Source organism: Oerskovia douganii (assembly GCF_015142735.1).
Classification (GTDB): Bacteria; Actinomycetota; Actinomycetes; order Actinomycetales; family Cellulomonadaceae; genus Oerskovia; species Oerskovia douganii.
On sequence record NZ_JACSPN010000008.1, the window covers coordinates 27,488 to 85,158 of the forward strand.

Genomic DNA, 57,671 nt, shown 5'->3' on the forward strand with positions numbered 1-57,671 from the left:
CCCCCCCCCCCCCCCCCCCCCCCCCCCCCCCGCGTCTCGGCCCGGGCTCAGGCCGCCCGCACGATCGTGCGCCCCGCGACCCCCGCGAGCAGCGACCAGATCGCGACCCCGATGAGCAGGTTGACGAGCCCGGACAGGGCCGCCGCGGTGAGGTCCGAGGTCCAGGCGAACGGCAGGGCCGTGATGACGACGATCACGAGCGCCATGATCCAGCCGAAGAACGCGCGAGGCCGCGGTGTCGTGAGGATCAGCACGTGGAGCAGCCCTGCCGCCAGGAGGGCCAGCACCGCGCCGTCGATCGCGAACGCCGCCTGGTGCGAGCCGGTCGCGAAGAGGTCCGGCGGGGGGACGAGCGAGAGCGAGAAGATCCGTTCGAGGATGATGACCGCCACGAGCCCGATCAGCGCGGCGACCAGTGCGGTGGCGGCGGCACCTGCCCAGAAGCGGCCCACCTCGACCGCGAGGCGCGGGTCCGCGGGGTTGACGGGCTCGGGCGGGACGAAGTCCGCGTGCGGGTCGGGTGGGACGACGGGCGGGATGGCCGGCGGCACCGCGGGGTATCCGGGGGTCCCGGGCGGTGGCACGTTGCTGCGGGGCGGGAAGTTCGGGTCGCTCATGATGCGTCTCCTGTCGTTGCAGGCTGCCGTTCCGGGCGCTCACTGGTCGAGGTGCTCAGCCTGTGGACACCGTTCCATCCTGGCAACTCCTGTGGCAGCATGTGTCCTGTGACACACCTCGTCTCCCACCTCATTATCGAGTAGCGCGCCCGGCCACCACACCGGACGCGCAAACCTCCCGCACCCTCGGGGGGTTTTTTTGTTGCCCGACCCCACCCTCGTCGGACAGCGAAGCGCCGGGCACGAGCTTCACGAGAGCGACCGCCCGGCGCGTGGGAACGAGGAATCGCCGGGCGGCACGCGCAAGCGCCTCGCCCGGCCCGCCTAGAGTGGTCCCGCCCAGGCGGCACCGCTGGACCCCGGAACCCCAGAGAGCGGCACGATGACTTCCCAGGTGAACCCCCTTGCTCCTGCCACAGCGAGCGCACCCCCGACGTTCCACGTCTACGACACGACGCTGCGCGACGGCGCGCAGCAGGAGGGCATGAACCTGTCGGTCGCCGACAAGCTCGCGATCGCCCCCCTGCTGGACGAGCTGGGTGTCGGGTTCATCGAGGGCGGCTGGCCCGGGGCCATCCCCAAGGACACCGACTTCTTCTCCCGTGCGGCCAGCGAGCTCACGCTCAAGAACGCGGTGCTGGCCGCGTTCGGCGCGACCCGCAAGGCCGGGGTCCGGGCGGCCGACGACCAGCAGGTCCGTGCCCTCCTGGCATCGCAGGCGCCCGTGATCACGCTCGTCGCCAAGTCCGACATCCGCCACGCCGAGCGGGCCCTGCGGACCACGGGCGCCGAGAACCTCGCCATGATCACCGACACGGTCGCGTTCCTGGTGGCCGAGGGGCGCCGCGTGGTCCTCGACGCCGAGCACTTCTTCGACGGCTACCGGTTCGACCCGGCCTACTCGCGCGCCGCGGTCGAGGCCGCGTTCGCGGCGGGGGCCGAGGTCGTCGCGCTGTGCGACACCAACGGCGGCATGCTGCCGGAGCTGGTGGGTGAGATCGTCACGGAGCTGCGCGACGTCGTCGGGATCCCGGACGGGCTCCACGCCCAGCCCGGGGACCCGCTGCTGGGGATGCACGCGCACAACGACTCGGGCTGCGCGGTCGCCAACTCGCTCGCGGCCGTCGCCGCGGGCGCCGCGCACGTCCAGGGGACCGTCAACGGCTACGGAGAGCGCACCGGGAACGCGGACCTCATCACGGTCGTCGCGAACCTCGAGCTCAAGCAGGGGCGCTCGCTCCTCGTCGACGGCGGCCTGCAGGAGACCACGCGCATCGCGCACGCGATCAGCGAGATCACCAACATCTCCCCGTACGCCCGCCAGCCGTACGTCGGGGCGAGCGCGTTCGCGCACAAGGCCGGGCTGCACGCCTCGGCGATCAAGGTCGACCCGGACCTCTACCAGCACATCGAGCCCACGCTCGTCGGCAACGACATGCGCATGCTCATCTCCGACATGGCGGGGCGCGCCTCGATCGAGCTCAAGGGCCGGGAGATGGGCTTCGACCTGACGGACCAGGGCGACGTGCTCTCGCGCGTGACCAACCGCGTCAAGGACGACGAGGCCCGCGGCTACACGTACGAGGCCGCGGACGCGTCGTTCGATCTGCTCCTGCGCGAGGAGATCGCGGGCGAGCGGCCGCAGTACTTCCGGGTGGAGAGCTGGCGCACGATCGTCGAGCGGGCCGGGGGGCGCGGCACCGAGGCGACCGCGGAGGCCACGGTCAAGCTGCACGCCGGCGGCAAGCGCATCGTCAAGACGGGCGAGGGCAACGGGCCCGTGAACGCGCTCGACCACGCGCTGCGGCTCGCGCTGCGGCGCGTGTACCCGGAGATCGAGGCGTTCGAGCTGATCGACTTCAAGGTCCGCATCCTCGACACCGAGCAGGGCACCGACGCGATCACGCGCGTGCTCATCGAGACGACCGACGGCGCCCGGTCCTGGTCGACGGTGGGCGTGGGGCCGAACCTCATCGAGGCGGCCTGGGAGGCGCTGACGGACTCGGCGATCTACGGCCTGGTCCACGCGGGCGTCTCGGCCCGCTGACGATCCTGGGCGCGGCCCGGGCGGGACGTGCATGTCCCGGCCGGGCCGCCGGGGTTCAGGGTCGCGTCGCGGCCTCGAGCAGCTCGACGACGTGGACGTAGTCCCGCCCCGTCGCCCTGCTCAGTCCCATCTCGCACGTGCGGTTGCTCGACGCGTACGCGTCCGCGGCGCCGTGCTCGAGCGCGTGGGCCGCGACCTCGGCGGCCTCGGCGCGCGTCGCGGCGGCCGTGAGCTCGGGGTGGAGCATCCCGCGGTCGCCCGCGAAGCCGCAGCACCCCGCGTCGAGGGGGAGCACGACGTCGTCGGCCACCGCGCGTGCGACCGCCTCGAGGTCGCCGACGACCCCCAGGTGGATCGACGAGCACGTGGGGTGCAGGACGAGCGAGCCGACCGCGCGCCCCGTGGCTCGTGGATCGCGGCCGGTCGCCTCGAGCACGGGCAGGACGTCGCGCCGCACGAACGTCACGGCGTCCAGGACCCGCAGCCGCTCGAACCGGTCGCGCGCCTCCCCGGTCAGGTGCCCGCCGACCCCCTCGAGGCCGTGCGTGCAGCTCGACGCGTCCGAGACGACGGGCAGGCGGCCGGCGTCGGTCGCGGCCCAGAGCGCGTCGAAGGTCCGCCCGGCCATCGCGGCCGCGCCGTCGGTCAGGCCCTTGGAGACCCAGGGCGTGCCGCAGCACAGGCCCTCGACGCCCGCGGGGATCGCGACCGCGATCCCCGCGCGGTCGCACAGCGCGAGGAACGCCGGACCGACGCCCCCCGGGCTGGGGGAGGAGCCGGCAGGCGAGAAGAGCGAGCCCGTGCAGGACTGGAAGAAGACGACGGATGCCGCTGGGGCGTCGTCGTCCCGGTCGGCGGCCGCGCGGCCACGGGGAGCGGGCGAGACGCGTCGCGGCCCCGGCCCTGGCAGGTCCGCCCCGACGAGCGGCACGACGTCGTCGCCCAGCACCGCGCGCCCGGCCCTGGACGCGGCGGCGACCAGGGGGGTGGGCAGCAGGTCGACCACGCCGAGCGCCCCGCGCAGGCCCGTGACCGCTCCGCCCCAGCGGTCGGCCGCGACGCGCCCGGCGCGCTGGACCACGCCGCCGTGTCGCTGCGCTCGCCGGACCTTCATGACCTTGCCCGTGTCGATCCCGACCGGGCACGCGGTCACGCACAGCGAGTCGACGGCGCACGTGTCGACCGCCGAGTACTCGTAGGCTCGCTCGAGCTCGCGGAGCTCGCCCGGGGCGGCCGTGACCATCTCGCGCAGCAGCGCGATGCGCTGGCGTGGGGTCGTCGTGACCGTCCGCGACGGGCACGCGGGCTCGCAGTACCCGCACTCGACGCAGCGGTCGACGACGGCCGCGAGGTCTCCCGCGGCGGACGTCCCGACGGGCGGCACGAGCTTGAGGTGCTGGAGGTGCGCCTCGTCGTCGTCGCTGAGGAGCACACCGGGGTTGAGGATCCCCTCCGGGTCGCACAGGGCCTTGACCTCGCGCATCACGGCGTACAGGTCGTCGCCGAACTGGCGCCGGACGAAGGGCGCCATGATGCGGCCCGTGCCGTGCTCGGCCTTGAGGGACCCGCCCCGGCCGAGCACCAGCCCCACCATGTCCTCGGTGAAGGCCGCGAAGCGGTCGACCTCGTCGCCCACCGACAGGTGCGGCGTGATCATGAAGTGCAGGTTGCCGTCCTTGGCGTGCCCGAACGTCACGGCGTCGTCGTAGCCGTGCTGCGCGAAGAGCCCGCCCAGGTCGCGGACCGTCGCGGTGAGGTCGGGCACCGGGACGACGAGGTCCTCCAGCAGGGCCGTGCTGCCCGGCGCCCGAGCCCCGGCGACCGCGGTGTACAGGCCCTTGCGCACGCGCCACAGGCGCTCGCGGGCCGCGGGGTCGCGCGTCAGGGCGGCTGGCGTCGCGAGGTCGAGCGAGGCGATGACGCCGCGCGCGGCCTCCTCGAACGGGTCGAGGGCGTCGGCGGTCGTGGCCTGGTACTCGACGAGCAGAGCCGTCTCGGTCGTCGCGGTCGCGAAGGCCCGCATCGACGCGTCGGCGAGCGGGTCCGCGGCCGCGACGCGCAGCGACGCCGCGTCGAGCAGCTCGATCGCGCGGGCCCCCGACCCGGTGAGGGTCGCCAGGGCGTCGGTCGCGCGCTCGAGCGCGTCGAAGACGAGGAGGGTCGTCGAGGCCGCGGGCAGCAGCGGGACGGTCCGGAACGTCACGTCGGCCACGAACGCCAGCGTCCCCTCCGAGCCGACGACCAGGTGCTCGAGGATCTTGACGGGGGACTCGTGGTCCACGAACGCGTTGACGCCGTAGCCCATGGTGTTCTTCATCGAGTACTGGTGCGCGATGGTCGCGCGCATGGACCCGCTCGCGCGCACCCGGTCGCGGAGCGCGGCCAGGCCGCGGTGCAGCGCAGGCTCGAGGGCGCGCAGGCGCTCGTCGGCGTCGGGCGCCCCCGTGTCGAGCACGGAGCCGCTCGGCAGGACCAGCGTCATCGCGTCGACCGTGCGGTACGCGGTGTCGACCGTCCCGCACGCCATGCCCGAGGAGTTGTTCGCGACGACGCCGCCGATCGTGCACGCGATCTCGCTCGCGGGGTCCGGGCCGAGACGCCGCCCGTGGCGCAGGAGCCGCGCGTTGACCGAGCGGAGCGTCACGCCCGGCTGGCAGCGCACGCGTGCGCCGTCGTCGAGCACCTCGACACGCGTGAAGCGCGTGCGCGTGTCGACGAGCAGGCCGGCGCCCGACGCCTGTCCCGACAGGCTCGTGCCGCCCGACCGGAACGTGACCGGCAGCCCGCGGCGACGGGCCTCGGCGAATGCCGCGACGACGTCGGGCACGTCCTGCGCCCGGGCCACGGCCTCGGGGCGCAGCAGGTAGTGCGACGCGTCGTGCGCGTGCGCGACCCGCGTCAGGAGATCCGTCCGGATCTCGAGAGCGCGTCGCGTCGCGGCCGAGACCGTCATGCGCGCGCCTTGCGCTCCCCGTCCAGCCGGTGGGGCTGGACCGCGTCGTAGGTCGCCTTGAGGTTGGCGCTCGTCTGCTCGTACAGGCGCTGCGCGACCCGGACGAACAGGAAGTCGACGACCGCGAGCTGGGCGATACGGCTCGACAGGGCCCCCGACCGGAACTGCGTCTCGCGCGCCGTGGTGGCCAGGACGATGCGGGCCACCTGCCCCAGCGGCGACTCGGGGAAGTTCGTGATCGCGACGGTCGTCGCACCGCGCTCGTGCGCGATGCCCAGCGCGTGGTTGGTCTCGACCGTCTGGCCGCTGTGCGAGATCCCGATCGCGACGGCCCCCGGGCCGAGGAGCGCGGCCGACTGGAGCTGGAGGTGCGGGTCGGGGGACGCGAAGCACACGAGCCCGATGCGCTGGAGCTTCTGCGCGAGGTCCTGCCCCGTCAGCCCGCTCGACCCGACACCGAACACGTCGATCCGAGGGGCGGCAGCGACGGCCGCGGCGACCTGCTCGAGGGCCGCGAGGTCGAGCATGCGCGCGGTCTCCTCGATGGTCCGCGCCTCGTGGAACGCGATCTTCGCGACGACGTCCTCGGCGGTGTCGGTCTCGTTGATCTCGCCGTGCGCGACGTTCGACCGCTCCATCTCCATCTCGCGCCGGGACGTGGCCTGGGCGAGGTCGATCCGGAACTCGGGGTAGCCCGCGTAGCCGATCGCCCGGCAGAAGCGCACGACCGTCGCCTGCGAGGCCCCCGCGCGCGCCGCGAGCTCGTTGATCGTGGACCCGACGACGGCGGCCGGGTCCGCGAGCACGGCCTCCGCGATCCGGGCCTCGGCCGGGCGGAGGGTCGGTAGCGCCTGGCGGATGCGGACGAGTCCATCACCGGTCATGTCGGTTCTCCTGGGGGTGGGGTGGGACGGCTGGGGTCGGGACGGGCAGCGGGTGCGGGACCGGCGAGGCTCAGCCACGGCGGGCGGGCGACGAGGGCGCCGGGCCCCGTCGCGAGCCGGCGGGCGAGGTGGAGCGCGCCGTCGAGCGGGGTGCCCGCGGAGGGGACGAGCTCGGCGTCGGGGCGCAGGGCCGCGAACCGGCGCGCGAGAGCGCCCGTCAGGGACGGGCCGGCCGCGAGGACCCCGCCCGTGGCGGCGGCCAGCGGCGGCAGCGCCGGGACGAGGGCCGCCGCGAGCGACTCGGCGAGGTGCCGACCCGCCTCGGTGAGGATCTGCACGGCCGCCGGGTCTCCCGCGGCGGCCGCGGCTGCGACGTCGGGCGTGAAGGAACCGAGGACCTGGGCACGGTCGGCGCGCGTGTAGAGCTGGGCGGGCCACGTGGTGGCGGGACCGAACCTGGCCGTGGCGGCGTCCAGGAGCGCCGCGGACGCTCCTGTCGCGCGGCCGTCGTGCGCGGCGAGCGCGGCACGCAGGCCGTGCGCGCCGATCCACGTGGCCGACCCGAGGTCGCCCAGGAGGTGGCCCCAGCCGTCGACCCGCTGCCACGTCCCGGCGAGGTCGGTGCCCAGGGCGATCGTGCCGGTCCCGACCGCGACCACGGCCCCCGCGCGCCCGCCCAGTGCACCGAGGTGCGCGGTCACGGCATCGGCGGCGACGGCCGTGCGCTCGGGCCCGAGGCTCGTCCGGAGCGCCTCGTGGACCGCGGACGGGTCCGGGACGAGGGTCGCGACGCCCGTCGCGCCGACCGCGGCGGCGGCGACCGTGGGCCGGCCGTCGACGGCTCCGGAGCACCGGGCGACGAACGCGGTCGCGAGGTCGTGCACGACGTCGGCGACGTCGCTGCCGCCCGGGCCGACCGAGACGGCGCGACCCGTGAGGGTCACCCGCTGCCCGTGATCGTCGTCCGCCGCCGCTGCCGCCCCCGCCGCAGGCGCGGGCGCGGGCGCGGGCGCGGGCGCCCCGGCTGCCGGAGCGGACGGGACCAGGGCTGCGGCGAGGCGGCTGCCGCTCCCTCCGACGTCGATCGCGACGACCCAGCGGGGGGAGGCCGGGGAAGCGGCTCGCGGGGCTGCTTGGGCCGGTGTGCGGTCCGGTGCGGCGTCGGGCGTCCTGGTCACGCCTCATTGTGGCATGAATTTTCAGACAGATGCCAGAATATGGAGAAAAGCGCCACGGTTCACCCGGTGTCGCCGCGTCCGACGCGTCGGTCGCCCGACGCAGGGCGCGCTCCCGAGGGGGCCCGCTGCCCGGAGGCTACTCCTCGTGTGGGGTACGTCACCAGGCCTCGGTCGGACGGGCGACCGGCGGAACGGCAGCTCCCCTCGCGCGACACGTACCGTGGAGCCCATGAGAGGCGAGTACAAGGTTCCCGGTGGCAAGCTCGTGGCGGTCGACGTCGAGACGGACGACGGGAGGCTGTCCCGCGTCGCGCTGAGCGGAGACTTCTTCCTCGAGCCCGACGACGCGCTCGACGACATCAACGCGGCGCTGACCGGCCTGCCCGAGACGTCGACCGTGGCCGACCTGACCCGCGCGGTCGAGGCGGTCCTCACGGACGACATCACCATGGTCGGATTCTCGCCCGAGGCCGTCGCGATCGCCGTGCGCCGGGCGCTCGGGCACGCGACCGGCTGGGACGACCACGTGTTCGAGATCATCCACGAGGGCCCCGAGCAGCCCGCGATGCACCTCGCGCTCGACCAGGTCCTCACCGAGGAGCTCGACGCGGGTCGACGCGGTCCGACCCTGCGCATCTGGGAGTGGGGGGCGCCCGCCGTCATCATCGGGTCGTTCCAGTCCCTCAGGAACGAGGTGGACCCCGAGGGGGCCGCGAAGCACGGCATCACCGTGGTGCGCCGGATCTCGGGCGGCGGCGCCATGTTCGTCGAGCCGGGCAACACCATCACCTACTCCTTGACGGTCCCCGCCTCGCTCGTCGAGGGCCTGAGCTTCGAGCGCTCGTACGCGTTCCTCGACGACTGGGTGCTGGGCGCGCTCGCCGACGTCGGCGTGAACGCCACGTACAAGCCGCTCAACGACATCGCGTCCCCGGCCGGGAAGATCGCGGGCGCCGCGCAGAAGCGCCTGCGCGGGGGAGCGGTGCTGCACCACGTGACCATGGCGTACGACATCGACGCCGACAAGATGCTCGAGGTCCTGCGCATCGGCCGCGAGAAGATGAGCGACAAGGGCACCAAGAGCGCGAACAAGCGCGTCGACCCGGTGCGCTCGCAGACCGGCATGGCGCGCGAGGAGGTCATCGAGGCCTTCAAGGCGCACTTCCGCTCGCGGTACCGCACGGTCGACGGTGCGGTGACGCCCGAGGAGCGGGCACAGGCCGAGGAGCTCGTCCGGACGAAGTTCGGCACCGAGGAGTGGACCGCGCGCGTGCCGTGACGCGCTGAGGGCGCGCCCCGGCCCGCGCGGACGCGGGCCGGGGCGCGCTCCGGCGTGCGGCCGCACCGCGGTCCCTGGCGCGCCGAGGTCACCAACAGGTCACAACTTCTCGCCGGGCTTCCTTCTGCCCGGCCGTGGCGGTAATCTTCACGACAACCCAGCCTGATGTAAGTTTGTTTCAGAGTCGAAGGGTGCCGACTGTCCGGCGCCCGTGCGAACGATCAGGTCCGCAGGGACGAACGGCTGGCCGCGACGCGGCCGCCGACCAGAAAGGAAGTCACGGCATGCAGCGACGCAGCACGGTGGCCGTCACGGGCACACTCCTCCTGGCGCTCGGCCTCACCGCGTGTGGCGGCGGGGACAACGGCGGCGGCGAGGCCGCGGGGGACGCAGCCTCCGCCGACCACTCCGGCGAGACCCTCACGGTCTGGATCATGGAGGGCACCAACCCCGACAGGGACGCGTTCTTCGACGAGGTCACCACCGCTTTCAAGGAAGAGACCGGTGCAGACCTCCAGATCGAGTTCCAGCCGTGGGCCAGCGCCCACGACAAGTTCACGACCTCCATCGCGGGCAACACCACCCCGGACGTCGCGGAGCTCGGCACCACGTGGACCGGAGAGTTCGCCGACGTCGGCGCACTGACCGACCTGTCCGACAAGATCAAGGAAGCGGGCCTCGAGGAGGACCTCGTCCCCGGTCTGGTCGAGTCCGCGACGCTCGACGGAGCCCAGTACGGCATGCCCTGGTACGCCGGGGTGCGCTCGGTGGTCTACCGCAAGGACCTCTTCGAGGCGGCGGGCATCGAGGTCCCGACCACCTGGGCCGAGCTCCAGGCCGCGGGCGAGGCCCTCAAGGCCGCGAACCCCGGCCTGATCCCCTTCCCCGTCGCGGGCGACAGCCAGTACGGCGCCATGCCCTTCGTCTGGGGCGCCGGCGGCGACCTGGCCGCCAAGGACGGCGACACCTGGACGTCCGAGATCGCCTCTGCCGACTCCGTCAAGGGGCTCGAGTTCTACACGGGCCTCGCGACCAGCGCGGGACTGTCGACCGCGGCTGCCACGACGTGGAAGGAGACGGATCTCCTGTCCAACTTCGAGCAGGGCAACGTCGGCATGATGATCTCCGGCAGCTGGACCCCCGGCAAGATCGTCGCGGACGTCCCGGACATGGCCGACAAGATCGGCGCGTTCCCCATCCCGGGCGAGACCGAGGGCCTCTCGGACTCCTTCCTGGGAGGGTCGCACCTGGGTGTCTTCGCGGCCAGCGAGAAGCAGGACCTCGCGTGGGAGTTCGTCGAGATGATGACGACGGGCGAGTTCGCCGAGGCGTGGGGTGAGCAGTCGGGCTACTTCCCGGGGCAGACCTCGCTCCTGGAGAAGGTCATCGAGGCGAACGACCCGCTCGTCGCACCGTTCGCCCAGCAGATGGTCGAGGCCGGCGCCTCCGTCCCCGTGACGCCGCTCTACGGTCAGATCCAGGGCAAGAAGACGGTCGAGACCATGCTGCAGTCGATCCTCTCGGGCAGCGCCACGGTGCAGGAGGCCGCCGACACCGCGGCCGCCGACATGAACGAGACCTTCGGGTCCTGACGAGCCCATGGCAGATCTGCACCCGGTTCCCGGTGCGTCGGCCGACCAGCTGACGCGCCGGGACCCGGCCCCGCCCCCCTCGTCCACCGCCGGCCCCACCGCCGGCGGCCCGCGCCGCGGCGCAGGCCTGCACGGCATGCACGGCGTGCTCGGCCACAGGTCGCCGATCCGACCGTGGCTGCTCCTCGCTCCCGCGCTCGCCGTCCTCGGCGTCCTGCTCCTGTGGCCGCTCGCCCGCGTCGTGATGATCTCGCTGCAGGACTACGGCCTGCGCCAGATCGCCTCGGGAGAGTCGAACTACATCGGGTTCGACAACTACGCCGCGATCTTCGGCGACTCGTTCCTGTGGACCGTCGTCCTGCCCAACACGATCGGCTTCGCGGTCGCGTGCGTGGTGCTGACCGTCGTCCTGGGGACGGCCGTCGCACTGTTCCTCAACAACCTGGGGACGTTCTGGCGCACGATCTGCTCGACCGCGATCATGGTCGCCTGGGCCGTGCCCGCCATCACGGGCACCTACGTGTGGATCTGGATCTTCGACCCGCTCAACGGCCTGGTCTCCTCGGTGCTCGACTCGGTCGGGCTGATCGACCCGGCGACCACGAACTGGTTCACCGAGCGCCTGAGCTTCTACGCGATCGCGACCCTCAACGTCGTGCACCACGGGTTCCCGTTCGTCGCCATCACGGTCCTCGCGGGCCTGCTGACGATCCCCAAGGAGCTGCACGAGGCCGCGATGATGGACGGTGCCACGCCCTGGCGCCGGTTCTGGACCATCACCGCGCCGATCCTGCGCCCCGTCTTCGCGGTCGTCACGATCCTGTCGACCATCTGGGACTTCAAGGTCTTCACGCAGATCTACCTCATGCCGGGGGGCAACGGCGGCAACAAGGACGTCTTCAACCTCGGCGTGTGGTCGTACATCCAGTCCTTCGCGCAGGGCAAGTACGGGATGGGCTCGGCGATCGCCGTGCTGCTCACCCTGATCCTGCTCGGGATCACCGTCGTGTACATGCGCACCCTGTTCAAGGAGGAGGAGCTGTGAGCGCCCTGACCGGCACCCCGTCCAGCACCCCGCGGTCGGCCGCCCGCACGCCCGGGTCCGGGGCGCCCGGCGACCGCGTACCCCAGGTCCTGCGCGTCAAGGCGCGCAAGCGCCCCCTGCCCACCGCGGGCAAGGTCGTCGGCATCGTCGCGCTGCTCGTCTTCGCGCTGTTCCCGGCCTACTGGATGTTCTCCTCGGCGATCGACCCGGAGGCCCCGACGCGCGGCGCCCGGCTCCTGCCCGCGGGTGTCACGTGGGACAACTTCGTGACCGTGATCGACGACGGCGGGTTCGGCGCCTACCTGCGCAACTCGATCGTCGTCGCGGTCGGCGCGGTCGTGTTCTCGTCGGTGCTCGCGCTGCTCGCGGCCGTCGCGGTGAGCCGCTTCAGGTTCCGGTTCCGCAAGGCGATCCTCGTGCTCGTCCTCATGGTGCAGATGGTGCCGCTCGAGGCGCTCGTCATCCCGCTGTTCCTGCAGATGCGCACCCTCGGCATGCTCAACTCGCTCCTGGGCCTGACGATCGTGTACATCGCCTTCTCGCTGTCGTTCGCGATCTGGATGCTGCGCGGCTTCGTCGCGGCCGTCCCGGTCGAGCTCGAGGAGGCCGCGTACCTCGACGGCGCGTCGTGGGGTCGCATGTTCTGGAAGATCTTGCTTCCCCTGGTCGCTCCCGGCGTCGTCGCCACGAGCGTCTTCTCGTTCATCACGGCGTGGAACGAGTTCATCTTCGCCCTGACGTTCCTCCAGCAGTCGGCCAAGTACACCGTGCCGATCGGACTGCAGAAGTTCTTCGGCGAGAACACGACCGACTGGGGCGCCGTCATGGCCGCCTCGACCCTCATCACGCTGCCCGTGATCGTCTTCTTCGTCCTCGTGCAGCGCAACCTGTCCTCCGGCCTGACCGCCGGGTCGGTGAAGGGATGACCACCGTGCACCACGACGCGCTGCGCGCCGTCAACGGCGTCCTGCTCCCCGGTTTCACGGGGACGGACGCCCCCGCCTGGCTGCTCTCGGCCTGCGAGCAGGGGCTCGCCGGCGTCATCTACTTCGCGCAGAACACGCCCGACGTCGCCACGACCGCCCGGCTCTCGGCGCACCTCCACGAGGTCTCGCCCGACCTCCTGGTCGCGGTCGACGAGGAGGGCGGGGACGTGAGCCGGCTCGAGGCCGGCACGGGCTCGAGCATCCCGGGGGCTGCGGCCCTGGGGGTCGTCGACGACGAGGACCTGACCGAGCGCGTCGCGCTCGCCCTCGGGCGCCTGCTCGCCGCGACCGGCGTGGACCTCGACCTCGCGCCCGTGCTCGACGTCAACTCCCGCACCGAGAACCCCGTCGTGGGCGTCCGTGCGTTCGGCGCGACTCCCGAGCGCGTGGCGCGGCACGGGGCCGCGTTCACGCGCGGCCTCCACCGGGCCGGCGTCGGGGCCTGCGGCAAGCACTTCCCGGGCCACGGGGCGACCGACGTCGACTCCCACCTGTCGCTGCCCGTGGTCGACGACCCGCTCGCCACGATCCGCGAGCGCGACCTGCCGCCGTTCGTGCGGGCCTTCGAGCCCGACGTCGACCTCGACTCGATCATGACCGCGCACCTGCTGGTCCCCGCGATCGGTCCGCGCCCGGTGTCGCTCGAGCCGGCCGCGGCGGCCCTCGCCCGCGAGCTGGGCTTCGACGGCCCGATCATCACGGACGCGCTCGACATGGGTGCGGTCACGGGCGACGACGGGATCGGGGAGGTCGCGGTCCAGGCCGTCGAGGCCGGGGCCGACCTGCTGTGCCTCGGCACCACGGTCGGCCGCGACGACGAGGCCCTGTTCCGCCAGGCGCAGGCCGCGCTCCTCGCGGCCGTCGAGCAGGGCCGGGTCACGATCGAGCGCCTGCGCGAGTCCGGCGCCCGCACCGCCCGCATGCTGCGCCGGGTGCGCGACCGCCAGGTCGCCGCGGGCTTGACCTGCGGTCCCGCCGAGGCGACGGCCGCGCTCGAGGCGCTCGCCGCCGTCGGGCAGGAGGCGGCCGAGCGGGCCGTGCGCACCCACGGGCCGGCCGCGCACCTCGACCCGTCGGGCCCCGCGCCCGACGTCGTCGACCTGCGCCAGCGGTTCGACCACGCTGCCGGGCGCACCGCGCAGCACGTCCAGACCGCGCTCCTCGCAGCCTTCCCCGACGCGAGGGTCCACGCGCTCAGCGACCCGGCGGGGTGGGAGACCGTGCTCGTCGAGGTCGCGACGAGCGTGGGCCGCCCTCTGGTCGCCATCACGCGCGAACCCGTCCCCGGCAGCGGGGAGGCGGCGACGCTCGACGTCCTGCGCGCCGCGCGCCCCGACCTCGTCGTGGTGCACACCGGCTTCCCCGACGCGGTCCCCGCCTGGTTCGACGACCGGACCACCGTGGTCGTGGCGTGCGGCACGGGGCGCGCCAACGCACGCGCCGCCGTCGGGCAGCTGACCGCGCTCACCTCGGAGGTGTCCCGATGATCGTCCTCGGCCTGTCCTCCGGCACCTCCGTCGACGCGATCGACGCCGCCGCCGCGGACTTCCACCTCGGCCCCGACGGGGTGCTGCGCATGCGGCCCCTCGGGCACACCGAGTACGAGTGGCCCGCCGCGCTGCGCGAACGCATCCTCAAGGCCTTGCCACCCGCCGCGGTCGACATGGGCGAGGTCACGCAGCTCGACACGCTCATCGGGCAGGAGTTCGGCAAGGCCGGACGCCAGGCCGTCGACGACGTCGCGGGCGGTGACGTCGACCTCGTCGCGTCGCACGGGCAGACGCTCTACCACTGGGTCGTCGGAGCCCGCGCGCACGGCAGCCTCCAGCTCGGCAACGCCGCCTGGATCGCCGAGCGCACCCGGCGCCCCGTCATCAGCGACTTCCGCGTCGCCGACATCGCCGCGGGCGGCCAGGGCGCGCCCCTCGTGAGCGTGCTCGACGCGCTGTGGCTCGGCCGCGACCCGCAGTCGCCCGACGGCGCGCCCGCCGGGCTCAGCGCCGCGCTCAACATCGGCGGGATCGCGAACGTCACGCTCGTCGGCGAGGTCGAGGCGCCCGTGACCGGGTGGGACACCGGCCCCGGCAACTGCCTCGTCGACCTCGCCGCGCACGCCCTCACCGGCGAGCCCTTCGACCGCGACGGCGTCCTGGGCGCCGCCGGGACCGTGGACCAGGTCGCGCTGCGCGCCCTGCTCGACGACCCCTACTTCGCGGCCAGGGCCCCCAAGTCGACCGGTCGCGAGCTGTTCGACGCGACCTACGTGCCGCGCAAGCTCGCGTCGGTGCGTCCCGACCTCACGGGGCCCGACCTCGTCGCGACCCTCACCGAGCTGACCGCCGTCACCGTCGTGGAGGGGCTGCTCGCCGTCGCCGGTGCACAGCAGGGTGCCGCCGACCAGCGCGTGCGCCGCGTCGTCGTCTCCGGAGGTGGCGCCCACAACCCGACGCTGATCGCCCGGCTGCGCACCCACCTGCCCGACGGCTGCGAGCTCCTCACGGCCGACCAGCTCGGCATGCCGATCGACGCCAAGGAGGCGTACCTGTTCGCGCTCCTGGGCTTCCTCTCGGCCCACGGCGTCGCCGGGACCGCCCAGGGCGCGCAGCGTCGTCGCTCGACCGGGGCCCGCCGCGCCGCGGTCCTCGGATCGCTCACCCCGCCCACCCCGCTCGTCTGGCCCGCGTCCTCCGGACCCATCCGCCGGCTCGTGCTGGCCAACACCCCGTTCGGGCTCGCCCCGATGCCGAAGGGAACGCACCGATGACCGACACCCGCCCCGCCACCCAGGCAGGACGACCGGCCGGACTCGCCTCCGCCGACGACGAGTGGCAGGAGGTGCTCCGGCTCGCGTCACCCACCGAGGAGCGCAACCCGCGCACGACCGACATCGACCTGCTGCCCACGGCCGAGGTCGTGCGCCGCATCACCGACGAGGACGCGGGCGTCGCCGACGCCGTGCGCGCCCAGGCCGACCGCATCACCGCGGCCGTCGACCTCGCCGTGGCCGCCCTGCGCGGCGGAGGCAAGGTCCACTACTTCGGGTCCGGCACGTCCGGCCGGCTGGGAGTCCTCGACGCGGTCGAGCTCCTGCCCACGTACGGGGTCGGGGCCGAGTGGTTCGAGGCGCACCTCGCGGGCGGCGCGGGCGCCATGATGCTCGCGGTCGAAGGGGCCGAGGACGACGTCGAGCGCGGCCGGCGCGACGCCGACCAGGTGCGTGCGGGCGACCTGGTCGTCGGTCTCGCCGCCAGCGGCCGCACGCCCTACGTGGGCGGAGCGCTCGACGTCGCCCGCGAGCGGGGCGCCGCGACCGTGCTCGTGAGCGCCAACCCGCAGGCGCGCCTCGCCGCACGCGTCGACGTCGCGATCCTGCTCGACACGGGCCCCGAGGTCGTCACGGGCTCGACCCGCATGAAGGCCGCCACGGCGCAGAAGCTCGTGCTCAACACCTTCTCCACCGCGACCATGATCCGGCTCGGCAAGACGTACTCGAACCTCATGATCGACGTGCGCCCCACCAACCAGAAGCTCCGGGCGCGCATCGTGCGCATGCTCGTCCAGGCCACGGGTCTCGGCACGGACGAGTGCGAGCAGGTCCTGCACCGCGCGGACGGCGAGATCCAGGTCGCGCTCGTCATGCTGCTCGCGGGGGTCGGGGTCGAGCGGGCGCGCGAGGCCCTGCGCGGGGCCGGAGCGCCCGGCGTGCGCCGCGCGCTCGAGGCGCTCGGGGCCTGAACGGCGCCGGTCAGCCGACGGGAGGGCGGGCCCCGAACACCGCGGTCCCCACGCGCACGACCGTCGCGCCCTCGGCGATCGCCGCCTCGAGGTCCCCGCTCATGCCCATCGACAGCTCGCGCGCCTCTCCCGTCCCCGGGGCGCCGCTCGCGAGCACCTCGTCACGGATCCGGCGCAGCCGCTCGAACCCTGCGCGCACGAGCGCCGTGTCGGGGGAGTTCGCGCCGATCGTCATGAAGCCCGTGAGGCGAAGACCCTCCAGGGCCGCGACCTGACGGGAGAGGTGCGCGGCGCCGTCGGGCCCGACGCCCGCCTTGGACTCCTCGCCCGACACGTTGACCTGGACCATGACGTCGAGCGTGCGGCCCTCGCGTGCGCAACGGCTCGCGAGCGCCTCGGCCAGCGCGAGCGAGTCGACCGACTCGACGCCCGAGGCCGTGGCCAGGACCTGGTTGACCTTGTTGCGCTGCAGGTGCCCGATCATGTGGACCCGGACGCTGCCGTCGGCGACCAGGTCGGCGAGGTCGGGGGCCTTGGCGACGAGCTCCTGGACGCGGTTCTCGCCGATCAGGGTCGCACCCGCGGCGACGACCTCACGGACCGCCGCGGCGTCCTGAGTCTTGGTCGCGACGAGCAGCTGCACGTCCGTCGGCGCGCGCCCCGCGGCGAGGGCTGCGGCGTCGATCCGGGCACGGACCGCGGCGTACCGGTCGGCGATGGTGCGGGGCGGGTCGAGGGGGGTGTCGTGGGGGGAGGGCACAGCAGCAGTCTAGTTTCGGGGCCCGTCGCCCGGGTGGGGGCGTCCGCTGCCCGACGTCGCAGCGCACCACGGGTGGGCGCCGCGCCTGCGGGGCTGGGCCGCGAGGTCGGCCGTGGGGGAGAATCAGGGCATGAACGCGATCCTGAACGTCATCTGGCTGATCTTCGCGGGCCTGTGGCTCGCGCTCGGGTACGTCGCCGCAGGGATCGTCTGCTGCGTCCTCATCGTGACCATCCCGTTCGGGATCGCGAGCTTCCGCATCGCGGGCTACGCGCTGTGGCCGTTCGGGCGCACGGTCGTCGACAAGCCCACGGCCGGGGCGTTCTCCACGATCGGCAACGTGATCTGGGTGATCGTCGCGGGGATCTGGCTCGCGATCGGGCACGTCGTGACCTCGATCCCGCTGTTCGTCTCGATCATCGGCATCCCGCTGGGCATCGCCAACCTCAAGATGGTCCCCGTCTCGCTGCTGCCCCTCGGCAAGCAGATCGTGCCGACGAACGCGCGCCTCGGCGCCTGACGCGCCAGGATCGGGTGGGGCCCGGGGAGTCCGGGCGGCCGCGGAGCACGGAGCAGCCGTGGGTGGCCGACGGTGACCACGGGCCGCCGAGCCCCGGTCCGGCGACGACGGGAGCGAGACATGGGCGACGATCGACAGGGCCAGGTGCCGTACCTGGGACGAGCCCTGCGACGCACGTGGTGGCGCGCGCTCGACTACGCGTGCGTGCTCCGCTGGCAGGTGGCCGGTCTGCTGTCCCGCACGGGACCCGACGAGCTGCGCCGACCGGACCACCCGGTCGGCCCGCCCGTGGTGCTCGTCCCCGGGGTCTACGAGTCCTGGCGGTTCCTCCTGCCGCTCGCCACGCTGCTCCACGACCACGGGGTCGCGGTCCACGTGCTCCCGGACCTGCGCGACAACCGTCGACCGGTCGCCGACGGAGCAGCGCTCCTGGGCCGCTACCTCCGGGAACAGGACCTGCACGACGTGGTCGTCGTCGCGCACAGCAAGGGCGGGCTCATCGGCAAGCTCGCCATGGTGCGCGAGGACCCCGGCGCCCGCATCGACGCGATGATCGCGATCAACACGCCGTTCGCCGGCTCCGCCTACGCGCGCTGGTTCCTCGCCCCCGCGGTCCGCGCGTTCGTCCCGAACGACGCCACGATCGTCGCGCTGTCCGCCGAGCGGGCCGTCAACGAACGCATCACGTCGGTGCACAGCCGGTGGGACCCGCACATCCCCGGCGGCAGCGCCCTCGACGGTGCGCAGGACGTCGTGCTCGACACCCCGGGGCACTTCCGGCCCCTCGCCGACCCGAGGCTGCACGCGCTCCTGGTCGAACGCCTCGTCGGCACGCCCCCGCAGCGGACGCCGCCGACGGGGTGACCGGTCACCCCCGAGGAAGCTGCAGCACGCGCGTCAGACCGGGGGAGCCGGGGTCGTCGACGATCTCGATCCCGTCGAGCCAGGAGCCGATCACGTGCGCGAGCTCGCCCGGGTGGCTGAAGTTGATCGCGTGCGCCGCGCCCTCGATGAGGGCGACCGTGGTCAGGTCCCCCGCGAGACGGCCCACCTCCCGGACCCGTGCGGGCGGCGGCATGAGCGGGTCCCTGCTCCCGACGACGGCGAGCGTCGGCACCGTCGAGGTGATGATGCGCTCCAAGGACGGGAAGCGGGTCAGCTCGCTGAACAGGTTGAACGTGTTGACGGGCCCGAACCGCAGGTAGTCCGGGACCGCGAGCCGTGCCATCCGGGGGCTCTCGCGCGGACCGTCGAGCGCGAGCTGGCCGATGGCGCGCGCGAGCCCCTGGTTGTGACGGCCCCCGGCAGGGGACACGAGCACCATGCGGTCCACCCGGTCCGGCGCGCTGTGCGCCACCTCGAGGCTGACCGGGCAGCCCATCGAGTTGCCGACCAGCACGACCCTCTCGAGCCCCAGGGCGTCGAGGATGCGGATCAGGGCGTGCGCGAGCCCAGGGATGGCGAGGGTGCGGTCCCACCGTTCGCTCCGGCCGTGCCCCGGCAGGTCGGGGACGAGGTTCGTGGCCCGTGCTGCCAGGACCTCGGCCGTCGGCAGGAGGGACGAGCCGGAGATCCCGAAGCCGTGCACGTGGACGATCGGCAGGGCGTCGGGGACCTCGGGACTGCGCCGGTAGAACACGCGGTGCCCGTCGATCTCCGCCGTGTCCTCGGTCCATCCGGCGGTGTTCGCGGCCATGAGCCGATCGTGGCAGAGCGGGTCGGCGAGGGCCAGCGGTGCGGTTCGGTTCCTGGGCGCGGCCGGGCGTGTTGCCGAGCACGGCCTCGTGGGTTGCCGAGCATGAGGTTGCGGTCGTCCTGGCGCCCAGAACGACCGTAACCTCGTGCTCGGCGAGACAGTGCCCCCTCCCGACCCGTCGAGCCGCGCGGTCAGCGGGCCGTGAAGAAGGTCGGGTCGCCCCACCCGGTGGTCGCGGTCCAGAGCCCCGGGGCACCGGCGGGCACCGCGACACACACGTTGCCCTCGGCGACACCACCGGCGTAGAGCTCGCCGACCTCGTCGAGGTCGCCCGGGATGACACCGCAGTAGTCCTCGTAGGTGACCGAGTCGTCGCCGACGAACTTCACCGTGATGTCGAGCCACGGAGTGCCCGAGGTCGCGCCCTGGTAGGTCGCCGTCACCGGGACGATCCAGAACTCGAACCCGGCCTCGGGCGGAGAGTTGAACTGGTTCTCGGCGCTGATCTCCCCCCAGGCCTCGCGCGGGGTGCCGAGGACGAGGGACCAGTCCTCGTTCCCGACCGTGGTCCCGACGGGGTGCGGGTTGGCGCGCGTACCTGCCTCGGCAGCGGGCGATTCCGGCGGGGTGGCGGGTTCGACGGGAGCGGCACCGGTGTCCGGGGTGGTCGTCGAGGGTGGCTGGATGGCGGTCTCGCTGGACGCGGTCAGGTCGTCTGAGCTCAGACTGCAGCCGGTCAGCCCGGCGGCGAGACCGAGGGCCGCAGCGGTCAGAGCAAGGCGGCGGCATCTCGTTGTCGTGGACCTGGCCGAGGGGCGGCCCGGCAGGGGCGCGGGTGGGGTGGAGCGATCGACGGTGTTCATGGGATGTCCTTCGTGGAGGCCCGACGGCGTTCATGCCGTCGAGCGGTTCTTACCTGGCCGGGCGGCTGCCGGTCAGAAGCGCGGGAGGCGCCACAAGTGGTCGCTCGTGCGACCGTCGACAGCTGTAGAGAGCGTGCGGCGCCCGTGGTGATCGGTCCGGGCGACGACGTCGGCCTGGTGGTGGTTGCGTTCGTCGAAGGTCCGGAAGCGTTCGCCGGACCTGATACGTCGGTGGACTGCGACGACGCTCGTGGCTGTCGTCGGACCCGTGGTCGTCACCGAGTGGAGGACGGCGACGAGGTGCTCGACCTGCGGTCCCACGGCGCACACGCCGTCGCCGTCGGGGTCGAGCGGCATGGTGCGGATCGCACGAATGAACGGCATGCGCGGTCAGGAGCGAGGGAGGTTCAGGAGATTGTTGGTCTCCCGGCCGTCGGCGACGGTGGCGATGTAGCGGGTCCCCGCCGTCGAGATCTTGGCGACGACGTCGGCCTGTGTCTGCTGGGGGCTGAGGGACCGGAACGTGTGTCCCTCGGTGATCCATGCGTGGACCTGTTCACGCGTGGTCGTCGTGAGGGGGCCGGCAGATGTCGTGGACCACCCGACGTGGGTGATGTGCTGGTTCGAGGTGCCAGGGTCGGCGACGTAGACGGAGCGGATGTAGTTCATGGTCGTTCCTCTCGTGGTTGGCGGTGATCGAATGAGAGGAGCGTGGCCGAGTTGAGGGCGCATCGGCCACGACCGGCGTGATAAGGCTGCTTATCAAAGGACGCCGGTCGAAAGGAGAGATCCGCGCTACTGTCTTTCCAGCGAGCTCGCCCGACGAGCTCGCTCACCTACCGGTCCTGACGAAGGGAGCTGCTGTGCCGTCGGTCCTCGACTCCCTCACGCTGTCCCTGCCGGACATCGCCGAGCTGGCGCACGTGCAGCGCCCCGTGGTCTCCATGTGGCGCCGGCGGTACGCGACGGCGGCCTCGCCGTTCCCGGAGGCGGTCGCTACCCGTCGTGACCAGCAGCGGTTCCGAGCCTCCGAGGTGACGGCGTGGATCGAGCGCAGCGGACTCGGCCGAAACCCCTCGTTCGCGGCCGACGTCGCGATGAGGGCCGCGCTGGACGAGGTCCCCGGCCTCGACGCGGACGTTGCGCTCGACGGCCTCACGTCGCTGCTCTACGTCAAGGCGCAGACGGGTGAGCTCCTCGGTGCGCTCGGTCGTGCAGAGGTGCTCGACCTCGCCGACGAGGTGGACCCCGACGACCACCTGGCCTACTCGGAGATCGAGGCGCTGGGCGACCGGCTGGGCGACCTGTGCGAGCTGGCCGACACGGCGGCCGACGCCGCCTACACACCGGCGGGCGCACTGGAGGCCGTCCTGCTCGACCGGCACCGGGCCGGACGCAGGACGCTCACCGAGTCGGCAGCATCCGAGGGAGCCCTCGACGTCGTGGGCAGGATCGTCCTGGCGCTCACGTCCGGGCGCGGGCCGCTCACGCTCGCCAACCCGCATGCCGACTGCGGCGACCTGCTGGTGGCAGCGGTCCGGGCAGGGAGCGACGCGAACGGTGACCACGACGCCCCGGCCTGCGCCGTGCCCGACGCGCGGACGGATCCCGCGACCCGGCTCGCGCGCAGGCGCCTGGGTGTCCTCGGCGTCCGTGTGCTGGACCTCGACGCCGACGACGCCGTGGGCCACGCCGTCTCGCCCGGCGCGACGATCGTGGCACAGCTCCCTCCCGTCGGCAGCCCCCCGTGGTCCGACGACGACGTCCTGCGCGCGGTCGAGACCCTCGCCGTGCAGCGCGAGCCCGGCCGGTTCGCCGTCGTGCTGGGGCCCGCGAGCGCGCTCGTGGGAGCGGTCGACGGCGAGGCGGAGAAGCTCCGGTCCAGCCTGCTGCGCAACGACCAGGTGCGGAGCGTCGTCGAGCTCCCTGCGGGGCTCCTCCCCGGGCGTTCGCGCGAGCGCCTCGCGATCTGGGTCCTGGGCGACCCGCCCGCCGACGTCGGGCTCGCCGAGCAGTGGACGACCGTCTCGGACCTCGCGGGCGAGCGCGTCACCGGGGGAGCGCTCGACGAGGGCGTGATCGACGACCTCGTGACCGACGTCGTCGCCGCTCAAGGGACTCGCAGGGACGTCCAGGGGCACGCCTTCCGCTTCACGCGTTTCGCCTACACGTCCTCGCTCGTCGCCTCACGGAGCGACCTCTCGGTGGACTTCCGTCGGCTCCGGGTGGGCCGGCGCGACGACGGCGGTCGTGCGGCCGTGCGTGCGCACGAGCTCGCCACGGGGCTCGGGCTCGCGGGGGCGGAGTCCGTCGTCCCCGGCCCGGGGCGAGACCCGCGCCGCGAGACGCTCCGGTCGGTCGAGGCTCGCGGTGGCGTGCGCAGGATCTCCGGGAACCGGCTGGACCCGCGTGCCATCGGTACGGTCGGCGAGGTGCCGGTCGTCGGCCCGGCCGAGCTGACCGGTGACGTGATCCTCGGCGAGCGGCGCATGGACCGGCTCGCATTCTCGACGCTCCCCGCCGCCCGGTACACCGAGCCTGGCGACGTGATCTTCTGCACCGCGCCCTACCCGGCCGCGGTGGTCGACCACGTCGGACTGTCCGTGGTGGAGTTCCCGGCGCAGGTGCTGCGCATCGACCGGGCGCGAGCCCCTGGCCTCGTCCCGCACGTCCTCGCCGAGGACATCTCGTCCCAGCGTGCGACCGCCAAGCGGTGGCGCACGTGGGAAGTGCGCGAGGTCCCCGAGGACCAGGTGAGCGCTCTCGAAGAGCTGCTCGCCGCCGTCGGGCAGCGCGAAACCCTGGTGCTCGACGAGGCCCGACGCCTCGCCGAGCTCCGCACGACCCTGACCCGGGGCGTCGCCGACGCCCTCATCCAGCTCCGAACGGTGGACAATGCCTGACGACGCCCCGACCCTGTTCGACGTCCCCACGACCCCGAAGAAAGCAGGACCAGTGCCTCCCCGCACCAAGGCAGCAGCCACGAGCAAGGCGGCTCCCTCAGCTCCTTCGTCAATGAAGGAGCTCAAGGACACGCTGTGGAAGGCCGCGGACAAGCTCCGCGGCTCCATGGACGCCTCGCAGTACAAGGACGTGATCCTGGGGCTCGTGTTCCTCAAGTACGTCTCGGACGCGTTCGAGGAGCGTCGCGGCGAGATCCTCGCGGAGCTCGCCGCCGACGGCCTGAGCGAGGAGCAGAGCCAGCAGTTCCTCGAGGACATCGACGAGTACACGAGCCGCGGGGTCTTCTGGATCCCCCTCCAGGCGCGCTGGGGCTACCTCGCGGAGAACGCGAAGGGCCGGCCGGCGGCCATAGGCGAGCCGTTCGCACCGATCGGGCAGCTGATCGACGATGCCATGGTCCACATCATGGAGTCCAACCCGTCGCTCGCGGCCACGCTGCCGCGCATCTTCAACCGTGACAACGTGGACCAGCGACGCCTGGGCGAGCTGCTCGACCTGTTCAACTCGACGCGCTTCACGGGCGAGGGCGCGTCCAAGGCGCGCGACCTGCTGGGCGAGGTGTACGAGTACTTCCTGGAGAAGTTCGCGCGTGCCGAGGGCAAGCGCGGCGGCGAGTTCTACACGCCCGCCGGCGTGGTGCAGGTCCTCGTGGAGGTCCTCGAGCCGTACAGCGGGCGCGTGTACGACCCGGCGTGCGGGTCGGGCGGCATGTTCGTGCAGGCCGAGAAGTTCATCGAGAAGCACGGCGGCAGCCCGCAGGAGATCTCGGTCTACGGCCAGGAGCTCAACGAGCGCACGTGGCGCCTCGCGAAGATGAACCTCGCGATCCACGGTCTCACGGGTAACCTGGGGCCCCGCTGGGGTGACACGTTCGCGCGCGACCAGCACGCGGACACCCAGATGGACTACGTCATGTCCAACCCGCCGTTCAACATCAAGGACTGGTCGCGCTCGAAGTCGGACCCGCGCTGGCGCTTCGGTGTTCCGCCCGTGGGCAATGCGAACTACGCGTGGATCCAGCACATCCTCTCCAAGCTGACGCCTACCGGGTCTGCGGCCGTGGTCATGGCCAACGGGTCCATGTCGTCCAACTCGGGCGGCGAGGGCGAGATCCGCGCGCAGATCGTCGAGGCCGACCTCGTGAGCTGTATGGTCGCGCTGCCGACCCAGCTCTTCCGCTCCACGGGCATCCCCGTGTGCGTCTGGTTCTTCGCCAAGGACAAGACGGCAGGCGCTCGCGGATCGGTCGACCGCACCGGGCAGGTGCTGTTCATCGACGCACGCAACCTCGGCTACATGGTCGACCGCGCCGAGCGTGCGCTGTCCGACGAGGACATCGCGAAGATCGCGGGGACCTACCACGCGTGGCGCGGCACGCCCTCGGCGGTTGCCGCGGGCCTGGAGTACGACGACGAGCTGGGCTTCGCCCGCTCCGTGAGCCTGGCCGAGATCAAGGACGCGGGATACGCGCTCACGCCCGGACGCTACGTCGGGGCCGCCGAGGTCGAGGACGACGGCGAGCCCATCGAGGACAAGATCGCGCGGCTGACGGGCGAGCTCTTCGAGCAGTTCGAGGAGTCGGCACGGCTCGAGGCCGTGGTGCGGGAGCAGCTGGGGAGGGTTCAGTGATCGTCGAGTTGCAATCGGTCAGCCTGGGCGAGTTGGTCGACAACTTCGATTCACGTAGACGCCCGGTCAAGTCCTCCGAGCGTACGGCAGGGCCATATCCATACTATGGTGCTTCTGGGGTGGTCGACCACGTAGCGGATTTCATTTTCGATGGCGAGTACTTGCTGGTCTCGGAGGATGGCGAGAACCTTCGCTCGCGCGCCCAGCCAATTGCTTTTGTTGTTGATGGCAAGTTCTGGCCCAACAACCATGCGCACGTACTTCGGGGGCGCGAGAGGTTCGACACTCGCTTTCTTTCATACCTGCTCGCGACAACTGATATAACTGGCTACCTCACTGGCTCGGCGCAGCCAAAGCTCACGCGAGGCTCAATGGACTCGATTATGTTGTCGGTTCCGCCTCCCAGGGATCGCCAAGCGATCGCCGAGGTGCTGGGAGCGCTCGACGACAAGATCGCGGCCAACACCAAGCTTGCTTCGAAGGTTGATTCACTGTCGACGCTTATATTCGAGGCGAAAAGTGCGGAAACTGAGGGCGATGCTTCCTTGGGTGACGTGGCAACGCTTGTCCTGGGGGGCACCCCAAGCCGTTCACGTGGTGACTACTGGGCCGAGGGGACGATCGCATGGCTTGCATCTGGCAAGGCCAATGAGTCGCGCGTGTTTGCACCAACGGCATTCATTACGGAAGAGGCATACCGCGCAAGCGCGACGAAGATGATGCCGCGCGGCGCTACGGTGCTTGCGATCACCGGGGCAACGCTTGGTCAGATTGCGCGACTCGAGATTGAGGCGTGTGGCAATCAGTCGCTGGTTGGAATTTGGGGGGATGGGCCGGAGCTCACTGATTGGCTCCATTTTGCTGTTCGGTCGCGAGTTGGCGTCTTGCTTCAAGGGGCGACGGGAGCGGCGCAGCAGCACGTAAACAAGAATGACGTGGCGGCGCTTCGAGTGCCGCTTATCCCTCGACGTGAACTCCTGGCATGGGCTGCCCAAGTCTCGCCACTGCTGGCGGTCGCGAGTATGGCTGGTGAGGAGAATCGCTCCCTCGCCGCCACCCGCGACACCCTGCTCCCGCAGCTCATGTCCGGCAAGCTCCGCGTCAAGGAGGCCGAGCGCATCGTCTCCGAGGTCGCCTGACCGCGATCCGCGACGCCGCCGCGATCCTGTGTGATCGAGATACGGCCAACGGGGGTCGTAGCGCCTGATCAGCCCCCGTTGGCCGCATCTCGATCACCGCTCATCTCGACCGACCCTCCCGGAGGCGGCGATGTCGTCGTCGCCCGATCTCCCCTGCCCGCCGCACCCTTCACCCGACAGCAGGAAGTCATGAACCATCACGCCGGCGTCACTGACGTGGCGCCCGAGGCGGGTGCCGCCCCCGCCGGACCCGATCCACGAACGTGCCCGGCGCCGTCGGGCCGGAAGCGGTGGCTGCTGCTGGTCGTCGTCCTCCCGATTGGCGCCCTCGGACTCCTCGGAGGACCCGCCGTGGCGGTCGCCCTGCTCTCGAGCCTCGTCTGGTTCGTGGTGAGCGCTGTCCTCTTCGGCCGACACCTGGACTACCGTCGCCCACGCCGGCCGCATCGCACGGTCGCGAAGCTGGGACACGTCCGGCGCGAGCCTCCGCGGCAGATCCCGCTGCTCTCGCGGGTGTGCGTGATCTGTGGCCGGCAGCTTACCAACGGCGAGAGCATGCGAGCCCGGGTCGGCTCGACGTGCATCAAGCGCTACGGCCCGCGCTACGCCCACCAGGTGAACCCGGACCACGGCGTCTGGGTCGCCGAGATGGTTCGCGCGCGGGCCGATCAGGCGGAACGCCAGGCTCGTCTCAACGTCGAGTTCGACCGCGCGACCGCCGCGTACCCGGGGCTCGTCGCGGCCTGGGAGGCCGAGAGAGCATCGGAGACCGGGCGCCTCCGACGGGATGCCCGTCGGCGAGCCGCCCCGATGCTCGTCTCGTCGATCGCGGCGTGTCTCGCCTCTGTCGTGGTCGCGGAATTCTTCGGATAGTTCACCCGGCCGACCCTGTCCGACGGTGACGGAGGTGACTAATATCGGGCCCGCTGAGCACAAGACGATCGAAGCGTAGAAGGAGCGGAACGCGGTGCGGAGAACAGCTGGGCTCGTCGCCTTGTCATTCCTGGGACTCCTGACGACGGGCTGCGCCGCCTACGTGCCGGGCGGAAGCGGGTCCCATGGAATCTGGGCCGACGACACTGACGACTTCGGAAACTACGAAGAGCCTGCGATCTACGTACCAGAAGAGGGTGTCCCGGACGAGTACGACCTGGAATACCAGTGGGAACAGATGGCGCCCGAACAGCCGGCAGCCTGGTCGTGCTATCTCTCGATCACCTTCAACGAGGACTGGCACGACGACGTCGAGTGCAGCAACGGAATCGACTTCGACAGGCCGTACCTGCGTGAGTGGGACGGCTTCGTGACCGAGGACGAGCTCATGCAGTCCGCCCTGGAGTACGAGAACGCGCTCAACGGGGGCTGAACATGTCTTCGGTGAGCGCCTCCGACCGGAACCTGCTACGTGCAGTAGTGCGGGCTCTCTCCGCAGACGACTCCCTGAGCGATATTCGCGAAGAACGCAACGAGGGCGACGACGCCGAGGATCATCGCGACGATCACGCACAGGAGGAGGATCGCGCCCACCACGATCAGCACGATCGAAACCGTGCTCAGCTTCCGGGGGCTTGGAGACGGCACGCTGGTCTGGACGGCCCGTGAGTGCTGGGTCCACTGCTGCCCGTCGAACCAGCGCACCAGCCGCGGGTCGTACGGGTCGGGGTACCAGCCGGGCTGGTGGGTCACGGTGTTCTCCTCGGCTGTGATGGCGACTTCCGTGCTCAGGTGCTCGGCGTCGACGGCTGGGATGCGGCTCGCCGGGCACCGCCGACTGTCACCTGCAGACGCTACCGGCCATCGCGATCTATCTGATCATCCCCTTATCGCAGCACTCGTCGCGCCCCACCCCTGCGCCGCAGAGACTGAGCACGGGGGCGATCCCCTGAACCCCGTTCCACCCTGATCCCAGGAGAAGCCATGACTGACCAGCCCACCCCGCCCGTCCCGGACAGCGGCGAACCCGCTGCCGACGTTCCGCCGCCCCCGTCGCCAACCGACGCACAGGTCTGGGCGGCGTCGACGGGAGAGGGGAGCCCCGCCGTCGGGCCGGGGAAGCGACCCACATGGGTGCTGCCCGTCGTGACGGGAGTGATCGGACTCGTCGTCGGTGCCGGCGGCATGGCCGCGATCGGCGCGGGGCAGGCTGCGGCAGCGAGGACGGCTCAGAGCGCGGTGCTCACGGACGCTGTCGAGACCTGCGACCTCGCAGGCGATCCGTGGTTCGTCGTGGCCGACGAAGGATCCACCCTGACGTTCGACAACAAGGGGGAGGACCAGCTCACCGGCGGCGCGCTCGAGGATCTCGTCTGTGTGCTCGACGCGCTCGAGGCGCCGTCCAGCGTGCTCTCCCACATGGGGCAGACGACGTCCATGGACGGGCGCCAGGAGGAGAGCTGGGACGGCATCACGGTCGCCTGGTCATATCACCCGGACCGGGGGATGGACGGGGTCGTGACGGTGGAGGCGGCGTTGTGATGAGCGACCGGACGAGCAGGAGCAGGTCCACGAGCGCGACCACGAGCAAGGCCCAGCGCAAGGCGGACGCCGAGCGGGCAGAGCGCGAGGAGATGTTCTCCTTTGCCCCCGAGATCCTGGGTATGGCGGCGCCGCTGCCACGGAAGGTGGCCGGCAGTGAGCACGTCGAGCCGGCGACAGCCACTCGAAGGCCGGCCGCGCGGGGCACACGCCGATAACCCCCATATCACTTCACCCACCGCGCCCCGCCACGAGACCACCAAGAATGAGTCATGGCGCCGATAGGCTCCGGACCAGCACCGCAGCACCCCAGCACCCCAGCGCAGCAGTCGCCGCACCGACATCACGGAGGATCCATGAAGCTCACCGAGGACGCCTGGGAACACCTGGCCCTCGACGACCTGGGCGAGCTCTTCTGGACCGTGAAGCACGGCAAGGAGATCGCGCCCGGGGCGAGCGCCGCCGTCGGGCCGGACGGGCACCCCGTCCCCGAGCGCGAGTCGTGGGACGAGCTCCTCATCCCCACCCGCCTACGCACCGCGCTGCGCGCTCTCAACCCGGACGTGCCGCGCGAGTACCTCGACCAGGCGCTCGCCGCGATCGTCGCCCCGACGTCGAACGACGCGATCGCCGAGAATAAGCGCGTCCACGACTTCCTGACCGACGGGTTCCGTGGCATCAGCTACATCGACGTCGAGGGCATTGAGCAGAACCCGACCATCCGCCTCGTGAGCAGCGAACCGTCGGAGAACGACTGGCTCGCGGCGAACCAGGTCACGGTCGTGCGCGGCGACGTCGAACGGCGCTTCGACGTGGTCCTGTACCTCAACGGGATGCCCGTCAGCGTGATCGAGCTCAAGAACGCGGGCACCAGGGCAGCCGACCTCGCCGCGGCCCACGCCCAGGTCGCGACCTACGTCCGTGAGCTGCCGCTGGTCTTCCGTTTCGTCGTGCTGACCGTCCTCTCCGACGGCATCACCGCGCGCTACGGCACGCCCTTCACGCCGTTCAACCACTTCTCGCCGTGGAACGTCGACGACGACGGCCGCCCCGTCGGGCCGTCCGGCCGTCCGGAAGGCGTGCAGGGGCCCGACGGCGACACGCCCGCCGAGGACGAGCCCGTCACCGCGCTGCGGCTCGCCCTCTACGGGTTGTTCGACCAGCTCCGCTTCCTCCAGCTGCTGCACGGATACGTCGCGTTCGACGAGGGGAGCGAAGGGCTCAGCAAGCGCGTCGCCAAGCCTCACCAGTACTTCGCGGTCTCCAAGGCGATCGAGAAGACCATCACCGCGGTCGCGTCCGACGGCAAGGCGGGCGTCGTCTGGCACACCCAGGGCTCGGGCAAGTCCATGGAGATGGAGCTCTACACCAACCAGGTCATGCGGCACCCTCGGTTGCGCAACCCCACGGTCGTCGTCGTGACCGACCGCACCGAGCTCGACGGCCAGCTCTACGAGACCTTCCGGCGCAGCCAGCTGCTGCCCGAGGAACCCCGTCAGATCCGCCGTCGCGAGGAGCTGCGGACCGAGCTCGCCGGCCGGGTGACCGGCGGCATCTACTTCACGACCCTGCAGAAGTTCGGGCTCTCGCCCGCCGAGAAGCAGGCAGGCACCAAGCACCCGCTGCTGTCCGACCGGCGCAACATCGTCGTCGTCGTCGACGAGGCCCACCGCAGCCACTACGACGACCTCGACGGCTACGCCTGGCACCTCAAGAGCGCCCTCCCGCACGCCACGCTCATCGCGTTCACCGGGACACCCATCAGCACCGCCGAACGTGACACGCGCGCGGTGTTCGGCGAGGACATCGACGTCTACGACCTCTCGCGCGCAGTGCACGACGGCGCCACGGTCCCCGTGTACTTCGACTCCCGTCTCGTGAAGGTCGACTTCGTCGACGGCGCCGACGAGTCCACGATCGACGCGGCCGCCGACGAGATGACCACGGGGCTCGACGACGCCGAGCGCCGCCGCATCGAGTCGAGCGTCGCGGTCGTCAACGCGATCTACGGTGCCCCGGCCCGACTGGAGGCGCTCGCGGCCGACCTCGTCGCGCACTGGGAAGGGCGCCGGGCCGCGATGTTCGAGTCGCTTGGCCGCGCCGGTCACGAACGCACCCCGGGCAAGGCGCTGGTCGTCGGCGCGACCCGCGAGATCTGTGCACGGCTCTACAGCGAGATCGTCACCCTGCGCCCCGACTGGCACTCCGACGACCTGGCCACCGGAAAGATCAAGGTCGTCTACTCGGGGACGCCGTCGGATCCCGCGCCCATCAGCGATCACGTGCGGCGCGACAGCGAGAACGCGGCCATCAAGCAGCGGCTCAAGGACCCCGACGACGAGCTCGAGATCGTGATCGTCAAGGACATGATGCTCACGGGGTTCGACTCCCCGCCCCTGCACACCCTCTACCTCGACCGGCCCATCAAGGGCGCTCTGCTCATGCAGACGCTCGCCCGCGTCAACCGCACGTTCCGCGGCAAGACCGCAGGCCTGCTGGTCGCCTACGCCCCCGTCGCGGAGAACCTCGCCGCCGCGCTGCGCGAGTACTCGCCCCAGGACCAGAAGACCCGACCCCTCGGACGCCGGGTCGAGGAAGCCGTCGCGCTGGCCGAGCTGCTCGTGACCCAGGTGCGTGCGACGCTCTCCGGGTTCGACTGGCGCGCACGGCTCGCCGTGGACGACAAGCGCGCGTACGTCCTGGCCGTCCACGCGACCGTGAACCACCTGCGCGACCCGGGCACGGTCGGCAACCGGCCGCAGGACGTCGAGGACGGCAGCGACACGCTCGGCGCGACCTTCCGCCGTCAGGCGGGTCAGCTGCACAGGGCCTGGGCCCTCGCCGGGGGAGCGGACCACCTCACCGACATCGCCGACGACGTGCGGTTCTTCGAGGAGGTGCGCGTCTGGATGGGGAAGTTCGACGCCGAGGACCGCCAGGCGCGGGGCGAGGCGATCCCCGACGACGTCCAGCGCATGCTGAACCAGCTCGTCGCCGAGAGCGTCGACTCGGGCGAGGTGCTCGACATCTACCAGGCGGCCGGCATGGAGTCGCCGCGCATCGACGAGATCGACACGTCCTTCCTCGCGACGGCCACGCACGCCGAGAACCCGCACCTCGCGATCGAGGCGCTCCGCAAGGTGATCCAGGAGGAGTCGCGCGCCGCGACCCGTAACAACCTGGTGCGCCAGCGCGCGTTCTCCGACCGGCTCAACGAGCTCATGACGCGGTACACCAACTCCAACCTCACGTCCGCCGAGGTGATCGCAGCACTCATCGAGATGGCGCACGAGGTCTCGGCCGAAGGTGACCGCGGTGCCCGGTTCTCCCCGCCCCTCACGAGCGACGAGCTCGCGTTCTACGACGCGGTCCGGGCCAACGAGTCGGCCGTCGAGGTCCAGGGGGACGGGGTCCTCGCCGACATCGCCCGCGAGCTCCTCACAGTCCTGCGGCGCGACGTGCGCACCGACTGGACCGTGCGCGAGGACGTGCGTGCCAAGCTGCGCTCCTCGATCAAGCGGCTCCTCGTCAAGCACGGCTACCCGCCGGACAAGCAGCCCGGAGCGATCAAGCTCGTCATGGAACAGATGGAGTCGATGGCCCCGCGCTACGCGGAGCGCGAGGAGGGGGCGGCGTGATCGAGCTCGACGTCCCGCAGTTCACCTCCCAGGTGGTGGGGTGATGACCCCGTGGATTCCCTTGATGGTCGCCGGAGTCTCGCTGCTCTCGAGCGTGAACATTGTGGGCATACTCAGCTACGAAGCCCGACGGCGCCGACGGATCGCTACATATCTGGCACTAGCGCGTGAGTTTCCAGCGGAGTCCTATGAAGCGAGGGCCTTTGCTGTGGTAGCACGAGACACGGCGGCTGATCTCGCGACGTTTCGACTTGTGCGGCCCTTGTCCGGGGGCCGGCTGCTTCTGTGGATCAGCCTCTTGATACTCGTCCTCGTCGAGGCGTTCAATGTCGTCACCGACATGCGTGAGGGACGGCCAGCTCCGGCTGAAAGCCTCCTGGTGGTGGGGATGAGTGTCGTGGCGGTCTTCCTTGAGGTTCTCCTCGCGTCTGTGCATCGACGGGTGCGTGCTTCTCTCGTCGAGGACGGTTGGTATCTCGATATCGCCGACACGACCTACCTCACGACCAGCCGCACTCGCGCGTTCTTCGACGGTCCGAGGATGATCCACCTGGACGAGCGACGGAAGGAAATTGCGAGACAGCAGGCCGCGGGTGGGGTGTCGCGGACGACAGAACGCGCCGAGTCATGGCAGACGTTGTTACGCCGCATGCTCCTCGGCTGAGCTTGAGGTCGGGTTCGCGCTCCGTCGTCGGTCTGAAGGGCCCTGGAACGGGGCCCTTCAGCCCGCGAGCCCCAGCGCAACCACGACCTCTTGCTCTCCCACGGCCTCGGGCACGACGATCGCGTCCCGCAGCGTCGACTTCTGCTGCAGCAACCGGTCCAGGTTGAGGTCGAACGACGTCGTGTCCGGGTGGAGGGCCATCGGGAGGTAGACGTGCACGGGGCGCGTCTGACCGATCCGGTCGATGCGGTCCGTCGCCTGGGCCTCCTTGGCAGGGTTCCAGTGCCGCTCCAGGTGGATCGCATGGTTGGCCCCGACGATCGTCAGCCCCACCCCGACCGCGAGCGGCGACATGATGATGACGTTGAAGCCCGGCGCTCGCTCGAACTCCCCGATGATCCCCTTGCGCGTCGCGCCCGCCCCCACCGCGGCGGTGTCGCCGTTGACGACACGAACCCGCAGCCGGTAGCGCTCCTGCAACCACAGGGCCAGCCGAGCCTGGACCTTCTTGTTGATGACGAACACGATGCCTCGATCGCGACGTTGTCGGGAGGCTCGCGAAATGGTCCCATGTGAGCGCGAACCGGAGAGAATCCGTCCGGGTGAAATTGCCGGACTCCGGAACTCTGTGGGCGCCTTCCGCAGCGCTCGCTCTGGCGACGACTCATCACGGGACGTCAACGGGGTTGCTCGCACGACACTGCTGCCGAGCACGAGGTTGCGGCCGTTCTGGGCGCCCTAGCGACCGCAACCTCGTGCTCGGCTGAGCTGGTCGTCAGTTGATCGGCAGGTTGCGGAGTGGGGGTGGTGAGAGATCGCGGGAGTCGTGGCGGTCAGGTAACGCCGCCCGGAGTGCATGCCCCACACCGGCCAAGTTGTCAGAAGAGCACCGGGGCATACCCCGGTGTGCTTCTGACAACCAAGCAGAGGTCAGCGCGTGAACGCCAGCGCCCAGGTCTCGGGCCCGCGCTCGAGGTAGTCGACCGTGAACGTGCCCGGCCACCGGGCGTCGACCTGCGCCAGGAGGGGCAGCGGGTCGTGCGGGGCGAGGAGCACCATGCCCGCGCCGGGCGCGACGCCGTCGAGAGCCCCGAAGATGGTCGCGTGCCGGATCGCGTGGGGGACCGCGCGGGCGTCGAGCACCGGGAGGTTGCCGGCGTCGTCGTGCCCGCCGCAGCCGCACGAGTGGCCTGCGGCCGCGGGGGCCGCGGCCTGGGCGGGAGTGCCGGCGGCCGAGCCCCCGGCCGTCGACGCCGCGTCCCCGGTCTCCGCCGCGGCAGCCGGGCCTGCGACGGCCGTGCCCGCCGCAGGAGGCGCCCCCTCCGGGGTGCCACCACCGCAGCCGCCCCCCGCGCCGTCGCCGCAACCGCAGCCACCGGCGCCACCCGGCACGGCATCCGCGGAAGCCTCCCCGGTCACTCCGCCTTCCCCGTGCGAGTGCCCGCCGAGCAGCTCGTGCATCCCGTCGAGGACGCCGGCGAGCGAGACGTCGGAGGACAGTGCGAGCAGCGGCAGGATCTGCTCGTTCTCCTTGGTCATGTGGGTCTCGAAGAGCACCTGGAGCGCGCGGGCGTGGGCTGCTGCGCGGACGGGGGTGGCCGCCTCGTCGAGGGCGTCGACCAGCTCGCCGATCACCCCGTGCTCGGCGATCATGGCGTCGACCAGGAGCCGGGCGTGCTCGTCGCGGTGCGCGTGGGGGTACATCGCGGCTTCCTCGGCCTGCGCGTGGGGCAGGAGGTCGGAGCGGGTCCAGTCGACGAGCCGTCGGTGGGCGACGGCTGCCGGCGCACCCGACTCCACGGCCTGGACCAGAGCCTCGACCAGCAGCCCGAGGGTCCCGTTCATCTCGGTGTGGTGGGCGACGACGGCCTCGACGGCGCGTGAGTCTGCGGCCGACGCGGCCAGGACGATGCTGCTCATGACGTGAGACCTCCGAGGACGGGCGAGTGGTTCTCCAACGCGCCAAACATTAGTACACTTTATTCCGTGGAAAATACGCAGGCTGTCGGACGGGCAGAGCGCGCAGCGCCCCCGCGCCCCGGGTTCGGCCCGCCCCTCGTGCGGCGCGCGGTCCGCCCGGCCCGGCTCTCGAAGGCCCGGCTCGCCGTCCTGGACGTCCTCGCGTCCCAGCCCGAGCCCTGCTCGGTCAGCTCGGTCGCGACCGCGCTCGACCAGCACACCAACACCGTGCGCGAGCACCTCGAGGGACTGGTCGAGACCGGGCTCGCGACCAGCGAGAGCGCCCCGGCACACGGCCGGGGCCGCCCGGCCCGGCTCTACGCCGCGGTCACCGAGTCGCCGACGACCGCGGGAGCCGCCGAGTACGCGGGCCTGGCCTCGGCGCTCGCGGCCCAGATCGCCCGGTCGAGCGCCGACCCCGTGGGCGACGCGCTCGCCGCAGGTCGCGCCTGGGGCGCGGAGCTCGTCGGAGACGTCGAGATCCTCTCGGGTCCGGGCACGGTTCCCGACGGCGTCGCGCACCCGGCGAACGTCGGCGGCACCAGGAGCGACGAGGGCGCGCCGGGCGCGCGCCGTGGGCCCAGCGGGGGACCCGACGTCGTCGGGCACCCGGGCAGCGCGGGTGACGGTTCGAGGGTGCAGGAGAAGAAGACACCCGGCAGGGGCGATGACAACGTCGCGAGCGCCGCGCGCCACGAGGTCGTCGACCTGCTCGACCGCCTGGGGTTCGCACCCCAGGCCGACGACGACGCGGCCTCGGTCGCGCTGACCCGGTGCCCTCTGCTCGAGGCCGCGTACCGCAACCCCGAGGTCGTGTGCGCGGTGCACCTCGGCCTGGCCCAGGGGGCCCTCGAACGTCTCGGCGCGCCGCGAGAGGGCACGTCGCTGCTGCCCTTCGCCGAGCCGGGCGCGTGCCGCCTGCACCTGCGCCCCGCGGACGGACCCCCGGAAGGAGCCCCGGACTGGCCCACGCCGGAGGCCGAGGCCACCAGCACACCCGGCCCGTCCGACGGCCACCGCTGATGCGACGCGTCATCTTCGTGCTGCCCGCGGGCCTCGCGCTCCTCGCCGGGCTCGACGCGGCGCTCCTGCTGCTCGGCCTGCCGGCCCCGCTCACGACCGAGCGCCTGCCCCAGATCCACGGCGTGCTGCTCGTCCTGGGATTCGTCGGCACCGTGATCGCGCTTGAACGTGCCGTCGCGCTGCGCACCCGGTGGGGCTTCGCCGCCCCGGCGCTGCTGGGCGCGGGCGCGCTGGCCCTGCTCAGCCCGGCCCCGCTCGTGGTGGGCCAGGTGCTCCTCGTCGCGGGCTGCGGCGCGCTGTGCCTGGTCTACGTCCCGCTGTGGCGGCGCCAGCGCGACGACGCGGTCCTGGTCCAGCTCATCGGCGCCCTGCTCGCGACGGGCGGCGCGCTCCTGTGGCTCGGCGGCGTGGGCGTCGCCGACGTGCTGCCGTGGCTCGCGTGCTTCGTGGTGGCCACGATCGCGGGCGAGCGGCTCGAGCTGGCCCGGATCGCGTTCCTCGGTCGCGGCGCGGCGCTGATCCTCTGGGTCTGCTGGGCGCTCGCGGTCGGGTGCGTGGCCACCCTGCTGTGGCCCGCGGTCGGCTACGCCCTGCTGGGAGCGGCCGTCCTGGTGCTGTGCGGCTGGCTCGCGGTGCACGACGTCGCCCGGCGCACCATCCGGTCGACCGGCCTGGCGCGGTACATGGCGGCGTGCCTGCTCGCGGCGTACGTCTGGCTCGCGGTCGCGGGGACGATCTGGCTCCTCGCGGGTCGGCAGGTCACGGGGCCCGGGTACGACGCCGTGATCCACGCGATCTTCCTCGGTTTCACGATCTCGATGATCATGGCCCACGCGCCCGTGATCCTGCCCGCGGTGCTGCGCGTGCGGCTGCCGTACACGCCACTGATGTACGGCCCGGCGGTCCTCCTGCACCTGGGTCTGCTGGTCCGCCTGGGTCTGGGCGACGCCCGGGACCTGCCCGTGGCCCACCAGGTCGGCGGCATCCTCAACGTCGCCGCGCTGCTCGCGTTCGTGGTGCTCATGCTCGGGGTCGGGATCCGCGCGCGCCTCGCGCCGGCGCCCGGGGCGCGGCCGCGCGACGCCGTCGGGCCTTCGCCTTCCCTGCTCGAGGAGACCGCTCCGTGAAGCTCGACCTGTCCGCCCAGCCCGCTCCGCTCAAGCCCCTGACCGACCGCTCCGCCTGGCACCTGCGCGCCAACGCCCCCGTGGTCGGCTGGCTCGTGGCGACCGTGGTCGTCGCGGTCGGCCACCGGTGGATCCCCGCGTCGCCCTGGCTGCTCGTGCACCTGCTCCTGCTCGGCGCGGTGACCAACGCGATCTGCGTGTGGAGCCAGCACTTCACCGACGCGCTGCTCAGCCGACGGGTCACGCCCGCCTCGCGGCGCTGGCAGGTCGCGCGCCTGGTGCTGCTCAACGTCGCGGTCGCCGCGACGGTCGCGGGGATGGTCACCGCGACGTGGGTCGTGACGCTCGTCGGGGCCGTGGGGGTGGGCGTCGCGGTCGCGGCCCACGGCACCGCCCTGTGGCTCCAGTCGCGCCGTGCGCTCACCGCCCGCTTCGCGATCTGCGTCGGGTTCTACGTCGCGGCGGCCTGGCTCCTGCCGTTCGGTGCGGGGCTCGGTGCGACGCTCGCCCGCGGCCTCGACGAGGGGTGGCACACGCGCGTCGTGCTCGCGCACGCGGGCTTCAACCTGCTGGGCTTCGTGGGCCTCACGGTCATGGGCACGCTCGTGACGCTGTGGCCGACCATGCTGCGGACCAAGATGGCCGACGACGCGCCCCGCGCCGCGCGCACGACCCTCGTCCTCATGCTGGTCGGCCTGGCGGGCGGGGTCGCCGCGGTCCTGGCGTCCGCGCCGCCCGTCGCGGCCGTGGGCCTCGCGACGTACCTCGCGGGCGTCCTGGTCTCGGTGCGGCCGCTGGTCACCGCGGCCCGACGGCGTCCGCCCGCGACCTTCGCGACGTGGTCGGCGGCGTGCGCGCTGGTCTGGCTCGTGGGGTCGCTCGCGACGCTGGTCGGGGTCCTGGCGCTGAGCGGGACGTGGGCCGAGGCGGCTGCCCGCGTCGGGATCGTGACCGTGCCGCTCGTCGCCGGCTTCGCGGCCCAGATCCTGCTCGGCGCGCTCACCTACCTCGTGCCCGTGGTGCTGGGCGGGGGCCCCGCGGCCGTGCGCTCGACCGCGGCCGTGCTCGAGCGCGGGGCCGTGCTGCGGGTCGTGCTGTTCGACGGGGCCCTCGTGCTGTTCGTCCTGCCCGCGCCGAGCCTGGTCCACGTGCTCGCCTCGCTCGTCGCGCTGGCCGCCCTCGTCGCGTTCCTGCCCCTGCTCGTCGGGGCCCTGCGCGCCCGTCGTCGCGCGCGCCGCACGCCTTCCGTCCCGCCCGCGCCCGACGACGTCGCCGCGGCCCACGCGCTCGGCCGCGAGACGCGCGAGAGGTCCGGCGGGCGCCAGGCGCCGCCCGTCGAGGCCGTGACGGGGCCGCGCCGCAAGGGGCTGGCCGTGGCCGCGCTGAGCGTGCTGCTGCTCGTCGCGGCCGGGGGAGTGGCCCTCGACCCGGCCGCGCTCGGCACCGGGGCGACGTCCGCCGCCGGCGCGTCCGGGACCGTGGCTGCCACGGGCCGCACCACGACCGTCGAGGTCGAGGCCGCGGACATGCGCTTCGTGCCGAGCGAGATCGAGGTCCCCGCCGGGGACCGGCTCGTCCTGGTCGTGACCAACACCGACACCACGGTCCACGACCTCGCGCTCGACACCGGGCAGACGAGCGGGCGGATCGCGCCCGGGAAGACCGAGACGTTCGAGGTCGGGGTCGTGGGGCGGTCGATCGACGGCTGGTGCACGGTCGTGGGCCACCGGCAGATGGGCATGGTGCTCTCGATCGAGCCGACGGGCGGGTCGGCGGACGCGACGAGCCTGGCCGACGAGGAGACAGAGACTGCCACGGGCTCAGGCTCGGCCGGGCACGACGGCATGGCGGGCATGGACCACGGTGCGGGCGGCTCGGACGACGGGTCCGGCGCCGCGAGCGCCGCGACCGACCTGGACTTCATGGCGACGCCGGGCGACGACTTCACGGCGCACCCGGCAGAGCTCGCGCCCGCGAGCGCCGAGACCGTGCACCGCGTGCGGCTGCCCGTCTCCGAGCTCGTGACCGAGGTCGCGCCCGGGGTCACGCAGAAGCTCTGGACCTTCGGCGGCAGCGCGCCGGGGCCGACGCTGCGCGGGAAGGTCGGGGACCGCTTCGAGATCACCCTCGTCAACGACGGCACGATCGGGCACTCGATCGACTTCCACGCGGGGGCGCTCGCCCCTGACGGTCCCATGCGCACCATCGCACCGGGGGAGGAGCTGACGTACACGTTCACGGCGACGATGTCCGGGGTGTGGATGTACCACTGCTCGACCATGCCCATGTCCGCGCACATCGCGAACGGCATGTTCGGGGCGGTCGTGATCGACCCGCCGGGCCTCGCGCCGGTCGACCGCGAGTACCTGCTGGTCCAGTCGGAGTACTACCTCGGTCCGCAGGGCGGCGAGGTCGACGTGGACCGGCTCGCGACGGGCGACCCCGACGTCGTGGCCTTCAACGGCTACGCCAACCAGTACGACGCGGAGCCCCTGCCGGCCCGGGTGGGCGAGCGCGTGCGCGTGTGGGTCCTCGCGGCGGGGCCCAACCGGGGGACGTCGTTCCACGTGGTCGGTGGCCAGTTCGACACGGTCTTCAGCGAGGGCGCCTACCGGCTGCGTCCCGGCAACGCCGAGGCGGGCGGCTCGCAGGTGCTGGGGCTCGCGGTCGCGCAGGGCGGGTTCGTCGAGATGACCTTCCCCGAGGCCGGCCGGTACCCGTTCGTGAGCCACGCGATGATCGACGCCGAGCGCGGCGCGCACGGGACCTTCGCGGTCACGGAGGCCGACGCGTCGGGCGAGGACGGGTAGCCGACGTGCCCGCCCGGCGCCGGCAGCAGACGTACAGTGTCCTGGGCCGCCATCGATCGCGCCGCACCACCCGTCCCGACCACCTGCCGGAGGAGTCCGTTGCGCACCTGCCCGCCAGGCACCCCCGTCGTCCTGCCGCCCGTGCCGGTGGCCGTCGCACCGTCGCTCCGCGCCGGGGGCCCCGCATGAGCGACGTCCGCCTGGGTCGCTGCGAGCAGTGCGGCGGCGACGTGCAGTGGTTGCCGTGCTACGACGGGCGCCGTCGGGCGTTCGCGCTCGACGAGGTCCGCAGCGTGCACGCGGGCGACGAGGTGCGCTGGTTCCTGACGTCGAACCGGGGAGCCGTGCCGGGGACCCAGCTCGCGTACAGGCCGACCATGCCGTTCCGGGTCCGGCACGTGTGCCAGCGGCAGCCCCAGGGGTACGGGGCGGGGGGTGAGGACGGCATCGACAAGGCCAAGGCGCTGCGCTCGGCGCCGCAGGTGCGGGAGTTCCAGGTCCGCCCGCCGTACCGGTTCGGGTACCGGTGGGAGTCGGAGTGGGGGCACATCGTGCACCCTGACCGCGGGCTGTGCGGCGCCAAGGTCATCGGGGAGATGACGCCGCGCGAGGCCGCGCGCCTGCCGACCATGCCCATGTGCAAGGAGTGCGTCGTGCGGTACCGTCGCCGCCACCCGCAGGACCCGGTGTTCCGGCCCGTCGAGCCCGCCGGCCCGGCCGAGCCGACCTGACCGCCGCTGAACCAAGGAGCCCCGTGCCGCCCTACGACCTCGACCACCGGCTCGTCGTCGGTGTCTCCTCGAGCGCCTTGTTCGACCTGTCCGACTCGCAGCGCGTCTTCGACGAGCAGGGGATCGACGCGTACCGCGCCTACCAGGACGAGCACCTGGACCGGACGCTGCGCCCCGGCGTCGCGTTCGAGTTCGTCCAGCGTCTCCTGAGCCTCAACGACCTGTCGCCGAGCCCGCAGGACCCGCTCGTCGAGGTCTTCGTCCTGTCGAAGAACGACCCGACGACGGGGCTGCGCGTCATGAGCTCGGTCGCGGCGCACGGGTTGCCGATCAGCCGGTCGATCTTCACGCAGGGGGTCGCGCCGTACGCGTACATCCCGGCGCTCAACATCTCGCTCTTCCTCTCGGGGGACGCCCGCGACGTCCGCACGGCGACCCTGCTGGGACACCCGGCCGGTCAGGTCCTGGGGAGCGCCGCCGTCGGGCAGGGCGCCTCGTCCGGCCCGACGGCGGAGCGCACCCCCGGAGCGTCCGTCACCCCGGGCGGGACGCCCGGGGCGCGCGACGACACGGCTGACACCGAGCTGCGCGTCGCCTTCGACTTCGACGGCGTGCTCGCCGACGACAGCGCCGAGCGCATCTTCCAGTCGGACGGGCTCGAGCAGTTCCACGAGTACGAGAGCGCACGCAAGGTCACCCAGCACCATGCCGGGCCGATCCTGCCGTTCCTGCGGGCGCTGAGCACGATCCAGCGCCGTGAGGAGGAGCGTGCGGTCGAGGACCCCACGTACCGCCCCCGCGTGCGCGTCTCGATCGTCACCGCGCGCAGCGCGCCCTCGCACGAGCGGGCCGTGAACACGCTGCGCTCGTGGGGCGTCACGGTCAACGACGCGTTCTTCATGGGCGGTGCCGACAAGGGGCGCGTGCTGCGCGTCCTGCGCCCGCACATCTTCTTCGACGACCAGCGCGGGCACCTCGACCCGGTCGCGCGCGAGGTCGCGAGCGTCCTGGTGCCGTACGGCGTGACGAACGAGGAGGTGCCGGTGGCGGCCGTCCCCGTCGAGCCCGACCCCGACGGCGAGGCACTCGTGCCTGTCGTCGTCGCGGGCCCGGTCGGCTGAGGCGCCCGCCGTGCCGTTCCTCGCGCCGCTGCCCTCGCCCGACCCCGGGACGCCGGAGCGCTGGGTCCCGGCGGCGACGGTCGACCTGCGTCAGCTGCCCGTGACGAGCCGCTGGAAGGTGTGGTTCGAGGTCCTGACCCCGTTCGGCCACAGCTCGCACCCGGCCGACGAGCAGTCGGCCGACGGGCCGGTCTGGTTCCGGGCGTCGGTCGAGCAGACCGTCCCGGTGGGACTCGTGACCGACCTCGCGTCGGTGCCCATGCCGTTGTGGGGCGTGATCGCGAGCTACGGCCGCCAGACGCTGCCCGCGATCCTGCACGACGCGGCGTCGCGGGCGCTCGCGGACCCCGACCGGCCGGCGAGCAGTCGACGGGCTGCGCGCCGCGACGCCGACCACCTCTTCCGCGGCACCCTGCGGGAGACCGGCACGGGTCCTGTCCGGCGGTGGCTCATGTGGGCCGCGGTCCGGATCTTCGGGAGCCTGCCGGTCGCGGTCGTGTTCCTGCTCGCGGTCGTCGCGGGCGTCGTCGCGCTCTGCCTGGCGGCGACCGGCGCGGGGACCGGGGGGACGGCCGGTGCCTGGCTCGTCGGAGCGCTGGTCGTGACCGCGGCCGCGCTGACCGTGCTGATCGCCCTGGCCGCCGGGGCGGGGATCGAGAGCCGCCCGGCAGCGGACGGGGCCGAGCGTGCCCGGTGGGTGCCGGCGGCGACCGGCAGCCTGCTCGGCGCGGTCGGGACCGGGCTCGTCGCGCTGCCTCTGCTGCTCCCGCTGATCGTGCTCACGTTCGTGACCGAGCTCGTCGTGGGCGCGGGGGAGGGGCGCCGCGTCGTGCGGGCGCAGGGTGTCCCGACGGGCGGGCTCACGGCGCAGGAGGCTCCGACCGTGCGCATCTCCTACGCGCAGCCCGGGTGAAGTCAGCCGCGCAGGCGGTCCGGGGTAGGGACGGCACACCCGTCCGACCGTAGGCTTCGGGCGTGCCCCGAGCCGCCCGCCCGACCACGCCCCGCGCCACCCCCGCACGTCCGGGCGTGCCGCGCCCCGGCGCGGGCCGCCCGCGACGCCCTGCCGTCGAGCGACCGCCGCGCACGGCCCTGCTCGGACCCGCCGCCCGCACGGTGCGTGCGCACCTGCCGACCTACCTGCGGGCGGTGCTGCTCCTGCAGGGCGCAGCGGTGCTCGTCGCGGTGCCGCTCATGGTGTGGCTGTTCGACGTGGCGCTCGCGGCGGCGGGGGTCGGCGCGCTCACGCACCTCAACGTGCTGCGGGTCCTGTCGAGCCCGGTCGCGGTGGTCCTCCTGCTGGTCGTGGCGTTCGTCGCGTCGGTCGTGGTCCTGTGCCAGCAGGGCGCGTTCCTCGCGATCGGTGCCCGGCTGCGCGCGGGGGAGCCGGTCTCGGTGCGGGCCGTGGGCGCCGACCTCGCGCGCACGAGCCGCAAGCTCCTCGGCCCGCAGCTCCTGCTGTTCGTGGGCTACTTCTTCGTGCTCGTGCCCGTGGGCAACTTCGGGACGGCGGCGTTCCTGGTGCGCGGCATCGCGATCCCGGAGTTCGTCGTCGGGGAGCTCCTCAAGTTCGACGGCGGCCTCTCCGTCTACGTCGCGTTCCTCGCGGGGGTCCTGTTCCTCAACGTGCGGCTGGTCCTGACGCTCGCGTTCCTGCTGACGTCCGACGACTCGGTGTCGGGCGCGATGGCCGCGAGCTGGCGCGCGACGCGCGGGCTCTGGCCCCGCCTCCTGGGCACGTTCGCGGTGGTCGTGCTGGGTGTCGTCGTGGTCGCGGCAGGGATCGTGACGCTCGCCCTGGTCCCCACGCGCGTCGCGGACGTGGCAGCGCCCGGCGCCGCGCCGGTGGTCGCGGGTGTGACGCTCACGCTCGTGCAGGTGGTCGGGTTCGTGCTCGTCGGAGTCGTCGCGGCGCTGCTCACGCTGGTCGTCGTCGCGGTCGCGGGGGAGCGCCGGGCGTCGCTGCCCGACGGCGCAGCTCACGTCGGCGACGCCTCCTCGCCCGGGCCGGTGGCCGGGTCCGCGGGGCCGCCGGTGTCCGGGGACGCGGATCTGCGGGACGGCGAGGAAGGTCCGATCGGGGAGGCCGCGGTCGGTTCGGCGATCGGGGTCGTGACTGCGGCCGTGGGCTCGTCGCGCACGCCGGGCTCGTCGGGCCGGGTGCCGCCCGTCCTCGGACGCGGCTGGGCGAGCCGACCTCGCGGGGTCCGTGCCGCCGTCGGGCTGGTGGCCGTGCTGGTGCTCGTGGCGGTCACCGTCGCGAACACGCGCGCCATGACGACCCTCGCGCGCGAGGAACCCGGCGCGGTCGTCGCGCACCGCGGGGACCCGGGCGGCGGCGTCGAGAACTCGATCGCGTCGCTCGAGTCCGCCGCGGCGCTCGGGGCGGACTACGTCGAGCTCGACGTGCTCCAGGCCGCCGACGGCGGGCTCGTCGTCTTCCACGACCTGACCCTGCGACGCCTCGCGGGCTCCGACCGTGCCGTGCACACCATGACGCTCGACGAGCTGACGTCGACGACCGTCCGCCAGGGCGGGTTCGAGGCGACCATCCCCTCGCTCGCGGAGTTCGTCGAGCGCGCCCAGGAGCTCGACGTGCCGCTCCTGGTCGAGCTCAAGGCGCACGGCCACGAGACGCCGACGTTCGTCGCGGACGTCGTCGCGCTCCTGCGGGCCCACGGCGTCGCGGACCAGTACCTCGTCCAGTCGATCTACCCCGAGCAGGCCGACGAGGTGCACGCGCTCGGCCCGGAGATCGCGGTCGGCTACGTGATCCCGTTCCTGCGCGGACCGCTCGGGACGCCGCCCGTCGACTTCGTCGCGATCGAGCAGTCGTCGGACTCCTCGCGTGTGCGGGCCGAGGCACGTGCGGCCGGGATCGACGTCTTCGTGTGGACCGTCAACGACCCGGCCGCGATGCGGGCCCAGCTCCGCGGCGGCGTCGACGGCATCATCACGAGCAGCCCACGCCGTGCCGTGACCGAGCGTGCCGCGGTGCGCGACGACCTGGCCCTGTCGGCACGCCTCGAGGACGAGCTGCGCGACGCGCTCGCGTGGTGAGGCGCCGTCGAGGAGCGCGCTGCCTCAGGACTCGGTGATCGCCACGTCGGTGGACAGGTGGACCGGCATGTAGTCGTCGACCGCGAGGACCCACAGGCCGTCCGCCCCCGCGGGGACCTCGAGGCAGACGTTGCCCCGGGCCGAGTCGTCCGTGCCGATCAGGCCCGTGCCGACGAGGGAGTCGGGGACGTCGCCGCAGCCCTCGTCGTACTCGGTGCCGTCCCGGTCCACGAACCAGAGGTCGATCGACCCGTGGGCGGTCACGGTGCTCGACGGCCCGACGTACATCGCGTCGACCGGGACGATCCAGTACTCCATGCCCTCGGCCGGTGCCACGTTGACGTCGTTGTGCGCGAGGATCTCGGCGGTCGCCTCGTGCGGGAGCTCGAGCAGGACCGACCACTCGTCGGTGTACACCTCGCCCTCGAGCGCCCACGGGTCGTCGAAGGTCCCTCCGTCCTCGCCCGCGACCTGGTCGTCGCCGTGTCCGTCCCACGCCTCGTCGGGGACCGGGCCAGCAGGCCGCGGCTCGGCCGCGGCGTCCGCGAAGAGCTCGCTGCCCGCCACGACCGCCAGGGTCACCGCGGTCGCGCCGACGCCCCCGACGACCAGGCCCGCGACCCCCGCGAGCACCCCGACGAGGACGCGCGAGGGACCCGGCGGCCTCGCCCCGTACGCCGGGGCACCCGCAGGGCGGCCCTGCCCCGGGGCGTGGGGGCGTGGGGGACCGTACGGGTGGGGCGTGCCCGGTGCGGCCGGGGGTGGTGACGGCTGACCAGGGTGCGGGCTGCTGCCGGCCGGAGGGAACCCCCGGGCGACGCCTGGCGTGACGGGCAGGACGTTCGCCGGAAGCCGGGCAGTGCTGCTCGGCGCGCCGGGGCCGCTGCTCTGCAGGCCAGGGCCAGGGGCGGAGCCGTCGTCAGGACCAGGGGCCGACGCCAGCTGCGGGAGGGGCTGGTGCGGTGCGGGCGGCTGGTGCGGTGCGGGCAGCACCGCGTCGACGGGCGTGCCCGGCGATGGGGTCGGCGACGGGATCGGCGACGAGGGCGGCGTCGGGATCGGCGACGAGGGCGGGGCGAACAGATCACTCACGGGTGCTCCACGGTGCGACGGGACCGGCTGGTCCGGGAAGGGTGTCGCTCGGCAGCTCGCGCGCCGCGCGCCCGGATCATCCCACCGGAGAGCGGCCGCGCGCCAGGGGCATCAGTGCAGGCCAGGGCGTCGGACCGGCCAGGCGCCGCGGCCGCGGCCGCTGCCCTCCTGCTGCCGCTGCCGAGCACGAGGTTCCGCGCACGCGAGAACGAGGTTGTGGTCGCTATCCCCTCGATAACGACCACAACCTCGTTCTCGGCACCGGCACCGGCACCGGCACCGGCACCGGCACCGGCACCGGCACCGGCACCGGCACCCGCCGGCCGGCCAGCCGCCCCAGGGTGGTCAGCCCTCGCGCGGCCCGTCCACGGCCGACCCGACCAGGAACTGCGAGTACGCCCCGATGGTCAGGAACGTCGGGAAGTCCTCCGCGAGGGCCACGGCCCGGAACACGTGCGCGGCGTCGTCGACCCGGTTCCCCTCGCCGCGCGGCAGGTCGTCGACGACCTCGGCGAGCAGCGCCTCGACGCGGGCCCGGGTGATGGGCACCCCGTTCTCGGTGCGCGTGCCGGACGCGATCCACTGCCAGATCTGCGAGCGGGAGATCTCGGCCGTCGCGGCGTCCTCCATGAGGTGGTCGATCGCCGCGGCGCCCACGCCACGCAGCCAGGACTCGACGTACCGCACGCCGACCGAGACGTTGGACCGCAGCCCGGCGGCCGTGACGGTGGCGCCCGCGCGGCGGACCGACCCGATGTCGAGCAGCTCGTGCTGCCCCACGGTCACGTCGTCGCGCAGGCGCGAGACCTGGTTCGGCCGGTCTCCGAGCACGGCGTCGAGCTCGGCGCGCGCCACGGGGATGAGGTCGGGGTGCGCGACCCACGTGCCGTCGAACCCGTCGCCGGCCTCGCGCCGCTTGTCGGTGCGGACCTGCTCGAACGCCTTCTCGGTCACGTCGGGGCGGCGGCGGTCGGGGATGAACGCGCTCATGCCGCCGATCGCGTGCGCCCCGCGCTTGTGGCACGTCGCGACGAGCAGGTCGGTGTAGGCGCGCATGAACGGGGCGGTCATGGGCACCTGCGAGCGGTCGGGCAGGACGTACTGGTCGCCGCGCGTGCGGAACGACTTGATGACCGAGAACAGGTAGTCCCACCGGCCTGCGTTGAGCCCTGCGCAGTGGTCGCGCAGCTCGTACAGGATCTCCTCCATCTCGAACGCGGCGGGCAGGGTCTCGACGAGCACGGTCGCGCGGATCGTGCCCTGCTCGATCCCCAGGTACTCCTGCGCGAACACGAACACGTCGTTCCAGACGCGCGCCTCGCGGTAGCCCTCGAGCTTGGGCAGGTAGAAGTACGGTCCGCGGCCGCGCTCGACGAGCTCGCGCGCGTTGTGGAAGAAGTACAGCCCGAAGTCGACGAGCGACGCCGAGGCCGAGACGGCCACGCCCGCGCGGTCGACGTAGCGCAGGTGCTTCTCGATCAGGTGCCAGCCGCGGGGCCGGAACACGATGGTCGGCAGGTCGGTCAGCTCGGTCGAGCGCAGCGCGTACTGCTTGCCCTCGGGGGACGTGAACGCGAGCGTCCCGCGGATCGCGTCGTGGAGTGCGAGCTGGCCCTCGATGACGTTGCGCCACGTGGGGGACGACGCGTCCTCCTGGTCGGCGAGCCACACCTTGGCGCCCGAGTTGAGGGCGTTGATCGCCATCTTGGGGTCGGTCGGGCCGGTGATCTCGACGCGGCGGTCCTCCAGGCCGGGGGCACCGTGCGAGCCGGCGACGCGCCACGACGGGTCGTCGCGCACGGGCCGGGTCGCGGCGGGGAAGTCGGGGTCGATCCCGTCGGCGACGTCCTGGCGGCGCTGCTGGCGGTCCATGAGCAGCCCGTGGCGGGCGGCGAGGAACCGGTCGTGCAGCGCGGTGAGGAAGCCGAGGGCGTCCGGGGTCAGGATCTCGCGGTAGCGCTCGCCGAGGGGTCCGGTGACGTCCAGGGTGCCCGACGGCGTCGCGCGCCGCGCGGAGGTGGGCCGACCGGACGGGGTGCGCTCCGCCGTCGGGCCGGAGGGGTGCGTGGTGAGGGTGATGGGCATGGCGTGCTCCGATGGTCTGTGCCGCGAGGTGGAGGCGGGGCGTCGAGGGAGAGGGCCGGGGCGCTCTCCCTCGACGACGAGACCTCTACGTCGGCGAGGCGGCGAGGCTTAGTGGAACTGGGCGGTCTCGGTGGAGCCGGCGAGCGCGAGGGTGGCGCTGTCGGGGTTGAGTGCCGTGGCGACCCGGTCGAAGTAGCCGGTGCCGACCTCCCGCTGGTGGCGGGTGGCCGTGTATCCGTCGGACTCGGAGGCGAACTCGGCCTCCTGCAGCTCGACGTAGGCGCTCATCGCGCGGTCGTTGTACCCGCGGGCGAGCTCGAACATGGAGTGGGACACGGCGTGGAAGCCGGCCAGGGTGATGAACTGGAACGCGTAGCCCATCGCGGCGAGCTCCTTCTGGAAGCTCGCGATCTGGGCGTCGTCGAGGTGCTTCTTCCAGTTGAACGACGGCGAGCAGTTGTACGCGAGCTTCTTGTCGGGGTGCTGCGCGTGGATGGTCTCGGCGAACCGGCGGGCCAGCTCGAGGTCCGGCTCGCCCGTCTCGACCCAGATGAGGTCGGCGTAGGGGGCGTAGGCCAGGCCGCGCGAGACGACGGTGTCGATGCCCGGGCGCGTGCGGTAGAAGCCCTCGGCCGTGCGCTCGCCCGTGAGGAACTCCTGGTCGCGGGGGTCGACGTCGGACGTGATGAGGTCCGCGGCGAGCGCGTCGGTGCGGGCGATGATGACGGTCGGGACGCCCGCGACGTCCGCGGCGAGGCGGGCCGCGTTGAGGGTACGGATGTGCTGCGAGGTCGGGACGAGGACCTTGCCGCCCAGGTGGCCGCACTTCTTCTCGGACGCGAGCTGGTCCTCCCAGTGCACGCCCGCCGCGCCGGCCTCGATCATCGAGTGCATGAGCTCGTAGGCGTTGAGGGGACCGCCGAAGCCTGCCTCGGCGTCGGCGACGACGGGGGCGAGCCAGTCGCGCTCGGGCGTGGCGCCCGCGGAGGAGCCGGCGCGCTCGGCCGTCTCGATCTGGTCGGCGCGCAGGAGGGCGTTGTTGATGCGGCGCACGACGGCCGGGACCGAGTTCGCGGGGTAGAGCGACTGGTCGGGGTACGTCTGGCCCGACAGGTTGGCGTCGGCCGCGACCTGCCAGCCCGAGAGGTAGATGGCCTTGAGACCTGCGCGCACCTGCTGCACGGCCTGGTTGCCGGTCATGGCGCCGAGCGCGGCGACCCACTCCTCGGTGTGGATGAGGTCCCACAGCTTCTCCGCGCCGCGGCGGGCCAGGGTGCGCTCCTCGCGCACCGAGCCGCGCAGGGCCACGACGTCCTCGGCCGTGTAGTCGCGCTGCACGTCGGCCCAGCGGGGGTCGGTCGACCAGGACAGGGCGAGGTCGGCGGCGGACTGACGCTGGTCGCCGGGGCGTGTCGGTGCGTGCCCGGGGGTGTGGCCAGAGGGCGCGACGGGGGTCGTGACGGACTCTGCCCGGGCGGACGCGGTGCGCGGCGTCGCGTACTCGTTCTCGGAGCGGCGGCTGATGATGGGCGGGGTGGTCACGGGGTGCCTCCAGAGCTTCGTTGCGTGCGGTGGTACTCGATCCGGCGTCCCGCTCGGGAGGAGCGGTGGCCGTGGAACGACCTTCCTTCGCCACGCAAGGGGTCCACAAGGACTTCCTTGGCAGAAGAACTCCACTTCTTCTGTTGTGCGCAAGGAGTGACGTGTGTCACCCTCAGTCATGGCAACTGACCCCCGGTCGGCTCGGAAGATCCCCGTACGGCTCGGCGAGGCGCCGCCCGTCGGCACGCTGCCCGTCGAGGAGGAGGCCGACGCCCTCACGATCGGGCGCCGCGTCCGGCACCTGCGGACCGAGCGCGGCATGACCCTCGACGAGCTCGGCGCCGCGATCGGCCGCGCGCCCTCGCAGGTGTCCGTGATCGAGAACGGCCGTCGCGAACCCAAGTTCTCCCAGCTCCAGGCCATCGCCCGGGCCCTCGGCGCGAGCGTCGAGGACCTGCTCTCGGCCGAGCCGCCCACCCGCCGCGCAGCCCTCGAGATCGAGCTCGAGCGCGCACAGCGCGGCCCCCTGTTCGCCTCGCTCGGGCTGGGAGCGGTGCGGGTCGGCAAGTCGCTCCCGAGCGACGCGCTCGAGGCCATCGTGGGCCTCCAGCGCGAGCTCGAGCGCCTGCACACCGAGCGGGCCGCCACCCCCGAGGAGGCTCGCCGCGCCAACACCGAGCTCCGTGCGACCATGCGCGCCCAGGACAACCACTTCCCCGAGCTGGAGACGACCGCGCGCGAGCTGCTCGACGGCGTCGGGCACGCCCGCGGACCCATGTCGCAGCGCGTGGCCGCGGACCTCGCGACCCACCTGGGCTTCTCGCTGCACTACGTGCACGACCTGCCGCACTCGACCCGCTCGGTCATCGACCTGCGCCACCACCGCGTCTACCTGCCGAGCACGGGCACGCGCGCGTCGAGCGACCCGCGCTCGGCCCTGCTCCAGGCGCTCGCCTCGCACGTCCTGGGACACCACGAGCCGCGCGACTACGGCGAGTTCCTGCGCCAGCGCGTCGAGGCCAACTACCTGTCGGCCGCGCTCCTGCTGCCCGAGCGCGACGCCGTCAAGCTCCTCAAGGAGGCCAAGGACGACCGGTCGATCTCGGTCGAGGACCTGCGCGACGCGTTCTCGGTGTCCTACGAGACCGCGGCCCACCGCTTCACGAACCTCGCCACGACCCACCTGGGCGTGCCCGTGCACTTCATGAAGATCCACGAGTCGGGGATCATCCACAAGGCCTACGAGAACGACGGCGTGCGCTTCCCCGCGGACCCGCTCGGCGCGGTCGAGGGCCAGTACGTGTGCCGGAACTGGACCGCCCGCACGGTCTTCGCGGTCGAGGACCGCCTGAGCCCGTTCAGCCAGTACACCGACACCCCGACCGGCACGTACTGGTGCACCTCGCGCGTCCAGGACTCCGACGACGGCCAGTTCTCGGTGAGCGTGGGCGTGCCGTTCGGGCACGTCAAGTGGTTCCGCGGGCGTGAGACGACCGAGCGGACGGTCTCGCGCTGCCCCGACGAGTCGTGCTGCCGACGCCCGCCCGCCGCGCTGACCGAGCGCTGGGCGGACCGGTCGTGGCCGAGCGCTCGCCCGCACGCGAGCATGCTCGCCGCGATGCCCGTGGGGGCGTTCCCGGGCGTGGACCAGACCGAGGTGTTCCGGTTCCTGGAGGCGCACGCGCCGGCCCTGCGGTGAGTCGGGACGCGGGTCAGGCCAGGCGGGGGAAGGTCGGCACGGGCGGGCCCACGCGGTCACGCCCGGCCGCCTGCCTGTCTGCCGTCGCGGCCGGGAAGAGCTGCTCGCGCAGGCGCGCGGCGCCATCGGGCACGAACGGCGAGAGCTCGGCGGCCACCACGCGGCACGCCTCGACGAGCCGCGCGAGGACCTCGTCGAGCCGCTCGCCCGCGCCGGGCTCCCCGGCCCGCTCGCGCACCGCGAGCTCCCACGGCTTCTCGGCGTTCAGGTACCGGTTGGCCGCGTCGACGATGCGCCGCACGGCCCCGGTCGCGGCCCGCAGGTCGGCATCGGCGAGGGCGGCGTCCACGGTCTCCTGCACCTGCCCGACGGCGGAGCCCAGCTCGCCGGGTCCCGTCGCCAGGGCGTGGGGCAGCGCGGGCACGACGCCGTCCCGGGACCGGTGCACGAGCGTGAGCGTGCGGTTGACCAGGTTGCCCACGCCGTTCGAGAGCTCGTCGTCGTGCCGGGCCACGAGACGCTCGATCGTGAACTCGGCGTCGCCCAGGAGCGGGACCTCGCGCGCGAACCACCAGCGCAGCGCGTCGGTGCCGTAAGCGTCCACGAGCCTGACGGGGTGCACCGCGGTGCCTGCGGACTTGGCGAGCTTGGCGCCCCCGGCCGTGACGTAGTCGTGCACGTGGATCGTGGTGGGCAGCGGCTCGCCCGCCGAGAGCAGGAGCGCGAGCCAGTAGACCGCGTGGAAGCGCGTGATGCCCTTGCCGATCACGTGCACGCGTTCGTCGCCACCGGACCACCAGGCGCGGTAGTCGTCCGCGGCGCCCGGATCGGCCGGGTCGGAGCCGTAGCCCAGCGCGGTGACGTAGTTGGTCAGCGCGTCCCACCACACGTAGACCACCTGCGACGGGTCGCCCGGGACGGGGACGCCCCACCCGTCCGAGCGGGTCGCGGGCCGCGAGACGCTGAAGTCCTCGAGCCCGGCATCGAGGAACGCGAGGACCTCGTTGCGCTTGGCGGCCGGGTTGACGCGCACGCGCCCCGACGCGATCTCGTCGCGGACCCGGGCGGCGTGGCGCGAGAGACGGAAGAACCAGTTCTCCTCGACGACGTGCTCGGGCAGAGGTGCGTGCTCGCCGCAGCGGCCCGAGGCGTCGAGCTCCTCGGGGGCGTAGAACTGCTCGCAGCCCGCGCAGTACAGGCCGTCGTAGGAGCGGCGGTAGAAGTCGCCCGCCTCGGCGCAGCGCCGCCACAGTGCCTCGACGCCCGGTCGGTGGCGGGGGTCGGCCGACGTCGACAGGAAGTCGTCCGTGGACAGCGACAGCGCGGAGCGCAGGTCCCGGAAGTCCTGGACGCGCTCGGTGACGAACTCCCCGACGGTGCGGCCTGCGGCCCGGGCGGCCGCCACGTTCTTCAGGGCGTGGTCGTCGGTGCCGGTCAGGAATCGGGTCGGGCGCCCGCGCAGTCGCGCGTGGCGGGCCAGGACATCGGTCTGGACGAGCTCGAGCGCATGGCCGAGGTGCGGGTCGCCGTTGACGTAGGGGATCGCCGTCGTGACGTAGAAGGTGGGGCGGCTGGTTGCCTGGGCGGTCGAGGTGGGCATGGGAAGGTTCCTCACTGCGGTGCGTGTCTGCTGTGGTACCTCGACCGCACCGGGCCCGGACGCACGAAAGGCCTCGCTGCAGCGAGGCCTTGGGTGGTGGAGCGCGTGGTCAGCGCATCACGAGGGGCCCCGGGTGGGGCGCATCATGACGGTCGACGAGCAGCTCATGGCCCGACCCTAGCAGGGTCCGGGAGCGGGGGAGGGGCTCCCGGCGCCCGCGTGCGAGCAGTCGAGGGCCGTGCCTACGGTGGCGGGCCCGAGGGTGCCGGGCGCCACGAGCGACCGGCGGTCCCCGGGTCGACGAGCCGATGCCCCGACCGAAGGGAATTTCCATGAGTGCGCGACGAACCCCCGACCAGGCACCTCCGGCGGACGTGAGCCCCACGGGCGTCCCGGCCGACCAGCGGGACCCGGACCCCCGCGCCCAGCAGGGCGACCGGCTGACCACGGCCCAGGGGCTGCGCGTCCACGACACGGACCACTCGCTCAAGGCCGGGCCTCGCGGCCCGGTGCTGCTCGAGGACCATCATCTGCGCGAGAAGATCACGCACTTCGACCACGAGCGCATCCCGGAGCGGGTCGTGCACGCACGGGGAGCTGCCGCGCACGGCGTCTTCACGTCGTACGGGAACGCCTCGGCGGTCACCAAGGCGGGTTTCCTCGCGCAGGAGGGCACGGAGACCGAGGTCTTCGTGCGCTTCTCGACGGTCGCGGGGTCGCGGGGCTCGGCGGACACGGTGCGTGACGTCCGGGGCTTCTCGACGAAGTTCTACACCGACGAGGGCGTGTACGACCTGGTCGGCAACGTGATCCCCGTGTTCTTCGTCCAGGACGCGATCAAGTTTCCGGACCTGATCCACGCGGTCAAGCCCGAGCCGGACCGTGAGATCCCGCAGGCGCAGAGCGCGCACGACACGTTCTGGGACTTCGTGTCCCGGCACACCGAGGCCCAGCACACGACCATGTGGGTCATGTCGCCGCGCGGGCTCGCGGCGTCGTACCGGACGACCGAGGGGTTCGGGGTCCACACCTTCCGCATGGAGAACGCGGCGGGCGAGACCTCGCTCGTGAAGTTCCACTGGAAGCCCGTGGCAGGCGTGCACAACATGGTCTGGGAGGAGGCGCAGCTCGCGGCGGGCTTCGACCCCGACTTCCACCGGCGCGACCTGGCCGACGCGATCGAGGCGGGCGCGTTCCCCGAGTGGGAGCTGGGCCTGCAGGTCATGCCCGACACCCCGGACGAGACGTTCATGGGCATCGACCTCCTGGACCCGACCAAGATCGTGCCCGAGGAGCTGTGCCCGGTGCAGAAGGTCGGGCGGCTGCGGCTCACCGCGAACCCGTCGAACTACTTCGCCGAGACGGAGCAGGTCGCGTTCCACCCGGGCCACCTGGTGCCCGGGATCCAGGTCACCAACGACCCCTTGCTCCAGGGGCGCCTGTTCTCCTACCTGGACACGCAGATCAGCCGCCTGGGCGGACCGAACTTCGCGCAGCTCCCTATCAACCGCCCGCACGCCCCCGTCGACGACATGCTGCGTGACGGGATGCACCAGACCGCGGTCCACGAGGGACTCGGGACGTACCAGCCGAACAGCCTGGCCGGCGGCCTCCCGGCGGTGTGCCCCGTGAGCGACCCGGGGGTGTTCGTGACGCTCCCGACCCCGGTGGCGGGCGAGAAGGTCCGGGAGAACCCCGTGTCGTTCGCCGACCACTTCACGCAGCCGCGCATGTTCTGGAACTCGCTCACGCCGATCGAGCAGACGCAGACCGTGGCCGCCTACACGTTCGAGCTCGGCAAGTGCGAGAGCGAGGACGTCCGGGTGCACCAGCTGCGGGCCCTGGCGAAGATCGACGCCGACCTGGTCGCGCGCGTCGCCGCAGGCCTGGGCCTGGCGGTCCCCGAGGGCGAGCCGGGCGACGGTCGCGAGGGTGCGGGCGAGGGCCCGGGGGCGGGCGAGCCCGACGGCGTCACGCGAACGGCCGCGATCTCGGAGGTCAGCGACGTGCCCGGGCCGATCGCGGGGAGGAACGTCGGCGTCTTCGTGGGTGACGGCGCGGGCGACGGGTTCGGGGCCCTGCGGGAGCGTGTCGAGGCCACGCAGGCCCTGCTCAAGGTGGTCGCGTCGCACGGCGGGACGGTAGGGGCCGGGGACGGCGCGCTCGCGGTGGACCGCACTCCCGCGACGGTCCGCTCGATCGAGCTCGACGCCGTGGTGATCGCCGACGGGGCCGCCGGGTCGGCGCTCGCGGCGCACCCGCGGACGCGGACGGTGCTGGAGGAGGCCTTCCGCCACGGCAAGGCGATCGCGGCCTGGGGTGACGGGGTGGACGTCCTGGTCGCCGCCGGGATCGACACCGAGGCCGAGGGTGTCCTGACGTCCGTGGCGCTGACCGACGACCTCCTCGACCGCCTGGTCGAGGCCGTGGGTCTGCACCGCGCGTGGGGCAGGCTCTCGGCGCTCGAGGCCGCTGGCACGCAGGCCTGGTAGCGGCCTCGGGCCACGCCCCACCCGGCCCGACGACGGAGCGCGCCTTCCTGCGGGAGGTGCGCTCCGCCGTCGGGCCGGGAGGGGCTGCTCAGCTCGTCGAGCTCTCGACCGTCGTCTGCTCGGCCCGCATCAGGTCCTTGAGCCGTGCGGTGTCGGCGTCGTCCCACCCGTCGGGGGCGTTGAGCGCCGACCAGCCGTCCGCGTACTCGAGGTAGTAGACGTGCCCGTGGCCGGGCGGGATGTCGGAGGCGGCGGCGACGAAGAGGTCGCCCGTGAGCTGCCAGAACGTGACGAACGGCCGCCACTCGACGGCGTCGAGCACGTCGGGGCCGCGGGGTTCGCGCATCCAGTCGGGCTCGGACCAGAGGGTCGTGGGGGACCACCACGTGACCCCGTCGGACGCGTGCTGGACGTACACGACGCGTGGGGTCTCCCACGTGCCCGGCACGTCCCAGACGTTGGCAGCGCTCGACACCTCGGTGCCCCAGCGGACCTGGCGTCCCTCCTCGTACACGGGCGAGTACTCGAGCGAGCCGGGGTCGCGGTTCGTCGTGAAGTACGTCCAGTTGGGCGTGAAGTTGGGCGTGCCCACGAACATCGCGCCGTCGGTGCGGGTCGTCATGTCCTGCAGCCCGCTGAACGCGCCCTGCGCGCCGAACGAGCCGAGCGAGATGCCGAACGCCATGAGCTGCGGCCGTGAGTCCGCGGGCTGGGCGGACCACGCCTGGTACACGGCCTCGTAGAGGGCCTTGCCGGCGTCGGGCGGGGTGCTGCGGTCGCCCACGAAGCTGATCCAGCTCGGCAGGTAGGAGTACTGCATCGAGGCGATCGCGGTGTCGCCGCCGTGCATGAGCTCGAGCGAGCTGCTCATGCCGGGGTCCACCCAGCCGGTGCCCGTCGTGGTGGCCACGACCAGGACCGAGCGGTCCCAGGCGTTCGTGCGGTCGAGCTCGTCGACCACGCGCTGCGCGGTCGCCTCGAGGTCGCCCGCGGGGTCGAGGCCCGCGTACACGCGGATGGGCTCGCGGACGTCGGCCGGGTCGATCACGTCGCCGCCCGCGGCGAACTCGGTCAGCTCGGCCTGCGTCGGGCCCAGCGCCACGAACCGGCGCCCCTCGGCGCCGAGCGACTCCCAGGACGAGCCGGACCCGGGCGAGCCCGAGCGGTCGGGGGACGTGGGCGGCGTGAGGTCGGGGTCGATCTTCTCGTTGGCGGTCGCGTAGACGTTGTTGAGCATGTGCAGCACGCCGGCCCAGATGACGCCGTTGAACAGCAGCACCACGACGACCGCGACGATCAGGCCGCTCAGGAACCGGGCGACGGGCTTGGGCACGACGTTGTCGACGAGCAGGCTGACCCACTGCGCGACGCGGCGCAGCGCTCGGGCGACCTGGAGCACGGCGAGCGCGACGAGGACCGCGACGAACACGACGACGACGTCGTTGGCGGGCGCCTGCTCGGGCATGCCGAACAGGGCGCGCAGCTCGTGCTGCCAGCGCGCGCCGAGGACCAGGAAGAGCGGCACCAGGACGAGGGTCGCGGCGCCGAGGACCCACCAGGCGATGCGGCTCACGCGCGGGCTCCAGCGGATCCGCAGCCCCACCTTGAGGGCGAACCACTCGACGAACGCGCCGATCCCGTACCCGCCGACCATGCTCATGCCCGTGATGAGCGCCTGGTAGTACCAGGCGCGGGGGATGAGCGAGGGCGTGAGCGAGTAGCAGAAGAACAGCAGGGCGAGCACGAGCCCGGTCGTGGAGAAACGTCGGAGGTAGTGCTGGAGCCACGCCCAGGCCCGACGGCGCAGCGGCGGCCGGGCGCTCGGGTCCGCGCCGGGGGGCGGGCCTGCGGTCGCTGGGGCGGGGTCGGGTGTGGTCGTCGCCAGGGGGCGGACCGTGGTCCGGGCGGCGCTCGCCGCCCGGTCGCTCGGGGCGTCCTCGGACCGGCGCGTGGCGTCTGGCTGCACGGTTGCGATCGTACGGGGCTGGGGGGATCGCGCCACCGCGAGCGAGGCGGGCCCCGCGGGGCCCGCGACGCTCACGGCAGGTAGCCGCCGATGAGGCCGTCGACCCATGCCTGCTTGTCGGCGCCCGAGCAGTCGCTCGTGTAGTTGACCCACGAGGCGCCGAAGCGGAGCGCGACGCAGTCGGCGACCTTCTCGCTCGCGTTGCTGCCGAACGCCCCTGCCATGAGGCCGTCGATCTGCGACCACGACATCCCGTGCGCCGCCATGAGGCGACCCTGGTAGATGTGCGCCATCTCGTGGCGGATCACGTCCTTGGTCTTCGACGTCTGGTCGCCCAGCCGGGTCGCGTTGACCAGGATGGTCGACGTGTTGCCCTTCCACACGCCGCCGAGGTGGCCGGCGAGGCCGGGGTCGTCCCACGAGAGCGAGACCCCGCCGTTGCCGGGGAGCCCGCGCAGGGTCGCCTCGCCGACCTCACGGATCGAGCGGGCCGGGGCAGCCGGTGCCGCGGGCGTGGCAGCCTGTTCCGCGACCGCGGCGCGGGCGGCCTGCTCGTCGGCGGCGCGCTTCGCCGCTGCGGCCTGCTCCGCCGCCACCTTCTCGGCCGCGACGCGCGCGGCCTCCGCCGCGGCTGCCTCGGCTGCTGCGGCCTGCTCGGCGGCGAGCCGCTCGGCCTCGAGCCGTTCCGCCTCGATCCGCG

The 57,671-nt window shown here is 72.8% G+C and carries 45 protein-coding genes (1 of these 45 cut by a window edge); 27 read left to right on the forward strand and 18 right to left on the reverse strand.

The features are described from left to right. Positions 1 to 47 precede the first annotated feature (47 nt). Positions 48 to 617: a hypothetical protein gene (locus H9623_RS08125; protein WP_193719552.1), complete on the reverse strand. Its 570-nt coding sequence runs from the start codon at positions 615 to 617 to the stop codon at positions 48 to 50. A 382-nt stretch (positions 618 to 999) separates the two neighbouring features. On the opposite strand from H9623_RS08125, the gene cimA reads away from it, so the two are divergent. After that, positions 1,000 to 2,664 (forward strand): citramalate synthase, encoded by a 1,665-nt coding sequence (gene cimA, locus H9623_RS08130; RefSeq protein WP_193719553.1) that lies wholly within the window; start codon positions 1,000 to 1,002, stop codon positions 2,662 to 2,664. Positions 2,665 to 2,719: 55 nt separating this feature from the next. Here cimA and H9623_RS08135 read toward each other — a convergent pair whose 3' ends face one another. The 3 genes from H9623_RS08135 to H9623_RS08145 are packed head-to-tail and all read right to left on the reverse strand — an operon-like array spanning position 2,720 to position 7,679. Beyond that, positions 2,720 to 5,617, reverse strand: a complete 2,898-nt coding sequence (locus H9623_RS08135) for an FAD-binding and (Fe-S)-binding domain-containing protein (RefSeq protein WP_193719554.1) — start codon at positions 5,615 to 5,617, stop codon at positions 2,720 to 2,722. Next, positions 5,614 to 6,501 (reverse strand): MurR/RpiR family transcriptional regulator, encoded by an 888-nt coding sequence (locus tag H9623_RS08140; RefSeq protein ID WP_193719555.1) that lies wholly within the window; start codon positions 6,499 to 6,501, stop codon positions 5,614 to 5,616. Before H9623_RS08140 ends, H9623_RS08135 begins: the two co-directional genes overlap by 4 nt. Next, on the reverse strand, positions 6,498 to 7,679 hold the full coding sequence (locus H9623_RS08145; RefSeq protein ID WP_193719556.1) for a BadF/BadG/BcrA/BcrD ATPase family protein: 1,182 nt from the start codon (positions 7,677 to 7,679) through the stop codon (positions 6,498 to 6,500). Before H9623_RS08145 ends, H9623_RS08140 begins: the two co-directional genes overlap by 4 nt. Before the next feature lie 229 nt (positions 7,680 to 7,908). Here H9623_RS08145 and H9623_RS08150 point away from each other — a divergent pair, with 229 nt between their 5' ends. The 7 genes from H9623_RS08150 to H9623_RS08180 all read left to right on the forward strand — a co-directional run bounded on the left by H9623_RS08150 (position 7,909) and on the right by H9623_RS08180 (position 16,316). Beyond that, a complete protein-coding gene (locus H9623_RS08150) occupies positions 7,909 to 8,958 on the forward strand; it encodes a lipoate--protein ligase family protein (protein WP_193719557.1) in 1,050 nt (349 codons plus the stop codon). Between the two features lie 284 nt (positions 8,959 to 9,242). Next, positions 9,243 to 10,550 carry a sugar ABC transporter substrate-binding protein gene (locus H9623_RS08155; protein ID WP_193719558.1) on the forward strand — a complete coding sequence of 436 codons (1,308 nt, stop codon included), beginning with the start codon at positions 9,243 to 9,245 and terminating at the stop codon, positions 10,548 to 10,550. 7 nt (positions 10,551 to 10,557) lie between these two features. After that, complete coding sequence (locus H9623_RS08160) at positions 10,558 to 11,595, forward strand: carbohydrate ABC transporter permease (protein WP_407671869.1); 1,038 nt, start codon at positions 10,558 to 10,560, stop codon at positions 11,593 to 11,595. 89 nt (positions 11,596 to 11,684) lie between these two features. Next, entirely contained in the window at positions 11,685 to 12,521 is an 837-nt protein-coding gene (locus H9623_RS08165) for a carbohydrate ABC transporter permease (protein WP_407671873.1), read from the forward strand. Beyond that, a complete protein-coding gene (locus tag H9623_RS08170) occupies positions 12,518 to 14,068 on the forward strand; it encodes a glycoside hydrolase family 3 protein (RefSeq protein ID WP_193719559.1) in 1,551 nt (516 codons plus the stop codon). The genes H9623_RS08165 and H9623_RS08170 overlap by 4 nt, the downstream gene beginning before the upstream one ends. Next, positions 14,065 to 15,345, forward strand: a complete 1,281-nt coding sequence (locus tag H9623_RS08175; protein ID WP_193719560.1) for an anhydro-N-acetylmuramic acid kinase — start codon at positions 14,065 to 14,067, stop codon at positions 15,343 to 15,345. Before H9623_RS08170 ends, H9623_RS08175 begins: the two co-directional genes overlap by 4 nt. Next, on the forward strand, positions 15,342 to 16,316 hold the full coding sequence (locus tag H9623_RS08180) for an N-acetylmuramic acid 6-phosphate etherase (RefSeq protein WP_193719561.1): 975 nt from the start codon (positions 15,342 to 15,344) through the stop codon (positions 16,314 to 16,316). Before H9623_RS08175 ends, H9623_RS08180 begins: the two co-directional genes overlap by 4 nt. Positions 16,317 to 16,326: 10 nt before the next feature. Here the strand turns inward: H9623_RS08180 and H9623_RS08185 are convergent, their stop codons facing one another. Next, complete coding sequence (locus tag H9623_RS08185) at positions 16,327 to 17,076, reverse strand: YggS family pyridoxal phosphate-dependent enzyme (protein ID WP_193719562.1); 750 nt, start codon at positions 17,074 to 17,076, stop codon at positions 16,327 to 16,329. A 130-nt stretch (positions 17,077 to 17,206) separates the two neighbouring features. On the opposite strand from H9623_RS08185, the gene H9623_RS08190 reads away from it, so the two are divergent. Further along, complete coding sequence (locus H9623_RS08190; protein WP_193719563.1) at positions 17,207 to 17,596, forward strand: YccF domain-containing protein; 390 nt, start codon at positions 17,207 to 17,209, stop codon at positions 17,594 to 17,596. A gap of 120 nt (positions 17,597 to 17,716) precedes the next feature. Next, positions 17,717 to 18,460, forward strand: a complete 744-nt coding sequence (locus H9623_RS08195) for an esterase/lipase family protein (protein WP_227748375.1) — start codon at positions 17,717 to 17,719, stop codon at positions 18,458 to 18,460. Between the two features lie 4 nt (positions 18,461 to 18,464). Here the strand turns inward: H9623_RS08195 and H9623_RS08200 are convergent, their stop codons facing one another. From H9623_RS08200 to H9623_RS08215, 4 genes are all read right to left on the reverse strand, one after another. Further along, the gene (locus H9623_RS08200) at positions 18,465 to 19,292 is read right to left on the reverse strand and encodes an alpha/beta fold hydrolase (RefSeq protein ID WP_193719564.1); all 828 of its coding nucleotides are present in this window, start codon (positions 19,290 to 19,292) and stop codon (positions 18,465 to 18,467) included. 191 nt (positions 19,293 to 19,483) lie between these two features. Then, on the reverse strand, positions 19,484 to 20,155 hold the full coding sequence (locus H9623_RS08205; protein ID WP_193719565.1) for a hypothetical protein: 672 nt from the start codon (positions 20,153 to 20,155) through the stop codon (positions 19,484 to 19,486). Positions 20,156 to 20,227: 72 nt separating this feature from the next. Then, positions 20,228 to 20,539: a hypothetical protein gene (locus H9623_RS08210; protein WP_193719566.1), complete on the reverse strand. Its 312-nt coding sequence runs from the start codon at positions 20,537 to 20,539 to the stop codon at positions 20,228 to 20,230. Between the two features lie 6 nt (positions 20,540 to 20,545). Then, a complete protein-coding gene (locus H9623_RS08215) occupies positions 20,546 to 20,824 on the reverse strand; it encodes a DUF3892 domain-containing protein (protein WP_193719567.1) in 279 nt (92 codons plus the stop codon). A 194-nt stretch (positions 20,825 to 21,018) separates the two neighbouring features. Here H9623_RS08215 and H9623_RS08220 point away from each other — a divergent pair, with 194 nt between their 5' ends. The 5 genes from H9623_RS08220 to H9623_RS08240 all read left to right on the forward strand — a co-directional run bounded on the left by H9623_RS08220 (position 21,019) and on the right by H9623_RS08240 (position 27,253). Continuing rightward, positions 21,019 to 23,058 carry a DNA methyltransferase family protein gene (locus H9623_RS08220; protein WP_193719568.1) on the forward strand — a complete coding sequence of 680 codons (2,040 nt, stop codon included), beginning with the start codon at positions 21,019 to 21,021 and terminating at the stop codon, positions 23,056 to 23,058. A gap of 112 nt (positions 23,059 to 23,170) precedes the next feature. Further along, entirely contained in the window at positions 23,171 to 24,748 is a 1,578-nt protein-coding gene (locus tag H9623_RS08225) for a class I SAM-dependent DNA methyltransferase (RefSeq protein WP_193719569.1), read from the forward strand. Then, entirely contained in the window at positions 24,745 to 25,887 is a 1,143-nt protein-coding gene (locus H9623_RS08230) for a restriction endonuclease subunit S (protein WP_193719570.1), read from the forward strand. Before H9623_RS08225 ends, H9623_RS08230 begins: the two co-directional genes overlap by 4 nt. A gap of 351 nt (positions 25,888 to 26,238) precedes the next feature. Then, positions 26,239 to 26,760 carry a DUF6011 domain-containing protein gene (locus tag H9623_RS08235; protein WP_193719571.1) on the forward strand — a complete coding sequence of 174 codons (522 nt, stop codon included), beginning with the start codon at positions 26,239 to 26,241 and terminating at the stop codon, positions 26,758 to 26,760. Between the two features lie 121 nt (positions 26,761 to 26,881). Then, entirely contained in the window at positions 26,882 to 27,253 is a 372-nt protein-coding gene (locus H9623_RS08240) for a hypothetical protein (RefSeq protein ID WP_193719572.1), read from the forward strand. Between the two features lie 35 nt (positions 27,254 to 27,288). Here the strand turns inward: H9623_RS08240 and H9623_RS08245 are convergent, their stop codons facing one another. Beyond that, positions 27,289 to 27,573, reverse strand: coding sequence for a DUF2510 domain-containing protein (locus H9623_RS08245; RefSeq protein WP_193719573.1), 285 nt, complete (start codon positions 27,571 to 27,573; stop codon positions 27,289 to 27,291). A gap of 231 nt (positions 27,574 to 27,804) precedes the next feature. On the opposite strand from H9623_RS08245, the gene H9623_RS08250 reads away from it, so the two are divergent. From H9623_RS08250 to H9623_RS08260, 3 genes are all read left to right on the forward strand, one after another. Then, complete coding sequence (locus H9623_RS08250; RefSeq protein WP_193719574.1) at positions 27,805 to 28,362, forward strand: hypothetical protein; 558 nt, start codon at positions 27,805 to 27,807, stop codon at positions 28,360 to 28,362. A gap of 356 nt (positions 28,363 to 28,718) precedes the next feature. Next, positions 28,719 to 32,000: a type I restriction endonuclease subunit R gene (locus H9623_RS08255; RefSeq protein WP_193719575.1), complete on the forward strand. Its 3,282-nt coding sequence runs from the start codon at positions 28,719 to 28,721 to the stop codon at positions 31,998 to 32,000. A gap of 64 nt (positions 32,001 to 32,064) precedes the next feature. Then, on the forward strand, positions 32,065 to 32,664 hold the full coding sequence (locus H9623_RS08260; protein ID WP_193719576.1) for a hypothetical protein: 600 nt from the start codon (positions 32,065 to 32,067) through the stop codon (positions 32,662 to 32,664). A 57-nt stretch (positions 32,665 to 32,721) separates the two neighbouring features. On the opposite strand, the gene H9623_RS08265 is transcribed toward H9623_RS08260, so the two are convergent. After that, positions 32,722 to 33,378 carry a helicase-related protein gene (locus tag H9623_RS08265; RefSeq protein WP_193719577.1) on the reverse strand — a complete coding sequence of 219 codons (657 nt, stop codon included), beginning with the start codon at positions 33,376 to 33,378 and terminating at the stop codon, positions 32,722 to 32,724. A 216-nt stretch (positions 33,379 to 33,594) separates the two neighbouring features. Then, complete coding sequence (locus H9623_RS20000; RefSeq protein WP_193719578.1) at positions 33,595 to 34,584, reverse strand: DUF2249 domain-containing protein; 990 nt, start codon at positions 34,582 to 34,584, stop codon at positions 33,595 to 33,597. Positions 34,585 to 34,650: 66 nt separating this feature from the next. On the opposite strand from H9623_RS20000, the gene H9623_RS08275 reads away from it, so the two are divergent. The 7 genes from H9623_RS08275 (at position 34,651) to H9623_RS08305 (ending at position 44,495) form a co-directional block, all read left to right on the forward strand. Next, positions 34,651 to 35,646, forward strand: coding sequence for a helix-turn-helix transcriptional regulator (locus H9623_RS08275; RefSeq protein WP_193719579.1), 996 nt, complete (start codon positions 34,651 to 34,653; stop codon positions 35,644 to 35,646). Then, complete coding sequence (locus H9623_RS08280) at positions 35,646 to 36,773, forward strand: hypothetical protein (RefSeq protein ID WP_193719580.1); 1,128 nt, start codon at positions 35,646 to 35,648, stop codon at positions 36,771 to 36,773. The genes H9623_RS08275 and H9623_RS08280 overlap by 1 nt, the downstream gene beginning before the upstream one ends. Then, the gene (locus H9623_RS08285; RefSeq protein ID WP_321575346.1) at positions 36,770 to 39,583 is read left to right on the forward strand and encodes a multicopper oxidase domain-containing protein; all 2,814 of its coding nucleotides are present in this window, start codon (positions 36,770 to 36,772) and stop codon (positions 39,581 to 39,583) included. Before H9623_RS08280 ends, H9623_RS08285 begins: the two co-directional genes overlap by 4 nt. Before the next feature lie 185 nt (positions 39,584 to 39,768). Further along, a complete protein-coding gene (locus H9623_RS08290; RefSeq protein ID WP_193719581.1) occupies positions 39,769 to 40,314 on the forward strand; it encodes a hypothetical protein in 546 nt (181 codons plus the stop codon). Between the two features lie 23 nt (positions 40,315 to 40,337). Next, positions 40,338 to 41,435 carry a 5'-nucleotidase gene (locus tag H9623_RS08295; protein ID WP_193719582.1) on the forward strand — a complete coding sequence of 366 codons (1,098 nt, stop codon included), beginning with the start codon at positions 40,338 to 40,340 and terminating at the stop codon, positions 41,433 to 41,435. Between the two features lie 10 nt (positions 41,436 to 41,445). Next, positions 41,446 to 42,348 (forward strand): DUF1353 domain-containing protein, encoded by a 903-nt coding sequence (locus tag H9623_RS08300; protein WP_193719583.1) that lies wholly within the window; start codon positions 41,446 to 41,448, stop codon positions 42,346 to 42,348. A 62-nt stretch (positions 42,349 to 42,410) separates the two neighbouring features. Continuing rightward, positions 42,411 to 44,495, forward strand: a complete 2,085-nt coding sequence (locus H9623_RS08305; RefSeq protein ID WP_193719584.1) for a glycerophosphoryl diester phosphodiesterase membrane domain-containing protein — start codon at positions 42,411 to 42,413, stop codon at positions 44,493 to 44,495. 24 nt (positions 44,496 to 44,519) lie between these two features. Here H9623_RS08305 and H9623_RS08310 read toward each other — a convergent pair whose 3' ends face one another. The 3 genes from H9623_RS08310 to aceA form a co-directional block, all read right to left on the reverse strand. Then, entirely contained in the window at positions 44,520 to 45,128 is a 609-nt protein-coding gene (locus tag H9623_RS08310) for a hypothetical protein (RefSeq protein ID WP_193719585.1), read from the reverse strand. A gap of 804 nt (positions 45,129 to 45,932) precedes the next feature. After that, positions 45,933 to 47,672, reverse strand: a complete 1,740-nt coding sequence (gene aceB, locus H9623_RS08315; RefSeq protein ID WP_193719586.1) for a malate synthase A — start codon at positions 47,670 to 47,672, stop codon at positions 45,933 to 45,935. Between the two features lie 108 nt (positions 47,673 to 47,780). Continuing rightward, positions 47,781 to 49,214 carry an isocitrate lyase gene (aceA, locus tag H9623_RS08320; RefSeq protein ID WP_321575347.1) on the reverse strand — a complete coding sequence of 478 codons (1,434 nt, stop codon included), beginning with the start codon at positions 49,212 to 49,214 and terminating at the stop codon, positions 47,781 to 47,783. A 178-nt stretch (positions 49,215 to 49,392) separates the two neighbouring features. Here aceA and H9623_RS08325 point away from each other — a divergent pair, with 178 nt between their 5' ends. After that, positions 49,393 to 50,913, forward strand: a complete 1,521-nt coding sequence (locus tag H9623_RS08325; protein WP_193719587.1) for a helix-turn-helix domain-containing protein — start codon at positions 49,393 to 49,395, stop codon at positions 50,911 to 50,913. A 13-nt stretch (positions 50,914 to 50,926) separates the two neighbouring features. Here H9623_RS08325 and metG read toward each other — a convergent pair whose 3' ends face one another. Then, entirely contained in the window at positions 50,927 to 52,513 is a 1,587-nt protein-coding gene (gene metG / locus H9623_RS08330; RefSeq protein ID WP_193719588.1) for a methionine--tRNA ligase, read from the reverse strand. A 332-nt stretch (positions 52,514 to 52,845) separates the two neighbouring features. Here metG and H9623_RS08335 point away from each other — a divergent pair, with 332 nt between their 5' ends. After that, entirely contained in the window at positions 52,846 to 55,005 is a 2,160-nt protein-coding gene (locus H9623_RS08335; protein WP_193719589.1) for a catalase, read from the forward strand. A gap of 88 nt (positions 55,006 to 55,093) precedes the next feature. Here the strand turns inward: H9623_RS08335 and H9623_RS08340 are convergent, their stop codons facing one another. Next, positions 55,094 to 56,971, reverse strand: coding sequence for an alpha/beta hydrolase (locus tag H9623_RS08340; RefSeq protein ID WP_321575348.1), 1,878 nt, complete (start codon positions 56,969 to 56,971; stop codon positions 55,094 to 55,096). 71 nt (positions 56,972 to 57,042) lie between these two features. Beyond that, positions 57,043 to 57,671: the 3' portion of a hypothetical protein gene (locus H9623_RS08345; protein WP_193719591.1), read on the reverse strand. 532 nt of this gene lie beyond the right edge of the window; the window shows 629 of its 1,161 coding nt (coding positions 533-1,161); its start codon lies off the right edge, out of view — the gene reads right to left on this strand; it ends in the stop codon at positions 57,043 to 57,045.

Excerpts from the sequence above, each read along its gene's own strand:
- H9623_RS08125 (WP_193719552.1), bottom strand. The coding sequence starts at position 617 with ATGAGCGACCCGAACTTCCCGCCCCGCAGCAACGTGCCACCGCCCGGG.
- cimA (WP_193719553.1), top strand. The coding sequence starts at position 1,000 with ATGACTTCCCAGGTGAACCCCCTTGCTCCTGCCACAGCGAGCGCACCC.
- H9623_RS08135 (WP_193719554.1), bottom strand. The coding sequence starts at position 5,617 with ATGACGGTCTCGGCCGCGACGCGACGCGCTCTCGAGATCCGGACGGAT.
- H9623_RS08140 (WP_193719555.1), bottom strand. The coding sequence starts at position 6,501 with ATGACCGGTGATGGACTCGTCCGCATCCGCCAGGCGCTACCGACCCTC.
- H9623_RS08150 (WP_193719557.1), top strand. The coding sequence starts at position 7,909 with ATGAGAGGCGAGTACAAGGTTCCCGGTGGCAAGCTCGTGGCGGTCGAC.
- H9623_RS08155 (WP_193719558.1), top strand. The coding sequence starts at position 9,243 with ATGCAGCGACGCAGCACGGTGGCCGTCACGGGCACACTCCTCCTGGCG.
- H9623_RS08160 (WP_407671869.1), top strand. The coding sequence starts at position 10,558 with ATGGCAGATCTGCACCCGGTTCCCGGTGCGTCGGCCGACCAGCTGACG.
- H9623_RS08170 (WP_193719559.1), top strand. The coding sequence starts at position 12,518 with ATGACCACCGTGCACCACGACGCGCTGCGCGCCGTCAACGGCGTCCTG.
- H9623_RS08175 (WP_193719560.1), top strand. The coding sequence starts at position 14,065 with ATGATCGTCCTCGGCCTGTCCTCCGGCACCTCCGTCGACGCGATCGAC.
- H9623_RS08180 (WP_193719561.1), top strand. The coding sequence starts at position 15,342 with ATGACCGACACCCGCCCCGCCACCCAGGCAGGACGACCGGCCGGACTC.
- H9623_RS08190 (WP_193719563.1), top strand. The coding sequence starts at position 17,207 with ATGAACGCGATCCTGAACGTCATCTGGCTGATCTTCGCGGGCCTGTGG.
- H9623_RS08195 (WP_227748375.1), top strand. The coding sequence starts at position 17,717 with ATGGGCGACGATCGACAGGGCCAGGTGCCGTACCTGGGACGAGCCCTG.
- H9623_RS08200 (WP_193719564.1), bottom strand. The coding sequence starts at position 19,292 with ATGGCCGCGAACACCGCCGGATGGACCGAGGACACGGCGGAGATCGAC.
- H9623_RS08205 (WP_193719565.1), bottom strand. The coding sequence starts at position 20,155 with ATGAACACCGTCGATCGCTCCACCCCACCCGCGCCCCTGCCGGGCCGC.
- H9623_RS08210 (WP_193719566.1), bottom strand. The coding sequence starts at position 20,539 with ATGCCGTTCATTCGTGCGATCCGCACCATGCCGCTCGACCCCGACGGC.
- H9623_RS08215 (WP_193719567.1), bottom strand. The coding sequence starts at position 20,824 with ATGAACTACATCCGCTCCGTCTACGTCGCCGACCCTGGCACCTCGAAC.
- H9623_RS08225 (WP_193719569.1), top strand. The coding sequence starts at position 23,171 with ATGAAGGAGCTCAAGGACACGCTGTGGAAGGCCGCGGACAAGCTCCGC.
- H9623_RS08250 (WP_193719574.1), top strand. The coding sequence starts at position 27,805 with ATGACTGACCAGCCCACCCCGCCCGTCCCGGACAGCGGCGAACCCGCT.
- H9623_RS08255 (WP_193719575.1), top strand. The coding sequence starts at position 28,719 with ATGAAGCTCACCGAGGACGCCTGGGAACACCTGGCCCTCGACGACCTG.
- H9623_RS08260 (WP_193719576.1), top strand. The coding sequence starts at position 32,065 with ATGGTCGCCGGAGTCTCGCTGCTCTCGAGCGTGAACATTGTGGGCATA.
- H9623_RS20000 (WP_193719578.1), bottom strand. The coding sequence starts at position 34,584 with ATGAGCAGCATCGTCCTGGCCGCGTCGGCCGCAGACTCACGCGCCGTC.
- H9623_RS08280 (WP_193719580.1), top strand. The coding sequence starts at position 35,646 with ATGCGACGCGTCATCTTCGTGCTGCCCGCGGGCCTCGCGCTCCTCGCC.
- H9623_RS08290 (WP_193719581.1), top strand. The coding sequence starts at position 39,769 with ATGAGCGACGTCCGCCTGGGTCGCTGCGAGCAGTGCGGCGGCGACGTG.
- aceB (WP_193719586.1), bottom strand. The coding sequence starts at position 47,672 with ATGCCCATCACCCTCACCACGCACCCCTCCGGCCCGACGGCGGAGCGC.
- H9623_RS08325 (WP_193719587.1), top strand. The coding sequence starts at position 49,393 with ATGGCAACTGACCCCCGGTCGGCTCGGAAGATCCCCGTACGGCTCGGC.
- metG (WP_193719588.1), bottom strand. The coding sequence starts at position 52,513 with ATGCCCACCTCGACCGCCCAGGCAACCAGCCGCCCCACCTTCTACGTC.
- H9623_RS08335 (WP_193719589.1), top strand. The coding sequence starts at position 52,846 with ATGAGTGCGCGACGAACCCCCGACCAGGCACCTCCGGCGGACGTGAGC.